The organism is Solitalea koreensis (genome assembly GCF_900182575.1).
GTDB classification, from domain to species: Bacteria; Bacteroidota; Bacteroidia; order Sphingobacteriales; family Sphingobacteriaceae; genus Solitalea; species Solitalea koreensis.
On the sequence record NZ_FXSZ01000002.1, the window covers coordinates 519,045 to 571,883 of the forward strand.

At 36.5% G+C, this 52,839-nt stretch carries 42 protein-coding genes and 1 pseudogene (1 of these 43 cut by a window edge); 17 read left to right on the top strand and 26 right to left on the bottom strand.

Annotated elements, in window-relative coordinates:
• The 11 genes from FN756_RS05305 to FN756_RS05355 form a co-directional block, all read left to right on the top strand.
• Positions 1-1,329, top strand: partial view of an SLC13 family permease gene (locus tag FN756_RS05305; RefSeq protein ID WP_142602094.1) — the 3' portion only. The gene continues 459 nt to the left of window position 1, outside the view; 1,329 of the gene's 1,788 nt are visible here — the last part of the coding sequence; the start codon falls outside the window, past its left edge; its stop codon occupies positions 1,327-1,329.
• Positions 1,330-1,355: 26 nt separating this feature from the next.
• Positions 1,356-2,198: a mechanosensitive ion channel family protein gene (locus FN756_RS05310; RefSeq protein WP_142602095.1), complete on the top strand. Its 843-nt coding sequence runs from the start codon at positions 1,356-1,358 to the stop codon at positions 2,196-2,198.
• 75 nt (positions 2,199-2,273) lie between these two features.
• On the top strand, positions 2,274-3,467 hold the full coding sequence (locus tag FN756_RS05315) for a cation:proton antiporter (RefSeq protein WP_221929017.1): 1,194 nt from the start codon (positions 2,274-2,276) through the stop codon (positions 3,465-3,467).
• Positions 3,468-3,544: 77 nt separating this feature from the next.
• Positions 3,545-4,963 (top strand): dicarboxylate/amino acid:cation symporter, encoded by a 1,419-nt coding sequence (locus tag FN756_RS05320; protein WP_185955185.1) that lies wholly within the window; start codon positions 3,545-3,547, stop codon positions 4,961-4,963.
• 64 nt (positions 4,964-5,027) lie between these two features.
• The gene (locus FN756_RS05325) at positions 5,028-5,513 is read left to right on the top strand and encodes a hypothetical protein (RefSeq protein ID WP_142602099.1); all 486 of its coding nucleotides are present in this window, start codon (positions 5,028-5,030) and stop codon (positions 5,511-5,513) included.
• A gap of 65 nt (positions 5,514-5,578) precedes the next feature.
• The gene (locus FN756_RS05330; RefSeq protein ID WP_246085432.1) at positions 5,579-5,731 is read left to right on the top strand and encodes a hypothetical protein; all 153 of its coding nucleotides are present in this window, start codon (positions 5,579-5,581) and stop codon (positions 5,729-5,731) included.
• Positions 5,732-6,633: 902 nt separating this feature from the next.
• A complete protein-coding gene (gene rplU / locus FN756_RS05335) occupies positions 6,634-6,945 on the top strand; it encodes a 50S ribosomal protein L21 (RefSeq protein WP_142602101.1) in 312 nt (103 codons plus the stop codon).
• A gap of 22 nt (positions 6,946-6,967) precedes the next feature.
• On the top strand, positions 6,968-7,243 hold the full coding sequence (rpmA, locus tag FN756_RS05340) for a 50S ribosomal protein L27 (protein ID WP_142602103.1): 276 nt from the start codon (positions 6,968-6,970) through the stop codon (positions 7,241-7,243).
• Positions 7,244-7,361: 118 nt separating this feature from the next.
• The gene (locus FN756_RS05345; RefSeq protein ID WP_142602105.1) at positions 7,362-8,027 is read left to right on the top strand and encodes a Dph6-related ATP pyrophosphatase; all 666 of its coding nucleotides are present in this window, start codon (positions 7,362-7,364) and stop codon (positions 8,025-8,027) included.
• A 4-nt stretch (positions 8,028-8,031) separates the two neighbouring features.
• Entirely contained in the window at positions 8,032-9,231 is a 1,200-nt protein-coding gene (locus tag FN756_RS05350) for a THUMP-like domain-containing protein (RefSeq protein WP_142602107.1), read from the top strand.
• A gap of 14 nt (positions 9,232-9,245) precedes the next feature.
• Positions 9,246-9,908, top strand: a complete 663-nt coding sequence (locus tag FN756_RS05355; RefSeq protein WP_142602109.1) for a Rossmann-fold NAD(P)-binding domain-containing protein — start codon at positions 9,246-9,248, stop codon at positions 9,906-9,908.
• A gap of 96 nt (positions 9,909-10,004) precedes the next feature.
• Here FN756_RS05355 and FN756_RS05360 read toward each other — a convergent pair whose 3' ends face one another.
• Positions 10,005-10,988: a phytanoyl-CoA dioxygenase family protein gene (locus tag FN756_RS05360; protein WP_142602111.1), complete on the bottom strand. Its 984-nt coding sequence runs from the start codon at positions 10,986-10,988 to the stop codon at positions 10,005-10,007.
• Between the two features lie 259 nt (positions 10,989-11,247).
• On the opposite strand from FN756_RS05360, the gene FN756_RS05365 reads away from it, so the two are divergent.
• A complete protein-coding gene (locus FN756_RS05365; RefSeq protein ID WP_142602113.1) occupies positions 11,248-12,153 on the top strand; it encodes an AraC family transcriptional regulator in 906 nt (301 codons plus the stop codon).
• 4 nt (positions 12,154-12,157) lie between these two features.
• Here the strand turns inward: FN756_RS05365 and FN756_RS05370 are convergent, their stop codons facing one another.
• The 11 genes and pseudogenes from FN756_RS05370 to FN756_RS05420 form a co-directional block, all read right to left on the bottom strand.
• The gene (locus FN756_RS05370) at positions 12,158-13,858 is read right to left on the bottom strand and encodes a sodium:solute symporter (RefSeq protein WP_142602114.1); all 1,701 of its coding nucleotides are present in this window, start codon (positions 13,856-13,858) and stop codon (positions 12,158-12,160) included.
• Positions 13,859-13,985: 127 nt separating this feature from the next.
• Positions 13,986-14,248: pseudogene (locus FN756_RS14750) on the bottom strand (four helix bundle protein).
• Positions 14,249-14,400: 152 nt separating this feature from the next.
• Positions 14,401-16,878, bottom strand: coding sequence for a PIG-L family deacetylase (locus tag FN756_RS05380; RefSeq protein WP_142602116.1), 2,478 nt, complete (start codon positions 16,876-16,878; stop codon positions 14,401-14,403).
• A 102-nt stretch (positions 16,879-16,980) separates the two neighbouring features.
• Positions 16,981-17,835: a sulfurtransferase gene (locus FN756_RS05385; protein ID WP_142602118.1), complete on the bottom strand. Its 855-nt coding sequence runs from the start codon at positions 17,833-17,835 to the stop codon at positions 16,981-16,983.
• Positions 17,836-18,010: 175 nt separating this feature from the next.
• Positions 18,011-19,201, bottom strand: coding sequence for a DUF1624 domain-containing protein (locus tag FN756_RS05390; protein WP_142602120.1), 1,191 nt, complete (start codon positions 19,199-19,201; stop codon positions 18,011-18,013).
• 109 nt (positions 19,202-19,310) lie between these two features.
• A complete protein-coding gene (locus FN756_RS05395; RefSeq protein ID WP_246085428.1) occupies positions 19,311-21,890 on the bottom strand; it encodes a zinc-dependent metalloprotease in 2,580 nt (859 codons plus the stop codon).
• A 213-nt stretch (positions 21,891-22,103) separates the two neighbouring features.
• Positions 22,104-23,075, bottom strand: coding sequence for a polyprenyl synthetase family protein (locus FN756_RS05400; protein WP_142602122.1), 972 nt, complete (start codon positions 23,073-23,075; stop codon positions 22,104-22,106).
• Positions 23,076-23,184: 109 nt separating this feature from the next.
• Positions 23,185-25,314, bottom strand: coding sequence for a ribonuclease R (gene rnr, locus FN756_RS05405; protein WP_142602123.1), 2,130 nt, complete (start codon positions 25,312-25,314; stop codon positions 23,185-23,187).
• 323 nt (positions 25,315-25,637) lie between these two features.
• On the bottom strand, positions 25,638-27,371 hold the full coding sequence (locus tag FN756_RS05410; RefSeq protein WP_142602125.1) for a DUF885 domain-containing protein: 1,734 nt from the start codon (positions 27,369-27,371) through the stop codon (positions 25,638-25,640).
• An 80-nt stretch (positions 27,372-27,451) separates the two neighbouring features.
• Entirely contained in the window at positions 27,452-29,209 is a 1,758-nt protein-coding gene (locus tag FN756_RS05415; protein WP_142602127.1) for an ABC transporter ATP-binding protein, read from the bottom strand.
• Positions 29,210-29,258: 49 nt separating this feature from the next.
• Positions 29,259-29,972, bottom strand: a complete 714-nt coding sequence (locus FN756_RS05420) for a 3'-5' exonuclease (RefSeq protein WP_142602129.1) — start codon at positions 29,970-29,972, stop codon at positions 29,259-29,261.
• Between the two features lie 476 nt (positions 29,973-30,448).
• Between FN756_RS05420 and FN756_RS05425 the strand changes: the two genes are divergently transcribed.
• From FN756_RS05425 to FN756_RS05435, 3 genes are all read left to right on the top strand, one after another.
• The gene (locus tag FN756_RS05425; protein ID WP_185955186.1) at positions 30,449-30,895 is read left to right on the top strand and encodes a nuclear transport factor 2 family protein; all 447 of its coding nucleotides are present in this window, start codon (positions 30,449-30,451) and stop codon (positions 30,893-30,895) included.
• Positions 30,896-31,025: 130 nt separating this feature from the next.
• A complete protein-coding gene (locus tag FN756_RS05430; RefSeq protein WP_142602132.1) occupies positions 31,026-31,631 on the top strand; it encodes a c-type cytochrome in 606 nt (201 codons plus the stop codon).
• 108 nt (positions 31,632-31,739) lie between these two features.
• Positions 31,740-32,354 carry a c-type cytochrome gene (locus FN756_RS05435; protein WP_246085429.1) on the top strand — a complete coding sequence of 205 codons (615 nt, stop codon included), beginning with the start codon at positions 31,740-31,742 and terminating at the stop codon, positions 32,352-32,354.
• A gap of 92 nt (positions 32,355-32,446) precedes the next feature.
• Here FN756_RS05435 and FN756_RS05440 read toward each other — a convergent pair whose 3' ends face one another.
• From FN756_RS05440 to FN756_RS05470, 7 genes are all read right to left on the bottom strand, one after another.
• Positions 32,447-34,558 carry a carboxy terminal-processing peptidase gene (locus FN756_RS05440; RefSeq protein WP_142602134.1) on the bottom strand — a complete coding sequence of 704 codons (2,112 nt, stop codon included), beginning with the start codon at positions 34,556-34,558 and terminating at the stop codon, positions 32,447-32,449.
• A gap of 260 nt (positions 34,559-34,818) precedes the next feature.
• Entirely contained in the window at positions 34,819-35,223 is a 405-nt protein-coding gene (locus FN756_RS05445) for a hypothetical protein (RefSeq protein WP_142602136.1), read from the bottom strand.
• Between the two features lie 96 nt (positions 35,224-35,319).
• Complete coding sequence (topA, locus tag FN756_RS05450; protein ID WP_142602138.1) at positions 35,320-37,713, bottom strand: type I DNA topoisomerase; 2,394 nt, start codon at positions 37,711-37,713, stop codon at positions 35,320-35,322.
• A 331-nt stretch (positions 37,714-38,044) separates the two neighbouring features.
• Entirely contained in the window at positions 38,045-38,797 is a 753-nt protein-coding gene (locus FN756_RS05455; RefSeq protein WP_142602139.1) for a LytR/AlgR family response regulator transcription factor, read from the bottom strand.
• A complete protein-coding gene (locus tag FN756_RS05460; protein ID WP_142602141.1) occupies positions 38,798-40,477 on the bottom strand; it encodes a sensor histidine kinase in 1,680 nt (559 codons plus the stop codon).
• A gap of 127 nt (positions 40,478-40,604) precedes the next feature.
• Positions 40,605-41,876 (bottom strand): replication-associated recombination protein A, encoded by a 1,272-nt coding sequence (locus tag FN756_RS05465; protein WP_142602143.1) that lies wholly within the window; start codon positions 41,874-41,876, stop codon positions 40,605-40,607.
• A 158-nt stretch (positions 41,877-42,034) separates the two neighbouring features.
• Positions 42,035-43,672 carry an acyl-CoA carboxylase subunit beta gene (locus FN756_RS05470; RefSeq protein ID WP_142602145.1) on the bottom strand — a complete coding sequence of 546 codons (1,638 nt, stop codon included), beginning with the start codon at positions 43,670-43,672 and terminating at the stop codon, positions 42,035-42,037.
• Between the two features lie 185 nt (positions 43,673-43,857).
• Between FN756_RS05470 and FN756_RS05475 the strand changes: the two genes are divergently transcribed.
• Complete coding sequence (locus FN756_RS05475; RefSeq protein ID WP_142602147.1) at positions 43,858-45,291, top strand: sensor histidine kinase; 1,434 nt, start codon at positions 43,858-43,860, stop codon at positions 45,289-45,291.
• A 34-nt stretch (positions 45,292-45,325) separates the two neighbouring features.
• Here FN756_RS05475 and FN756_RS05480 read toward each other — a convergent pair whose 3' ends face one another.
• The 5 genes from FN756_RS05480 to FN756_RS05500 all read right to left on the bottom strand — a co-directional run bounded on the left by FN756_RS05480 (position 45,326) and on the right by FN756_RS05500 (position 50,006).
• Entirely contained in the window at positions 45,326-47,335 is a 2,010-nt protein-coding gene (locus FN756_RS05480; RefSeq protein ID WP_142602149.1) for a thioredoxin domain-containing protein, read from the bottom strand.
• Between the two features lie 219 nt (positions 47,336-47,554).
• Positions 47,555-48,400, bottom strand: coding sequence for a J domain-containing protein (locus FN756_RS05485; RefSeq protein ID WP_142602151.1), 846 nt, complete (start codon positions 48,398-48,400; stop codon positions 47,555-47,557).
• A 3-nt stretch (positions 48,401-48,403) separates the two neighbouring features.
• Positions 48,404-49,003 (bottom strand): hypothetical protein, encoded by a 600-nt coding sequence (locus FN756_RS05490; RefSeq protein ID WP_142602153.1) that lies wholly within the window; start codon positions 49,001-49,003, stop codon positions 48,404-48,406.
• 17 nt (positions 49,004-49,020) lie between these two features.
• On the bottom strand, positions 49,021-49,569 hold the full coding sequence (locus FN756_RS05495; RefSeq protein WP_142602155.1) for a J domain-containing protein: 549 nt from the start codon (positions 49,567-49,569) through the stop codon (positions 49,021-49,023).
• Positions 49,570-49,598: 29 nt separating this feature from the next.
• Entirely contained in the window at positions 49,599-50,006 is a 408-nt protein-coding gene (locus tag FN756_RS05500; RefSeq protein WP_142602157.1) for a hypothetical protein, read from the bottom strand.
• Positions 50,007-50,183: 177 nt separating this feature from the next.
• Between FN756_RS05500 and FN756_RS05505 the strand changes: the two genes are divergently transcribed.
• Positions 50,184-50,354 (top strand): LytTR family transcriptional regulator DNA-binding domain-containing protein, encoded by a 171-nt coding sequence (locus FN756_RS05505; protein ID WP_142602158.1) that lies wholly within the window; start codon positions 50,184-50,186, stop codon positions 50,352-50,354.
• A gap of 103 nt (positions 50,355-50,457) precedes the next feature.
• Here the strand turns inward: FN756_RS05505 and ald are convergent, their stop codons facing one another.
• Positions 50,458-51,570, bottom strand: a complete 1,113-nt coding sequence (gene ald / locus FN756_RS05510; protein ID WP_142602160.1) for an alanine dehydrogenase — start codon at positions 51,568-51,570, stop codon at positions 50,458-50,460.
• Between the two features lie 230 nt (positions 51,571-51,800).
• Positions 51,801-52,655, bottom strand: coding sequence for a glycoside hydrolase family 25 protein (locus tag FN756_RS05515; protein WP_142602162.1), 855 nt, complete (start codon positions 52,653-52,655; stop codon positions 51,801-51,803).
• Positions 52,656-52,839: the final 184 nt, after the last annotated feature.

Genomic DNA, 52,839 nt, shown 5'->3' on the forward strand with positions numbered 1-52,839 from the left:
TCCGCTAATATTGCCGGTAGCGCTTATCTTGAAGAATCCGGAATTGCTCCTTTATATATGTTTGAACTACTGCCTATGGGCATTGTGCTTTGTGCCGTAGGTATTTTTTACCTGATGATAACCAGCAGGTATCTATTGCCTTCTTATAAAAGCATTGAGGATGTAAAATCAATCAGAAAATACCTTAGTGAAGTGGTTATTAAACCCGAATCACGTTTAATTGGCAAAAAATTAATGAATGATGAATTCAAAAATTTAAATCTTGAAATAGTAAGAGTTATACGTGGTATTAATGATTTGGTGATTGAAGATGATATAATAGAAGCAAATGACCATATTCTTTTAGTAGGTACAATAGAAGACCTGCTTAAAATTAAGGAATATTATTTTATCGATATCATTGGTGAAAACGAAGAAGAGGAAAAGCCCGATAAAAATGAAGAAAGTGAGGAAAAGAGAAAAAGTAAAGAATCAAAAATAAAACACGTTGCAGAAGTATTGATTAATCGAAATTCCTCTATGAGAGGAAAATACATTAAGAATGTTAATTTTTACAAGCAATGGAACCTGGTGGTCCTTGGGGTATATCGTTTCGGTGAACGGGTTGAAAAGAAAATTGACGATACCATTTTACGAATGGGTGACATTTTATTTGTGCAAGGAACCTCATCCGATATTAAAAGTTTTGTCGCTGTTGATGATATTGTACTGATCAATGAGACTCCCAAAAAAATTAATTTCAAAAACAGGGGTTGGTTAGTTTTTGCATTCTTTCTAACTGCAATTTTTTTAAGTGTTACGGGGTTTATGTCAATAAGTGTTGCATTCATGGCTGTTGCAGCACTAAGTGTGATGTTAAAAGCAATTACTGTTGAAGAGGCTTACCATGCTGTAGATTGGCGTTTATTAATTTTGATTGGAGGCATGACCGCTTTTGGTGTAGCAATGAAAAATTCAGGAAGCGACAAATTTATTGCTCAACTAATCGTGCATACATTCGAAAATTCCAACCCCAGTACTATAATGGCCGCTTTTATGATTATAACGGTTTTACTTACTCAACCGCTATCAAATGCGGCATCAGCATTAGTAATGCTTCCAATTGCAATAAGTACCGCCAATGCTATGGGCGTAAATGAAAGAAGTTTTGCAATTGCCATAATTGTCTCCGCTTCCATTTCCATGATAACCCCATTTGAACCTGCTTGTATTTTAGTTTATGGACCCGGTAAATATAAATTTAGTGATTTTGTAAAAACTGGAGGTCCCTTAACTATTTTACTGCTTATTGTTGTATGGCATCTGATACCGATAATTTGGAAGCTTTAACTCAAACTCATTAAATATTTTTTACCATGGAAATCAATGAATTATTAAAAACAGAAATCATCAACACTGGCAAACTTTCAATAACTATTGGTGATATTCTTAACGCAACAGTGATTTTAATCGCTGCTTATATTTCCATCAGAGTATTATCCGCCTTAATTACCCACTCCTTTGTTAGAAAATCAAAATCTGATGGACGACATATTTCGATTATTAAGCTATTGAAATACTTCATCTGGATACTGGCTATCATACTTACGCTTCAGTCGCTGGGTATAGACATTACTTTTTTGATTGCGAGTTCTGCCGCTTTGCTGGTCGGAATTGGTTTAGGGCTACAAAATGTTTTTAAAGATTTTATTTCGGGCATTACCTTACTGTTTGAAGGAACAATAAAAGTAAATGATATAGTTGATGTGGATGGAATGGTTGTACAGGTAAATGAAATTTCATTACGAACTTCGAAAGTAACGACCAGGGAAGATAACGTTGTAATTATCCCCAATCATAAATTCATTGAAGATAAAATTGTTAACTGGACCAATAATATGTTACCTACCCGATTTAAAATTAATGTCGGTGTCGACTATTCATCGGATGTGGATTTGGTTGAAAAAAGTTTAATTGAATGCGCCTTAAGCCATAAGGATGTTTTAAATGATAATAACTACTCCCCTTCTGTGCGATTAATGGACTTTGGAAGTTCTTCTATAGATTTTCAATTGATATTTTATAGTTATAACTTATTTAGAATAGAAAAAGTTAAAAGTCAAATTCGTTTTGAAATAGCCAGAACGTTTAAGGAACAGCATATTATCATACCTTTTAATCAATTAGTCATTCATCAAACAAAAGCCGACAACTCGTAATACTAAATTTTGAATTAAGATTCTATCTAATATCTTTAGTAAATGACTACACAAATCATCCTTACCATATGCGCCTTGCTTTTAGTAGCCTATTTTTTTGAGATCACCTCGTCGCGAACCAAAATACCCTCGGTAATTTTACTATTACTGTTAGGATGGGGAGCAAAACAAACTTCAATGCTTTTAAAACTTCAAATACCTGATCTCTCCACACTGCTTCCAATATTTGGCACCATTGGTTTAATCTTGATCGTTCTAGAAGGTTCGCTAGAACTTGAATTAAAAAAAGAAAAAAGATCTTTCATCGAAAAGTCTTTTTTTGTTGCCTTTATACCTATGTGTGCCTTGGCTTTTTTAAGTGCATTTTTATTTAATTTTTTTGGTGATTTCTCCTTTAAAAAAAGTCTTATTAATGTAATTCCACTTTGTATTATAAGCAGCGCTATAGCTATTCCAAGTGTAAAAAATTTATCAACAAGCAACAAAGAGTTTGTGATATACGAAAGTAGTATGTCAGATATTCTGGGTGTTTTATTTTTTGATTTTATGGTATTGAATGAAGCAATTGAATTAAAATCATTTGGACATTTTGCCTTAAACTTATTAGTGATTTTCGTTATCTCATTCATAGCTACAATTATTCTATCTTATTTATTAAGAAAAATTGATCACCACATAAAATTTGCACCAATTATTATTCTGGTGGTATTAATCTATACATTATCAAAAATCTATCACCTACCCGGGCTGATTTTCATTTTATTATTTGGCCTTTTTATTGGGAATATAGATGAACTAAAAGATCAAAAGTTAATTAAGCTTTTACAAGCTGAAAAATTAGATAAAGAAGTTCAACGGTTTAAAGACATTTTAATCGAAGGAACATTTCTGATCAGATCCTTTTTTTTCATTTTATTCGGTTACTTAATTAACACAGCAGAAATTATTAATACCGAAACCTTAGGCTTAGCCATCGCCATAACGGGAGGCATTTTTTTGTTCAGGTTTATACTATTGAAAGCATCAAAACTACCGCTCAAACCGCTTCTATTCATTGCTCCAAGAGGATTAATTACTATTCTGCTTTTTTTTGCAATACCTTCGGCACAAGTAATTTCACTAGTAAACAAATCATTGGTAATTCAGATTATCATTTTAACAGCAGTAGTCATGATGATAGGCTTAATGATAAATAAAAACGAAAAGATTAATTCTTTGCAAGTAGCAAAAAATAAAGATTCTGTAGACTCAAATTCATCCACTCTCTAAAAGATCGTTTCTTTCCACAAAATGAAAAGCCAACTTTCTTGGATTTTTATAGCTTTGTGGGTTGACAAATAATGCTGATGAAGTCTAAAAAAAATAAACTTACCCTTTACATTGTTATTGCTCTTATCGCCGGTATTTTCTTAGGCTATATACTCAATACAAACTATCTGAATACTCATAACGAAGCACTTGTTAAAGCCACTGTGCAAGCTAAAGTTGCTGAATCTAAAATGGCTACCATTACCGACAGCTCTTCAGTGGTATTTCAACAATTGGTTAAAGAGAAAGCTGAGGCAGAAAAAATCAAATCAGACAACGATAAGTTTCGGGAGAAAAAATTGGAGCCTTTTACCATGTTGAGCGACATTTTTCTTCGTCTGATAAAAATGATTGTTGCTCCGTTGGTGCTTACCACACTAGTAGTTGGCGTTGCTAAACTAGGTGACATCAAAGCAGTAGGACGTATTGGCGGAAAAACTTTGTTATGGTTTTTAGGAGCCAGTTTACTCTCCTTAATATTAGGAATGATATTGGTAAACATTTTCCGTCCGGGAGAGGCAATGAATCTTCCTTTACCTGATAGTCATACTAATACAGGAATTCAAAAGGCTGCGTTGAGTCTTAAGGATTTTATCGCTCACATTTTTCCGAAAAGCATTGCTGAATCAATGGCAACAAACGAGATTTTGCAAATCGTTGTATTTGCAATCTTCTTTGGCGTTGCAACAGCTGCTATTGGTGAACAGGGTCAAATTATTATCAAATTTTTCGATGCAGTAGCACACGTAATTTTAAAAGTTACAGGTTATGTAATGAATTTTGCTCCATTTGCAGTATTCGGAGCCATGACCGCTATCATTGCAAAACAAGGTTTGAGTGTGCTTTCAACCTATGCCCTATTCATTATTGAATTTTACGGAGGTTTAATTTTACTATGGTTAATCCTGACGTTCATCGGATCATTAATTCTGAAAAAACGTGCGTTTAGCCTGGTTGGAAGTTTGAAAGAACCTATCCTATTGGCCTTCAGCACATCGAGTAGTGAAGCGGCATATCCAAAAACATTACAACAACTTGAACGCTTTGGCTGCAAGAATAAGATTGTAAGTTTTGTACTGCCTCTTGGCTATTCATTCAATTTGGATGGATCTATGATGTATATGACCTTTGCATCTTTGTTTATCGCACAATCGTATGACATCCATTTGGCATTTGCACAGCAAGTTTCGATGCTTCTCATTCTCATGCTCACCAGTAAGGGCATTGCAGGTGTACCCCGCGCTTCATTAGTGGTAATTGCCGGAACGATTGCAACATTTAATATTCCTGAAGCCGGATTAGCACTTTTACTGGGTATAGATCCGCTGTTGGATATGGGACGTTCGGCTACCAATGTGGTAGGTAACAGTATTGCCACTGCCGTAATCAGTAAATGGGAAGGAGAACTAGGAGAACCACTTACTGTTGAAGATGATGCCGAAATTGAATTGAGCTAAGTCCATTGCCGGCCCTCGAATCTTTTTCGACTTTTAACTTTACACTTTTGACTTATAACTTAAAATGACTGACCGCTTTAAAAAGATTTATCTTTTAACCATGATCATCGGATCGTTTTTGATCTATATGACGTATTATTATTACAACACCTACTTTAAAAAAGCACATTACAAATTTGTGGAGTTCGAAAACTTTGAGGTACGGTACACAAAAGGAGATTTATTATTATACGACTATGATTCTAAAACCGGAATTTTAAAAACTCGTGTAACCCCTGATTCAATCAGCACCAAAACGATTAAACTTTCTCCGGAAACCTTAAAATCCATTCATCAAAAAATGTGGGATTTGATGTTCTTTGATACGCCTGATCATCTTACAGTGGCTGATCAACCAGGAACAGATGCACCTCGTTATTTTCTAGAAATGAATTATCAGAAAAAAAGTAAAAGTGTAACCTGGGACGAAAACTATCCTAAAAATCATTACACAGATAAAATAGGTGAACTAAAGAAATTTATAGAAACCCGTATTGAAGAAAACCAATAAATAGGGCAAACCAGCACGATTACGGCGCACGGTTCTATGATCCGGTAATTGCAAGATGGATAACGATTGACCCCAAAGCAGAGTTAGGTAGAAGATGGTCTCCTTACAACTACGGATGGAATAATGCTATTCGAAATATTGATCCCGATGGAATGTTTGCTGCTCCACCAGATTATTTTGAAAAAGAAAATGGTGAGATTGTACTCACGCTCTTCTAAGTCTTCCTTTTCGGGAGACTTAGCCCCGTTCTTATAATCTATGTTCAAAGTTAGATTTTTAAATAGTGTTTTATTTTTACTGATAAAATATTCAGTGTTCTTCTTTATTGTAGCATTTATGGGAGGAAGATTTAAAACTGCAGTCATGGATAATGCGAGCACTTCGTGGGAGTTTTTCAAACTTACATTAGGCTATATTTTATATGTACTGGTTTACTCCATTTTTTTAATTGCATTATTCTGTGCCCCCTTGTATTTTATTTTGAAAATAGAGAAAGGATTCCTTTTTCTGTTGGCAGCAATTGTTTTTTATGGGATAGAATTTGTCGTATATACTCACTTTTATTCCCCATCCGATAGAATGTTGGGGATTTACAATGCAATTGTTGGAGTGGTTTTACTCTGTGTGTTTTTTTTCACGTCGATAAAGCATAAGTTTGAGAAATAACAATAAAAAGAAGTAACGGAAAATCGGAATCGTTGCAGTATTATTAAAACCAATAAAGGTTAAACTAAAGGTTGAGAAATAAAGGTGAGTGCGTAAATAAGTGGTAGCCTAAAAAGAAAGCCCGATCTGTATAAGGTCGGGCTTTTGTAGTATTATTGGGCGTAGGCTTGTTTCGTCTTGGCATCCCTAAGGAAAGCATCCATTAAGGCACCCCCCCGCTCTCCTAAGTCTTCCTTTTTAGGATGACTTAGGAGTATAAAATAAAACAGAAGACTCAGTCTGGCCGATGGCAATGAGCTTAGTTGTTTTTCTTATCTTCGAGGTGCAAGCATCCACCAAAAATGAGTAATGAAGGTTATAAAGCCAAACTGATTGGTCTTTTCGCACAATTAGTTTCTTTATTCAAAAAAGAATTCTATTTTTGCACCTCATTAAAAAAACAAATTTTTAAATCATGTACGCAATAGTAGATATAGCAGGTCAACAATTTAAAGTTGAAAAAGACCAGTTCGTCTTTGTACACCGCTTACAAGGAGCCGAGGGCGCTAGTATTGAATTTGACAATGTACTGTTAGTTGATAACAACGGACAAATTACGGTAGGAGCTCCTACTGTAGCTGGTTCATCAGTTTCTGCTAAAATATTGTCTCATTTAAAAGGTGATAAAGTAATCGTTTTCAAAAAGAAACGCCGTAAAGGTTACAAAAAGAAAAACGGTCACCGTCAATCATTCACCAAAATTCAGATCGAAAACATTAAGTTTTAATCGCTTAAAAAGGAATTAAGAAATGGCACATAAAAAAGGCGCCGGTAGTTCGAAGAACGGTCGCGAATCACATAGCAAAAGATTAGGTATCAAAATTTACGGTGGTCAAGCTGCAATTGCAGGTAACATCATCGTTCGTCAACGTGGTACTAAACATCATCCTGATAAACTTGTAGGTATGGGTAAAGATCACACCCTATTTGCATTGGTTGATGGAACAGTAGTGTTCAAAAAGAAAAAAGACAACAAATCATACGTTTCAATCGTTCCTTTTGAAACTGAAACTGCACAAGCGTAAGCTTTGTTGCAAGATAGGTTAAAGCCTTTGAGAAATTATCTCAAAGGCTTTTTCTTTTTAAAAAGAAAATCGAAACAATCTACCTAAATAATGGTCTAATTATTGGAAATCTAGTAGTATGAAAAACAAACCTTCTGCAGTACTTTGGACAGGTGGCAAGGATTGTGCATTAGCCATGCATGAAGCAATGCAACTGGGCTATGAAATTGTTAAGCTTGTTACCTTCGCTCCCAAAGAAGCTAATTTTCGTGCACATCCGCTTCCAGTACTAATAGCCCAAAGTGAATCTTTAGAAATACCTTTACAGATAATTAACATTCAGGAACCTTATGCAGTCAGTTATGAACAAGAAATTGCTCGGTTGAAAGCTGAAGGAATTGAAACACTTATTACAGGAGATATTGATTTTGTAGCTAATCAACCAAACTGGATACGGGAACGAAGCCTAGCTGTAGGAATAGAAGTACTCACCCCTCTTTGGCATCGTGATCGCCAGGAATTGCTAAATTTGATCACCGAACATGATTTCAGGATTATCCTTTCTTGCGTAAAAAAACCTTGGTTCACTAAAAGCTGGCTTGGTGATGAACTTACTGCAGATAAAATTGAACAACTCACTTTTTTGAACACCTTAAATGGTGTTGATATCTGCGGAGAAAATGGTGAATATCACACCTTAGCTCTTGACGGCCCCATGTTTAAGAAACGAATTTATATTAAATGGAATCCGGTTCAAGAAGATAACCTATTTTACCTGGACATTACTAATATTGAGCTCAAGTAAGTACATGACGCTAGAAGACTTTAAGCTTTTAACCACAGCAAAAGCCCAACAACTCATTTCCGATAATCGCGATCAAGACCCGATAAAGTTTGCCTTGACTTACCGACAAGGTGATATTCCAGTTGCCTTACTTTCTACCCAATTAAAATACTTACAACGTTGCAAAGCAAAACTTCCATCGTACTTTGCAGCCCAATGCATTATTCCCCCCTTATCCTATGAACAATCAAGCAGTGAAACAGCAGCATCATTAAAAGATGTTTCCGGAGAAACCTGTCTGGATTTAACCTGTGGCTTAGGCGTTGACAGCTTTCATTTTTCTCAACATTTCAAAAAAGTAATCTCACTTGAAATGATGCCTGTATTGGCCGCTATTGCTCAATACAATTTAAACAAGCTAGGAGCAACTAACATTGAGGTTTTAAACCAACGGGCCGAAAACTTTCTGCAATCATATCAAGGCCCTAAATTCGACCTACTATTTGTCGATCCGGCCCGACGAGACGACAGCACAAATCGTGTGTTTCTTTTTGAAGATTGTTCCCCCAATCTGTACGAAACGCTTCCGTTAATGAAAAAGAATGGAAAAAGGATTATTGTAAAAGCCTCTCCCCTTTTTGACATTGACGCAGCCTGGAAATGCTTTCCTGAGTTGCAAAAACTATCTGTTGTTTCAGTTGACAATGAATGTAAAGAACTTTTATTAGAATTCAACTCCGAGATTCAAGGCGAAAAAACAATCGAAATTCTATTAAGCAGAAAAGGAGAAACTGCTACTTATTCATTCAATATCCTTTCTGTTTTAAGTACTCCTGAGACTTTTTCAACTGAAAAATTTCTGCTTGAGCCGGATGTAGCGTTCTATAAAGCACGCAAAACAAAGGAGCTTATGAACAGTTATTTTAAGGACTTATTGGCCACCACCTCCGGAAAAGATGGATTCTTTTTTTCAGAAAATGCTCCAGTTAACTATCCCGGTCGTATTTTTAATATCATTAATACATGGGATTATCAGCCTAAGTTTTTGAAAAAACAATTAAAAACAATGGGAATAAAAAAAGCCAATGTAATTAGAAGGCATTTTCCGTCGTCTGTAAATGAAATTCGTAAAGCATTAGGGGTAACTGAGGGTGGAGATGATTATTTAATCTGTACAACTATCAATGAGCATAATAAGCTCTTTCTTTGCAAACGTTCTAAATAGAAATAGAGAAGCTGATGTCAGAAAATAAATTAAAGGTAATTTTAACAGGAGCAACTGGAATGGTGGGCGAAGGGGTACTCCATGAGTGTCTGTTGCACCCTGATGTAGAAAAAGTTTTGGTGGTTGGAAGAAAGCCTTATGGCCTTTCTCATCCCAAACTCCAGGAACTATTACATAATAATTTCTTTGATCTTTCTTCTATTGAAAATCAACTTCAGGGTTATAATGCCTGCTTTTTTTGTTTGGGCGTATCGTCGGTTGGAATGGATAAAGATGAATATTACAAATTGACCTATACCCTAACCATGCATTTTGCCGAAACGCTTGCAAAGCAAAACGCTGACCTGACGTTCTGTTACATATCAGGTGGAGGTACTGATGAAAACGGAAAAATGGCTTGGGCCCGGGTAAAGGGTAAAACTGAAAAAGATTTGATGCAATTGCCGTTTAAACAGGTTTATGCTTTCCGCCCGGGATATTTGCATCCAACAAAAGGATTGAAAAACACGCAGCCTTATTATAAATACATTGACTGGCTATATCCGGTATTTCGCATCGTTTTTGCTAAGCATGTTTCTACCTTAAAACAATTAGGCTTAGCAATGATAAATGCTACAAAAACTAAATACAATAAACAAGTTATCGAAGTGAAAGACATTCATATTTTGGCTGAATAAGAATTTCAAAATGCCAGCCGAAGAGGTTGTCTCAAAAGCCTAAACCAGAGTAAATCGACTTATGAGACCGCCTTTCAGCTTAGCTAATCAATTTCTTTAAATAGCTATAAGATTATCATACAATTCATTCACATCCACTTTCGGTATATTCTTTTCTAAATCTTTCAATTCTTTATCCCCATCGAATAAAAGTGGAAAATATTGGCTATCGAGTAATTCATCCTGTAGCATGTCAGGGAAACTTTGCAATGCATCCATTCTATAATATCCCGCCGTATTTCCAAGTGTCTGATGATTCATAGCATTAATTACAACAGCCCTGCGCGGCCGATCGGAGAAGTTTTCATAAGATCCATGCATCGTTAAAGGATGATGGAAGCTGGCATAACCTCTCGACAATTCGTTAGCTACTTTTTTCTCAAAAATTACTAATTGTTCGTTATTTAAAACTCCTTTTACAGCATCCATATTGCCAGCTAAACCGGTAATAGGAAGTAATCCCCACTTGTGGCTGCCTGGTATAAAATAAAGACAACCATTTTCTTTGCTTGCATCATCAAGTCCTATCCAGCAAGTAAGATGGTGCATCGGTTTGGTAAAGGTCCAGTATGAGAAATCTTGATGCCAAGCGACAACGCCACCATGTTTGGCAGGTTTACAAAATAATTGATCGTGAAAAAGCCTGAATGATTGACCCAATAATTGATAAGCGGCCATGCGATAGGCAGGTGACCAGATTAAATCATGAAATCCGGGAGTAACCCGCCAGGCACCAATGGCATGAAACAATACCTTTTCAGGATCTTCCGATTCATTACTTTCATAATGATAAAACAACCCTTTCTCTTCAGTATTTAATGAATGTAGCCTAAGGAGTTCCTCATTCAAAATATCGACTTGTTCATCGGTCATGATTTTAATACCGCTTACAAAGCCATTGTTACTAAAAGAGGCTATCTGCTCTTCCGCTAGCATATATTGCTCCCATTCCTTCGCATTTTTAGGTTGCTCAAATAGGCTACTCATCGGACTACTATGAATTGCAAGATCAATAGATGATTTAGAGTTAAATTTTTTCATAATGTTCATATATGGTGTATAATTTTTCACAGATAAACTTTTTTTCTGAATACACTGATAACCGGTTCCACATGAAACAGCCCAATTTCTACAGCTCATGCGCGCAATAAAAAAATGCAACTGTTTTATCAAAAATATTTTAACAATAAGAGAATTTAAACCTCTATTTTGTCGAATACTTACACTCTATTGAATTATTTTAAAACTTTAATTGAAATACACCTCAATAGAGTTAAGATTATAAAACTGTATCTAACTAATGAAAATTCATTTTATAAAAATAAATACAGTACCTGGAGAGCTTCTAATTGCAACAGAAGTGAAAGAGAGAAAATTTTCCGCACCGTTGCATTACCATCCGGAGCTTGAGCTTACATTAATACTAGAAAGTTCAGGAAAAAGATTTATAGGTGATAGCATTCAAAATTTTGAACCGGATGACCTTGTTTTAGTAGGAGAAAACCTGCCTCATTTTTGGCGCAACGATAGTAATTTACTAAAAGATGGATTTTCACGTGCCATTGTAGTTCAGTTTAACAAAAGCTTTCTGGGCGAAAGTTTCTTTACATTAAATGGAGCAAATCATATAAATAGGCTAATTAAAAATAGTACAAGAGGTGTTTGCTTTCGAGATCCAATAACAAAGGCATTGATAAAGGATAAATTAATACGGCTGTTAGAATTAGACACCTTCGAAAAAGCCTTAGGGCTGCTTGAAATACTCAATATTCTTGCAAAATCGGATATCTGTTACCTCTCCAGCCCTGAATATAAAGCACACTTTAATGAAATTGACTGCACAAGATTGAATAAAGTTTTCAATTATGTTTACAATAATATCAATAGTTCATTTGAAATATCTGAAATAGCCGACTTATTAAATATGAGCGTTTCAGCTTTTTGTCACTATTTCAAAAAAAGAACTCAAAAAACGTTTATGCAATTTATAAATGAAACCAGAATTGGAAAAGCGAAGCGATTACTCATCGAAACCGACAAATCAATTGCTGAAATTGCTTACGAAAGCGGATACAATAGTCTGTCTAATTTCAACAAACAGTTCAACTCTTTGGAGAAATTGTCACCCAAACTTTTTAGAAAAAAATATTATGATTATGCAAACGATTTACCGGACGTACCCGAACATTTGGAATATGATTCGTAACAATTTAAATTTCTGAAAATTTCCGATCTGATCCGTTCAAGTTTTGCAGCAGGTATGAAATTCCCATTACCAATACACATCCAATCAAATTATACCATAAAAAAGAAATATTGGTAAAACGATAACAAAACAGAACAATAAGCTCTGTGATTGCAGCGGCCCAAAAAACAGCGGTTCCCCGGATATTTTTCAGGTAAAAGGCTACCAGAAAAATTCCTAGAATTGCTCCATAAAATAAAGAGCCCAACACATTAACGGCCTCAATTAAGCTACCAAGCTTTGTTGCCATACAAGCTACAATAAATACAAAAACACCCCAAATTGCAGTCGCCCATTTAGAGGCTGAAACATAGTGCGAATCACTCCCATCAGGTTTTATTGACCTTCTATAAATATCAATGATCGAGGTGGATGCTAATGCATTAAAAGCCGATGAAGAAGATGACATAGATGCAGCTAAAATCACTGCAATTAATAGGCCCACTAACCCAACAGGGAATTGTTTAGTAACAAAATACAAAAAGATATAATTCACATCATCCGTATTAGCCGCAGGATCATTCTTCAACATCAGGTTGGTAGCCGATTTCCGAATTTCCTTTACTTTATTTTCATCTTGTTCAATAGCTGTTTTGAGGCTTTGTATTTTTGCTTTATCCTGGTCATGAATCGCATTTACCATCGCCTCCATCTTTAATTTCTTCTCTCCGAAAATCTGAGCTTGCTGTTGTTCCAATTTTTTAAAGTCTGAAGCATAAACGCTCTTTTGGATCTTATCAGTTTCCAAAGTATTGAAGAAAATAGGTGGTTGATAGAATTGATGAAATACTAATAACAACACTCCGGTTAATAAAATCCCAAACTGCATGGGAATTTTAACTAAGCCGTTAAACAGTAATCCCAACCGGCTCTCGGTAGTATCTTTTGCAGTTAAATATCGACCCACTTGCGATTGATCAGTACCAAAATAGGATAAAGCGAGAAAAAATCCACCGAGTATTCCCGACCACACATTGTATTTATTCTGAGGATCGAATTTCAGATCAATAATGTTCATGCGGCCCATTTTACCAGCAACCTGTAAGGCATCTGCAACAGTGACTCCCATCGGCAACATCTTTGCAATCAACACTCCGGCAATCAACATCCCTGATAAGATAATGCTCATCTGTCCCATTTGAGTATAGCTCACTGCTTTGCTCCCTCCGGAAACAGTATAAATAACGACTACCGTACAGATTACCGCATTTGTAAGGTAAATATTCCAACCCAAAATCGCCGAAAGAATTAAACTTGGCGCAAACACAGTTAAACCTGTTCCGAGTCCTCTTTGAATTAAAAAAAGAAAAGCAGCCAGAGAACGCGTTTTCAGATCAAAACGACCTTCGAGGTATTCATAAGCCGTATAAACATTTAAACGTTGATAAATTGGAACAAATGTCACGCAAATTACAATCATGGCTAGAGGTAACCCAAAGTAATACTGAACGAAGCGCATTCCATCGGTATAAGCCTGGCCGGGAGCTGAAAGAAAGGTCACCGCACTTGCTTGAGTAGCCATAATCGTAAGTCCAACCACATACCAAGGCATAGTATTCCCTTTAAGGTAGGCTTCCATGTTCCGACTCCGACGACTTTTCCAAATACCGTATACAACAATAAAACTAAGGGTAATAACAAGAACCAACCAATCGATCAATCTCATAAAAAGTATCGTGTTAAACAGTAAAACAATACGATTTCAAAGACTAAAAAAGCAAGAACAAGCAGATAGAGGGTTTGCCAAGATTTCTTCATCAAATAATTATACATGTTGAATTGTGAATGATGAATTAGTTAAGGCTTTCCTGAGAAGTCTTAACGATCAAAGTCAGTATATTGACAATCTGATTAGACTCTGCCAAATATTTTAAATAATCATAACTTACCAGTTGACTTTTATCTAATAAACGAATGAAATATCGAACCTCCCTTGCCTCTTTTAACGCAATACACATTTTAGCAATGAATTTTTTTTTGATATTGCAGCTACACCTTCTTCGACATTTGCTCCAACACTTGTCCCCGCTCTTAAAATCTGTTTTGCTAAAAATATTCATGATACTTTGATAAAAATGAATATAGCTCAATTATTGGCAATGCGAAATCAAATGATTTGTTTAAAATGAGGTTGTCTTTCATGGTAGCTTTTAATTAATATTTCCTAATTCAACATTAATAATTCAACTTAATTTCTTCAACATTCATTTACTTCCCCAACTCTATCATATTCACAAATAGTCGGTAAGCACCGGGTACACCGGCAGGTAATTCTCGGAAGAAAACAACCCCCGTATAAACGAAATACCCTTTACCGTATTGAGTAATCAAGGTGCTTCCTTTTGATGATTTTTCATTCGGATCATTCATACTGAGAGGTGTCTGATAATTCGCGTCCCAATCGCCGGCGAAATAAATGCCTCTCTCCTGTATCCAACCTTTAAAATCATCCGCGGTAATCTTATTCGGCGAATTTAGGACCGGATGTTGCGGCAATTCAAAACGGATTTCAGCATTTTCATCTGTTACACGATCACGGGAAATGGTGAAAGGGTATGGACCGATCGGAGATTTAACTCCTCCTAAAAAGTTATTGGTATTGTACTGAACAATCAAATTACCTCCATTCTTCACATAATTCATCAATTTATCGTAATAAAACTTCATACGGTCATTGGTATTATAAGCTCTAACACCTACGATAATGGCATTGAAAGAAGATAGGTCAATTCCGTTGCTTAACATATCATCCGTAAGGAACTTAACATCATAACCAATTTGTATCAAGCTTTGGGGAATGTCATCACCTGCTCCAACGATGTATCCAATCAACTTTGATTTACGTATCAAATTAAAATGAGAAAGTCTGGCTTCGGCATAGGGGAATAAGGTTTGAACCGGAATGTGTTTATAAATAATTGTGGTTAAACCTTGCGAATATTCCTTACCATCCATCATTGCCACCGCTTTAAGAATACCTTGAGAACTGCCTCCTGAAGGAGTTACCATGAATTCAAGGGTTTGCTCCTCATCTTTTGCTTTTAAATTGAAACCGGAAGAAATAGGTTCCACATTCCAACCTTCTGGCAGTTTTAGTTTTACTGTTCCTGTACAATTTGCTACACCTGATTTAACAATAACCTGAACTTTTTTAGGAGAATTATCGGGAAATACATACGCCTTTTCATTTAAAGTTACCATGACCGGTGGAGTAATCACAAAAGGTCTGTACACTTCGCCATCAACAGGATCGACTGCTTTATAGATGACAGGACGAGTAAATTCAATGGAGATTTTACCAAAATTCAAGAGGTATTTTACTTGCAGCGCTGCATCATTTTCAGGTTTACCGATTAATTGCTGGTTAGTCACATTAAACATCCCGATAGCATGTTTATCCGCCAACCAATATGGATTTGTAACCTTTGCATCAGACGGGATATTTATTGCTTTCTCTAATTTATAGGAAACATCCTTTTCTAAAAGCTTCGAAGGGCTCTCCTCCGAACCATTGGGCAAAATAATCTTCTCAAGTGTTACAGGAACTTTACTTCTGTTTAATGCATTAATGGTTAACAGGAGATCAGCACCTTGGGCTGTTTCAAAATCTGCAGGATTCGCTTCCAACCAAAGTCCTGCACAGGCTGCAATCAACTCTTCCAGTTGCTTTTTCTTTTCTGCATGCCAATATGAATCCTTTATTGACCCTAGTTCTTGATACGCCTCAAGCAATAGCGGAAGAGAAGCTGAGGGTTGTTCAGGTTTATATTCTTTATAAACTTGCTGAGCGAGTTTTGAAAACTTTTCAGCTCCTTTTATGCGAGAAAATGACTGATCAATGCCTTCGAAAATATCTTTCTGAGGAACATCACCCTTAATCGGTTTAAAATATTCTAGGATGGAACCTCTTACTCGAGCAGATCCGAAACCTTGGCTCTTGTGATTACTACGGCTTTCAGCGGCTATCTCGCCATATGATTTACCTAATAAGAAATTTTCACTGCCTACCTCTAAACTTAAATTACCACTCATATCAGCATTGGGGTTCCAAAAGCGAGCTGCATTATTGTAAAGCAAACGTTTTGCCTGCCAAACCCGTACATATTTTAATTGCTCTGGATACCGTGTTGGATCGGCCGCTGCAGTAAAAGCTTCCTCGGCCAAAATAGCGGAAGCAGTATGATGACCATGCCCACCACTTCCGTCGGTTGCAAAACGAGTTAATAGCACATCAGGTCGAAACTTACGAATTGTCCATACAACATCCGCCAAAATGCTATCGCGATTCCAGATAGAAAATGTTTCTTCAGGATTTTTAGAAAAACCAAAATCATTAGCGCGGGTAAAAAACTGCTCACCCCCATCCACACGGCGTGCAGCTAATAACTCCTGGGTACGAATTAAACCCAATAAATCCCCTTGTTCATTGCCAATAAGGTTTTGTCCACCGTCACCACGGGTAAGCGCTAAATACCCTGTACGCAGGCACCTTTCATTGGCCAGGTAAGCGATTAATCGTGTGTTCTCATCATCAGGATGGGCGGCAATATATAAAACCGAACCTACGGTATTTAATTTCTTCAATCCTAATAAGATATCAGATGAACTGTACGATTTAGGGGTTTGCGCCTGTGAAAATTGAACTACAACTAATAAAGCGAGTGCGATTTGGATGATTTTCTTCATATGGTTATTTAGAAAACTAAAGATAGAAGAAAATTACTTTTCACTAAGGAATGCTTTTTAAGAAAGTGGTTTCACAATGATTGAAATATTAAATAAAGTACATTAATCTTTAGTATTTGTTACCATCCGTCGATTGCGGCCAGACCATTCACTCCATGAACCAACGTACAATTTGGGAATCTCCATCCCTGCATAAGCCATTGCAAGTAGCGTATGGCAAGCAGTTACTCCCGAACCGCAGTGCACTATTACATGCTCAGCCTTTTTACCCTGAAGCACTTGCGAATATTGTTCTTTAAGCACTATTGGCGTTTTGAAAAAACCATCAGCATCCAAATTACCTTGCAAAGGAATATTAATAGCTCCGGGGATATGGCCGGCAACCGAGTCAATAGGTTCTCTCAAGCCATCGAAACGGTCTTTTTCACGCACATCAATAATTAAATAATTATCATTCTGAGTTGCACGATCCACCTCATTTATGTCGGCTAATGGCAATTGCCATTGACTCGTTTCATAGACTTCTGTTTTTAAAGGAACCTCTTCTTTTGAACTAGTTGGAACACCTGTTTTAATGGCAGCATCAAAACCACCATCCAGCACCTGTACCTTTTTATGACCGATTGATTTTAACATCCACCAAAAACGGGATGCTGCATTTGCACCATTTTTATCATCGTAAATAACCACATGAGTATGCGGCGTTATACCAAGTCGTGTCAAAACCTTAGAAAATTGAATAAAATCAGGCAAAGGATGCCTTCCACCATCAGCGGGATCAGGTTTTACATTTGAGAGGTCCTTATCCAAATCAACATGTAGCGCACCATCGATATGTGCAGCGGCATATCTGTCTTTCGCATCGGCACCTGATCTTGCATCAACAATAACGATTGGTGTTGACTGCTTCAATAGCAATAGTTCTTCAGGTTTAATAATTGGAGCTTCTTCTTTCATGATACTTAGGATTGTATTTTATTAAAACAACAGGGTGTTTTGGAGAACCTTTTTACAAGTTTTTAAGCTTAATTCTTTTTTCGGAGTAACTATCATTGAGTTTTTTATGCGATTAGACTACGCTTTGCATGGTGAATTTTGATGAACGATTAGATAAATGAATTCAAAAAGTATCCTACAAATAACTCAACCAAACTGCTTTATTTCGTTTTTTAACACCTGCGAACCATCGGCAAGGGTAATACAAAATTAGAATAGCCAATATCCACATGAGATAAACCATGGGAAGTTCAAAACCATAAGGTATTTTTCCAAAACCATTAAATGGAGTGCCGATCATAAAATCAAACCTACCCAATGTTAATTGAGCAGCTATTAAGGCCAGAAAATGAACCAGGTAGATATGCGAAACATAATAAAACAAAGGAACACGGCCGTAAATGGTAAAAAAATCAACAAGAGGCCCATTGGCCTTCTCAAAAAGAGCAAGCAGCAAAATGCCTATTCCTATGGTAACATCCAGATAAAGTAAAGAAGGAGGATACTTTTCGACATTCATAAAGGAAAGGAAGCTATAAAGTCCGTTTTTTTGAACTGTCCATGGATGCGGATCACCGTAAACATTTGCAAACCTTAGTATCAAAAATGTAAGAATCATCCCGGACCCAATCCATAAAAAAGACGTTAACCGCTCATGGCTAGGTAAAGTAAAAAAATATCCGAAACAATAGCCACAAGCCATTACTGCCACCCAAGGAATAAGTGAATACAATGCGAACAAAGAATAATTTGAGCTAACCTTTATTATGTTTGGCTGATGTACAAAATTCCATATCCATGATTCGTTTCCAAACTGTTCGGCCTTAATACCGTCGAGGGCATTATGAAATAGAATAATGGACAAACCAATAACTGCAATTGCCTTAAGCGGAAGACGAACCAAAGCGGAGAGCAAAATCATTGCCCAGCCGATGACCCAAATTACCTGCGCCACCGAAAAGCCATCAGCCAAACTAAATGACCACCCAAAACGAACGATCGTAAATTCAAGAATAATCATCCATAATCCACGTGTAAACAAAAACATGGACATTTCTTTGGGGGGTTTCCCACGGTATTGCATCAGAAAAGCACCAACACCCGCCAGAAAAACAAAATTTGGTGCGCATAAGTGAGTGATCCAGCGCGTAAAATAGTAATCGGGAGTAGTTTGGGTCAAATCAAGCGGATTAAAGCGGGCGATAGAAAAATAATCGCGAACATGATCCAAAGCCATTATTACCATAATGATTCCTCGAAGTAAATCAATGGAGATAATCCGTGTTGTGCTACTTGCTATTGAAGATGCCGTAGAAAACGATTTCATAAGTAATTCATTTTAACCCGATTACTTCTATAAATTTAATAAAATCAATCTTTATTAAATCAAAAAAGCGACCCTACCGGGTCGCTTTGATAAGAAATAACTTCAATTCTTAAGATTTTGGTGATAGAGTATTGTTAATGCGATCGGCCAAATCTTGTAAATGATAACGACTCATTGGATCTGTTATAGCAGGTAATGCAGCTTTTATAGCACTACGTAAGCTTACCAACTGAGCTCTGGAAATACTTGATACATCATTGGTTGCAGGATCTACCGCCTTAGGCCCTCTCATTTGAGCCATTGAATTAGATTCGCTGGCTGGTGGGGCATCGGTAGGCAATAGTTTGCTTAAATCAGCAACATAAGCCTTTTGAAGATTTCTAGTATACACATCAATTGCCTGATGATTGTACAATGGAGCCCATATTACTTTATTAAGGTCAGCAAATAAATCGGTAGCTAAGTAAGCCTTATTACCTGCAGTTGCTTCGGCATTTACTAACTTACTTATGGTATAAGGATCAAGTAATTTTTTCAAAGCGGTTTCTTGTATTCTACCAATTGCAGTTACCATATTAGCTCCGGTTCGGCTTGAAATATCTGTATTAATCAACCATTTTGGTGTTGTAAACAATTGGGCATTTAAAAAAACAAGGGCTTCTTTTTGTGTCGCTTTTGACACCAATTCATTAACAGGACCGGCTTGTTCAACTGTTTTAGGCGTTTGATAAACTCCTCCAACATTTTTCACTACATGGCCTATATAGCGATTATATTGACCAATTAACTCAGAATACAACTCACTCAGATTAGCATAACCCTGATTTGCTTCTTTAGTCCAGGTCATTAAATTTGGTAAAATACGTTGCAGGTTTTTAATACCGTAAGCACTCGCTTTCATGGCATTATCGCCCAGATCTTCGCTTTGTGAACGAGGATCATCTGCGCTTGTTTCTGTACCGAACCAATATTTTTTATCAGTTGCCTTAGCCAATACCCACTTATTTAAAATCGGTGTTTCTTCATCTGCTGATTTAGCCTGAGGAATTAACTTATACCCCCATTCAATTGCCCATTTATCGTAAAAGTTAATACGAGGATAAAGATCGGCGCCGGTCAAACCATCTTCAGGTTGTGCTACATAGTTAAAACGTGCATAGTCCATGATCGATGCTGCATGTCCATTCTTTTTCACCCATTCTTTATCTCTTAATTTATCAACGGGATAAGCTGAACTTGATCCAAAATTATGACGAAGACCCAGTGTATGTCCAACTTCATGCGAAGACACAAACCGAATCAAATCACCCATTAACTCGTCAGAAAATTGCATTTTTCGAGCACGTGGATCATTCGGAGATGCCTGAATCAAATACCAGTTACGCAAGAGCTTCATTACATTATGGTACCAGTTAATATGACTTTCGATAATTTCACCTGAACGTGGATCATGCACATTTGGGCCGCTTGCATTTGGAATATCAGACGGTTTATACACAATTGCTGAATAACGAGCATCCTCTATTGACCATGTTGAATCTTGCTCTTTAGTAGGAGCTAATTTGGCCATAATCGCATTTTTAAAACCCGCCTGTTCAAACGCCACTTGCCAATCGTTAACACCCATAATCAGGTATTTCCTCCATTTCTCCGGCGTAGCAGGATCAATATAAAATACAATAGGTTTCTTAGGTTCTACCAGCTCACCGCGTTTGTACTTTTCAATATCTTCAGTTTTGGGTTCCAGCTTCCAGCGGGTAATCATCTGAATTTTCTTAACGCCTTGTGGATTTGCATCAAAATCAGTTACCGAAGTAGTAAAATAACCTACACGATCATCAGCATAACGAGGCTGCATTGGTTTTTCGGGGAGCAGCACTAATGAACTGTTTAACTCAACAGTTGCAAAACCAGCTTCAGCAGGTGCGCTGGAAGTACCACCCATTGAAGGTCCACCTTTTAAATAGGTTTTTACCGTTTTAATTTCTGTATTTATTGGAAATGACTTTACACTTGAGATGTATGATTTATCAGGCTGAAACATTCGTAGCTTTAAGCCCGCCTTTTTTTGCTGATCAAAGAACAGGATATCATTATCACCACTCAAATAATCAGTAAAATCAATCAAAACACCTTTATTTCTTTCTGAAAAAGCTTTGATATCAAAAGAACCTACGATAGGTTGGATATTAGAGTTCATTACCGAATGATACATATCCTGAGTGGAGTCCTTTGATACTTCTGAGTAAGAAATATTCTTCAAAAAGACTTTATTATTGGGACCAATCTCAAAACGGATTATGTTCTCATTTACCTCATCACCTGCAAAACCGTCCATTTGATTACGAATCCCAACTCCTGATTTCGAGAGCCTGCTCACTACCAAAATATCTTTCCCCATTAACTTGTAGGGTATTTCGAAATAGTACTTTTCATCCAGTTTGTAAACATTAAATAAACCAGAATCGGAAACTGCTTTTGAATTAATTAGTTCTCTGAATTTTCGAGGACTACCTTTCGGCATATTAGCCCTGGCTGAATCAACAGGTCTGCCCATCATTTGAGATCTCATTGCCGCCGTTTTGGCCGGATCTGGTTGTGTCTGCGCATTTACCGTTGGACAATAAACGCTGCTTAAAAAGCATAGTACTATCCCTGTCGTCAGTAATAGACGATTTTTTTTGTTCATGTTAATTGATTGTAAGTTGAATAATTAACTGAAAGTAAAAACTATTTTAAAACAAAATAGTTGAGTAACTAAAATGTTAGGTATGAGTAACTAAAATGTTTCAAAGGTAAAATATATCAATTCGGAATCGAATGCAGAAAGGCGCTTATGCCAGAATTACGATTATGAACCGATTATTTTAGAAACAATCGGTTCATTGTAAAAAGTATATTATCAATGTTCGCGTACCATTAACTGGCCGGCAAAATCGATTAATTGTTTCTTTCTTTCAGGAGTAACCTCAATACAATTTATATGATCCATAGCCTTTACAACAAAAGAATGCATCATATTCTCTGCCTGCTCTCTAATATTTAATTGATTATAGATGTTGGTAACGGCCTTTACTTTTTCATCAGCATCGAAAATCGGTATGTTAATCCAATGTTTAAGTTCATCTTTAGTTGAATGCTCAGCCAGTTCGATTGCTTTGATGAGTAAATAGGTTTTTTTATTAGCGATAATATCACCCCCAACTTGTTTCCCAAACTTATCTGGATCGCCAAACACGTCCAAAATATCATCTTGCAACTGGAAAGCGATTCCAAGATTTTTCCCGAATTCATATAAGTGCTGAGCCTCTGCTTCAGCAGCACCACCAATCAGGGCTCCAATTTTTAAACTTGCACCTAGCAATACCGCCGTTTTTAGGCCGATCATCTCTATGTATTGCTCAACTTCTACATTTGCATGCCCCTCAAAATTCATATCCATTTGCTGACCCTCACATACTTCTGCCGCAGTTTTATTGAAAATATCAAGAACTGTTCGCAGTAAATGATCATCAACCTGCATCATAAGTTCATATGCCTTAACCAACATTACATCTCCTGAAAGAATGGCAATATTCGGATTCCATTTTTCGTGTACCGTTTTTTTACCACGACGCAGTGGAGCATTGTCCATAATATCGTCATGCATCAAACTAAAATTATGGAATACTTCAATACCCAATGCTGCTTTTAATGCAGGTTGAACATCTTCCGAAAAAACATTACAGGCCATTAACGTTAACACCGGGCGCATACGCTTACCACCCAATGCCATTAAATAAGTAATAGGTTCGTACAACTCCCCTGGATTGCCAGGTAATGCTAACTGCTCTACCTCTGTATTTATTAAATGTTGAAGTTCTTTAATTTTCATTAATATTAGATATGATATTAGATATGCGTATTGAGATTTGAGTATTGAGACGAAATACAATCATTTATTTTATATCTCAATACACAAATCGCATATCTCAAATCCTTTTTTACGCCATTGTAAAATCAATTTGACGTTTCACTAAATTCACCGTTTTTACTCTGATTCTAACAGGATCACCCAATTGGTATTTTTTCTTTTTGCGCTGACCTATGATGCAGTAATTAGCTTCATCTAATACATAAAAATCATCGTTCATATCACGCAACCGGATCATTCCTTCGCATTTATTTTCAACGATCTCAACGTACATACCCCATTCAGTAACACCCGAAACAATGCCATCAAACTCTTCCCCAATGTTGTCTTTCAGGTATTCGGCTTGTTTGTATTTTATTGAAGCACGTTCTGCTTCTGCAGCACGTTTTTCCATTTGTGAGGAATGCTCGCATTTTTTTTCGTACTCATCAGCGTTCACGCTCTTTCCATTTGCTAAATAATGAGCTAATAACCGGTGCGTCATTACATCAGGATAGCGTCGAATTGGTGAAGTAAAGTGGGTGTAGAAGTCGAAAGCCAAACCGTAATGACTTGTTTTCTTGGTTGTATACACAGCCTTGGCCATAGATCGGATGGCAAGTGAAGTAAGCACATTTTGCTCTTTTTTACCGACAACATCATCCATTAAAAAGTTTAGCGACTTTGAAATTTCATGATGGTTTTTGGTGTTTATTTTATAACCGAAACGGGAAGCAAAAACGGCAAATTTACCTAACAATTCTTCATCAGGAGCATCATGAACACGATACACGAAAGTATAGGCATTTCGTTTAGGTCCTTTTTTAGCGATAAACTCGGCTACTTTTCTGTTAGCCAGCAACATGAAATCTTCAATGAGTTTATGCGCATCTTTCCGTTCTTTCACATACACACCGATTGGTCTGCCTTCCTCATCCAGTCGGAATTTCACTTCAGTACTTTCAAAGTTAATGGCTCCGTGTTTAAAACGCTGATCGCGTAATTTATAGGCGATTTCATTTAAGGTTTCGAGTTCTTTTGAAAACTGACCTTGTTTGGTTTCCAGTATTTCCTGCGCTTCTTCGTAAGCAAAGCGACGGTCCGAATTAATAATTGTTCTTCCAAACCATTCGGTTATTACTTGCCCTTCCTTATTCATCTCAAACACAGCAGAAAAACACAATTTATCTTCATTTGGGCGCAATGAGCATAACCCGTTCGACAAATGTTCAGGCAACATTGGAATTACACGATCAACTAAATAGACAGAGGTTCCGCGTTCCTGAGCTTCGGTATCTAAAGCAGTACCTGGTACAACATAATGCGAAACATCGGCAATGTGTACTCCAATTTCATAGTTCCCGTTTTCTAAAAACTGAAACGATATCGCATCATCAAAATCTTTGGCATCTGCAGGATCTATGGTAAATGTAGTAATCGCGCGAAAATCACGGCGTTTGCTAATCTCAGCAGGAGTAATTACATCCGAAATAGCTTGCGACTCTTCTTCTACTTTTTTAGGAAACGAAAGCGGAAAACCAAAATCAGCCAGAATAGCGTGCATTTCGGTATTGTTTTCACCAGGCATTCCCAACACATGAGTAATTTCCCCAATTGGATTTTTTGCTCCTTCCGGCCAATTGGTTATTCTCCCAATGGCTTTCATGCCATCTTGTACATTGTTCAATCCTTCGGTGGGAATGAAAATATCATGCAGCATTTTACGATCATCAGGAATCAGGAATCCGAATTTTCCCGTTATTTTAACCAATCCTGTAAATTCTGACTTTGCACGCTCGATAATCTCAACTACTTCCCCTTCCTTTTGCTTGCCGTTAGGACGCGCATAAACGAATATTTTCACCGTATCCCCATGCAAAGCATTTCGCAATTTACGAGGAGCAATGTATATATCACGTTCAGATTCAGGTGAAATTACGTAAGCTGAACCGGAAGCAGCCATATCGACCTTTCCAATGATATATGTTTTAAGGTCTTTAGCTATGAATTTACCGGGAGAAACTTCTTTTACAGTACCGTTTCTAACCTCATCTTTTAAAACTTGAAGAATTATTTGGCGCGATTCATCATCGGCAATATTCAACTTCCCACTAATCTGTTTATAATTAAGCGCTTGGTTACTGTGTTGTGAAAGAACGTTCATCACCAACTGGGTAAATACTTGACGAAGCCCTTTAAGTGAGTTTTTCTTTTTTGACATGAAGCGAAGATAAGGATTTGGCAGTCGTAGCGCAATGAATGATTGATTGAATGACAGAATGAAAGAAAATAGTGAAGTTTCAAGCAACTAATGTGAAAGAATACTGTGAGTATCCTACTTAAAGCATTCAAAATTAACTCCAGAAAACTATCAAAAAGTGCTCTCAAACAAAGGGCCGTACCCAACATAAAGCCTAAAACAGCCCCTAAACCTGAATGAAAATCAAAATCAGTCGACAGTCTGGAGTGTACAGTCCTGAGTAAAAAGTTAATAGTCTTAAAACATCTTTTAAACTCGGGACTTAAAGACTCCAGACTAAGACCTTATTCATTCTCCATTAATTCTTTGATGTATTTGACAGGAGCGCTTCCATAACTTAAAAATTTCTCATTGAATTTTTTAAGATCAAACTTGTCGCCAAGTTTCATTTTCTGTTCTTCTCTAAAGTTATAAATCTCAGTGAAACCGGTAAAGTATGAAGTTAATTGCACCTGCGTAACGCTAACGCGTTTCCATTTCTCTTCGACTTCAGTTTGTTGCTGAAAAGCCTCATTGGTTAAAAATTTGATAGCATCTTCTTTCTCCATGCCCTTAACATGAACATTGTAATCAAGTAAGGTATTGCATAAGGTGCGTAAATGCCATTTATAATACATTAGCCACATTTCAGGTTCATTGTTACCATAACCGGCTTCAAGCATCATACGTTCGGCATAAACTGCCCACCCTTCCATCATGGCGCCATTTCCAAAAACCGATTTAATAATACTTGGTGATTGGTTGGCGTATACTAATTGAGTATAGTGACCCGGAATAGCTTCGTGGATATTTAAAATCTGAAGAATATAATTGTTGTATTCGCGCAGGTAACTCTCGGCGGCTTTTTTTGAATAACCCGCTAAACTTCCTACGTTGTAATACGTGTTCCCATTCTTATCATATGGACCCGGTGCAGAAATAGATGCGCCAGCTACACCTGCCATATAAGCCGGTTCTTTTCTTACCACCAATGGTTTGGAAGGATCTAGATAAAGTAGATCTTTTTGCTTAACGAAAGCCGCTAATTGAGGAATTTGCTTTTCAATCGCAGTTTGAAAATCTTCAGGTTTAACATGATTGACCGATAGAGTATCAATCATTGTTTTGATTAATTCCAATGTATCAGAAGGCATTGGATTATTCTTAAAGTATTTAGGCCAGAGCTGCTTGCTGAGTTTAGCCATTTCCGCATGGATTTCGGATTTGCGTTTTAAAGCAATATCATAAATTTCAGCCGCTGTATAACTTGATTGGATCTCATACAAAAACTTCTTCTCGTATAAATCTTTACCTAAACGAAAGCTCCGAGGGTTCGGATTGCTCATACTTCTTAACCAGGCTGCATAATTGTGCATTGCTCTGGCCGATTGTCGGGCCCGTTCTGCCATTTTGCTTTTCTCGGTTGCCGGCAATGAAGAACTTTTCAAGGAATCAATAAAATCCTTCTCAAAAACCGATGCTCCACCATTATTTTGATTAATTGCTAATGCTGTATGCTCTTTCGTTGGATTTTTAATTGTTTTTTTTGCTGCCTCATAATAAGCTGGCACTTTGGCCATCTTTAAATAGAAATTTTTAAGACGAACATCCAAGGGAGCATACTTCTCATTTAGAATGATGGCAAAAGACTCCCCAACGTTGTAGACCGACGGATCCCATTCCTGGGGCTTTAAAATTCTTAAGACCCATTGTCCATATTTCAGCTGATTATCGATCAATTCATAGTCGATTTTATTTGCATCTGAAAGTTGATCAATATTGAAATTATGCAATGAATCCAAACTAGCAGCTGCAAAATCCAACCGCATTTTCTGGTAAGTAGAATCTGGAACATATAAAACACTGTCGTAATTATGATAGCCAACTCTGGTTGCAAAATCCGGATTGATTTTCCATAAATTAACAATAAAGCGATCTTTAAAAGAGGTGAAAGGCACATCAAGCTCACCGGTTTTATGACTGTTTTTACAGGAACAAAAAGAAATGCCTCCTAAAAAAAGCATTAACAATCTTTTCATATTGGTTTTAAATTTATTACCCTAAGATATAAAAGAGTTATTCATAAGCAATATGCAGGAGGTAAGAAAGACTCCCAAATCTATTTCACTAACACTTTACCCTTAGGAATTGCAGCAATGAGTCGTTTGGTATATTCCTGCTGAGGATCGTTATAAATTTGATCCGGATCTCCCATTTCTTCGATTTTGCCTTTATTCATGACTACCATTCGGTCAGAAATGAATTTCACCACTGAAAGATCATGAGAAATAAAGATATAGGTAAGATTAAATTCTTCGCGCAGCTCAATTAAAAGATTAAGTACTTGTGCCTGTACAGAAACATCTAAGGCAGAAACCGATTCGTCACAAATAATAAATTTGGGTGCTAAAGCCAAAGCACGGGCAATACAAATACGCTGACGCTGCCCGCCTGAAAATTCATGAGGATAACGGTTAAAATGCTCTTCTTTCAAATTTACACGACGCAATAATTCCATCACACGATCACGACGCTCTTTATCAGAATTGAATACTTTATGAACCTGCATCGGTTCCATGATCGCATTTCCAATAGTAATCCGCGGATTTAATGAAGAATAAGGATCTTGAAAAATGATTTGAACATCACGTCGAAGAGCACGCATTTGATCTGATGCTAATTGCCGCAAATCGTTGCCCTCAAACAAAATTTTACCTTCTGTAGGTTCTATTAAGCGCAAAATACTACGCCCCAACGTTGTTTTACCACAACCCGACTCTCCTACTAAACCCATCGTTTCGCCTGGATAAACATCAAAGGAGATATCATCAACGGCTTTTACATAATCTGTTACTTTTGAAAAAATGCCCTTTTTAATCGGAAACCAGGTTTTCAAATTCTGTAAACTCAACAAGGGCAGTTGCTGATACAGCTGTTCTTTGCGTTTGACTTTTTCGCTTTCTCCAAAACCCAATTCTTTTCTTAAAGAATGAACCGTATTTCCGGTTTCAATGATTCTACCCTCTTCATCAACTTGCATGAAATCAGCAACAGTTGGTAGTTTTTTAAGATGCAAATTGGCTGCGGGACGGCATGCTAACAAGCCCTTGGTATAGGGGTGTTTAGGATTTTCAAATATCACATCAGCTGTTCCTTGCTCCATTACATCTCCTTTATACATCACCACAACATGGTCAGCAACTTCAGCAACAACACCTAAGTCGTGCGAAATGAAAATCATACTCATGTTACGTTCTTCTTTGAGCTTTAATAAAAGATCAAGAATCGTTTTTTGAACGGTTACGTCAAGGGCGGTAGTTGGTTCATCAGCAATCAGTAATTGAGGATTGCAGGATAAAGCCATTGCGATCATCACACGTTGCTTTTGACCACCGGAAATTTGATGAGGGTATGAATCGAATATGTTTTCAGGACGTGGCAATTGAACTTCTTTAAATAGTTCAATGGTTCTGTTTTTTGCTGTTTCTTTGTCGACCTGCTGATGTAAACGGATAGCCTCTGCAACCTGATCACCACAAGTATAAACAGGATTTAGGGAAGTCATGGGTTCCTGGAAAATCATGGCAATTTTATTACCACGATAAGAACGCATTTCTTCTTCCGATAATTTTAACAGATCTATGGTTTTGTCATTCTCTGTAAATAAAATCTCTCCTTCATTAACTCCATTTGATTTAGCAATTAGTCCCATTACTGAAAGGGAAGTCACCGATTTCCCGGAGCCGGATTCTCCTACAATACCTATGGTTTCCCCTTTACGAATATGAAAGCTAGTGTTTTTAACCGCTGTTACCCAACCATCTTCAGTTTTAAAACGAGTGCTTAGATTTTTTACTTCGAGAATATTATGCGACATAGGCTGCAAAATAACCATTTTTCTCAAATGTAAAGCAACAGAAAGGCACTTAAACCCTTACGATTTGCTCATCAGTAATCAGTGGTAAACCTTTGAAACGAAGAACTAATTGAACAAGAGTGAGCACATCTTTTTCACAATATGTTTTGATTCGCTCAACATCTTTGTCTTTCCAATAAACACTGGCAACCTGGCTTCCGTTTATATCATCTTTCGGGGTAGGAATATTAAACACCGCCGCCAGCAGATTAAGAGAAGTGTAGTGTTTATGATCACCAAATTTCCAGAGTTCAAGCGTATCCAAATGATTTATTTCCCATGGTTTTTTACCACTATTATCGAGCACTTTAGGAAGTTTTATAGCATTAATCAGCATTCGGCGAGAAAGATAAGGGAAGTCAAATTCACGGCCGTTATGCGCACAAAGCAGGGTGTCGCTTTTAAGTTTTTCAAGCACTTGAGCAAAATCATTGAGTAGAACTGCTTCATCGAAACCGTAAAATGACTTCATTTTAAGAGTTTTCCCTCCTTCCTGATCTTCTGTAATTTTCCCGATTGAAATGCAAATCACCTTACCAAATTCAGCAAAAATTCCGGCACGTTCATAACACTCCTCCGGACTCTGATCTTCTTTTCGAAAGTATTTCGACTTATGCTCCCAAAGCTCCTGAAAGGTCGGATTTAACTGGGCAAAAGTAGCAGTTTGAGGAACGGTTTCTATATCCAAGAAAAGAACATTGGAAAGATTGATTTGATCAAGCATGATGACAAAAATTGGAAATGAAATTTATGAAATATAAATGATTATCAATTAAATAATTTATAATTCAACATCTTCAATCTATACCTTAAAATTAATCCTAAAATTTTACAAAACTGATTCTCAATAGATTGATTTAGATATTTACCCCTACAACTGTAATGTTTAGAAATCGGCATTGTCTATCAGAGTCTACAGTTGTAGCAATCAGTTTTCTTGATCACACCATATAATAACAAAACTTATTGAATACATTAAATAATCGGGTAAACAATAAAAATGTGTACCCATTCGAATTTCTTTTCATTGAGATCAGTTTTTCAGCTTAGCAAAAATTAAAAAGCGAACCATTGCATTAGCAGCATCTAAATCAAACATTCAAAAGTTGATTGCTTTAAAAAATTATGGCTAACATATTGTACATAAACTGCTTGTCTATTTATGTCAATTTATTATTAATCTATCTTAACAAATCTCTTATGAAATCCAAATTCACTTCTCAATGTCTTATTATTGGATGTTTATTAGGTCTGATAAGCTGCCAAGTATCTGTAAAAAGGACAATTAATAATGAAACTTTCAGAAATAAAGCGATTGCCGAAAAAATTTTTGCCGCTTTTGATTTAGGCGATCCTGATGCGCTTGACAACCTGATAGCAAAAAATGCTATTGATCATTCCAAGCCAGAAGAAATAAAAAGCAATGGACTACAAGCCTCCAAAGAGCTCTGCAAAATGCAAAAATTTATGTACTCCAAAATGAAAAGTACAATTAATAAGATCATAGCAGAAGGAGACATGGTAGCCGTTTATTTCACCTCAAAAGCTACTGACAATACCGGGGAGGAAATAAAGACAGATGGTGTTGATATTATTAAGTTTAAGGATGGAAAAGCAATTGAACATTGGGCATTTACGATAATGTGAAATAAGAATTGACACAAAACCATTTCTAAGATAAGTACCCGCTTATTAAAAGTACGTCTGCATTCTGTTTATAAAAGTGGTTAAATATTGTGTAAATTTAATATACATCTACTTTAATAATCAATCTGTTATGAAAGCGATTACAGAACTCTTGTTCATCGGATTAACGGTTTTGCTAACCAATTGCAACAAATCAACTACTTCTAAAGAAAGCATGAACAATGAGGAATTGATTACCAGAGGAAAATACTTGGTTACTATCGGTTCATGCAACATGTGTCATTCACCTAAAACTCCAACCTTCAATGGTTTGTCAGTCGATTCAAATCGTTTATTATCGGGACACCCAGAAGGCGCTGAGCTTTCAAAACTCAATATTAAACTTGATTCATCAGCCACTAAGGCTGGTAATTGGACACTTGCAAGTCTTGACATGACCAGCTTTGCAGGGCCTTGGGGAATTTCGTATACAGCAAACCTCACTCCGGATACTACTACCGGAATTGGCGCTTGGACGGAAGAAGTTTTTATTGCAACCCTTAGAACCGGAAAACATTTAGGACAAGCAGGCGGCCGACAGGTATTGCCACCGATGCCGTGGAATTATGTAAACCAAATGACTGATGATGATTTAAAAGCGGTCTATGCTTACCTAAGATCATTACCTCCTATCCAAAACCAAGTACCGGGCCCTGTTCCACCAGATGAAGTAAGTAAGAAACTTACCAATCCATAGAATTATAAAGATTTGTACAGCTTAGCATCTATCTATGACCACTTCTACCAAATGACAAACAAGGCTACAAAAAGAGCCTCAAAACACTAAAACCCTAAATAAAAACGTATGAAAAAACAGCAGTTCAGATTGCTTATCCCTTTCCTATTAATAGGAATTATAAGCGCATTGACTTATTGCACAAATAACCAGCAAAAAAAAGAGGAAAGTATGGATCCTTCAAAAGAACAATTAGTTGAAAGAGGCAAATACCTGGTAACCATTTCAAGTTGTAACGATTGTCATTCACCCAAAATAATGACTCCACAAGGGCCAATAGACGACACTACCAAATTACTATCTGGACATCCTATAGGCAGTAAACTCCCCCAGCTAGGCCCTAAAGCAACCGACCCTACAGCTTGGATACAGATGACTCAGGATGGAACTGCCTTCATAGGTCCATGGGGTATTTCTTATGCAGCTAATCTAACTCCTGATGAAACAACAGGATTAGGCGCCTGGACTGAAGAAGTATTTATCAAAACGCTTAGAACAGGGAAACACTTGGGACTACAAGAAGGCCGGCAAATACTTCCACCTATGCCATGGTATAACATAAATAAAATGACCGACGATGATCTGAAAGCTGTTTATGCTTATCTTCATTCGCTGCCGCCCATTACAAATCAAGTTCCTAACCCTGTTTCTCCAGAAGATGTTGCTAAAATGGTAACCCAATAACTTTAATGGTCTAAACCTTTGACTACTAAAAAAGCGAATTGAGTTTAGGCTCAATTCGCTTTTTTAGTAGTAGCAAGGTTATCTTATCAAATTTAGTTTTTTAAACCAATTTGAGTATTTGCATTAATCATTTCGTTCATTACCTGAACGGTTTCGCCTAAATAGTGATCAATTTTATAGATTTTCAATAATTGCTCGTTCCTATCGGCGCTGATCTTATTGTTTATCAATTTAGCTTCGTCAGTTTTCAGATTTAAAACATCAAGAAAAGGTTTTTCATCTTTCAGTTTATTAACCTTATCCCATTCTTTAAAATCAGCCTCTCGTTTAGATTTAAATGCTTGCAGATTTAAAGAGAAGACCTTGTTATCCTTCTGCTTTTTTAATAAGGAGATCTTTTGTTCCATTAAATTAAAAGCAGAATCAACAGCAATTCTTTTCGCAGAGTTTTTGCGAATCACATCCAAGTTTAATGGTTTATTCCAAGTGCTGTAGGTTGAGCTGGTAATTTCATCCCAATTTAATACAGACGGTTCATTTTTCTCAGCTACATCAAAAAATTGATCCTTTATGATAATATCAGGTGTAACTCCTTTTTGCTGCGTTGAACTACCATTAATACGATAAAATTTCTGAATGGTTAATTTGACAGCTCCAAGATCTTTATCTTGGAGTTGAGGTAGAAATCTATTCACATCAAACATACGCTGAACGGTCCCTTTTCCATATGTACTTGGACTACCAATGATAATCGCTCTTTTATAATCTTGCATTGCCGCTGCTAAAATTTCAGAAGCTGAAGCACTGCCTTCATTTACCATTATGGCTAATGGACCGTCATAAGCCACGTCAGGATTGGTATCTGATAATACTTGTACTTTCCCATCACGAGAACGAACCTGAACAACAGGACCTTCAGGAATAAATAATCCAGCTATGTTAACCACATCCTTTAAGGAACCTCCCCCATTTGAACGCAAATCAATAACAATACCTTCTACCTTTTCTGCTTTAAGCTTTTCAACTTCTTGGGCTACATCATAAGCACTACTTCCTGGCCCATTAGGATTTTTTGTATTAATATAAAACTCAGGTAATACAATCATACCTATTTTATGTGCCCCATTAATTATATAAGAGTGTGCAAAAGTACCTTCCTGTTTCAATTCATCACGAATCAGAGAAACTGTTTTAATAGTACCATCAAGCTGCTTAACTGTAAAAATCGCAGTGCTGCCTTTAACTCCACGTGTAAGTTTTATAATTTCATTAATACTGAAATCAGCAACGTCTATCATTTCCTGCTCTTTTGATCCTACCCGCAAAATGACATCGCCAGCTTTTAACCCACCTTGCTTCCATGCCGGACCACCAGGTACTACGCCATCGACTTTCACATAGTCTTCTTCCTGCTTTAATAAAAGACCGACACCACAATATGTACCCGACATACCTTCATTCCAACCACGTTGTGAAATTGGCGACATATATGCAGAATGTGGGTCCATTGTCGTTGTAATAGTATTTGCGAATATTTCGAATCGAGCCTTTTCGTTCAAATTGTTGTTTAAGTTAACAAAATATTTATCGTATTTCTTTTTAACCTTAGCAATAGCCTTTGCCTGTAATTCTGTATCCGTTTCTTTAGCGATTGGATCATCGGCTTTTGCTTTTTTCCGAGAATCCATTAACTCCGAAATTTTTATTAGCGTACTGTATTTTAATGATTGTTTCCATTTTTTTGCAATATCTGCTGCAGAGGCGGCATAATTAACTTTACTGTAATCAAGTTGAATGCTATCGTTGTTGTTAAAAGTAAATTTCTTACCAATAACTTTTAAATAGATCTGCTTAGATTGAGCCATACGAATATCAAAAATAGAATCCGTTTCATTAAGAAATCCTAATGGCTTATTTCCGATAATTTCATCATCCACCTCCAACTCATATTTCTTTAGGTAGTCAATATCTGTTTGAAGAAAAAATTTCCTTTCCCCATCTAATTTTTCCAAGTAATTCCAGAATAGTTTTTTAGAAAAATTATCGTCAATCTTTTGCGGATCATAATGCATAACTTTAATCATCTTGCCAACAATCGATACGATCAACTTTTCGTCTTGAGGTTTCTCATTAGGAGTATCGAAAGCCATTAAACTTCCGGCAACACCTGCAATTAAGAAAGGGGAAATAAATCTGAATTTCATTCTATGCACTATAATATTGAGTGATAACTGGTTTGAATTTGGTAAAAATAATTTTATTAATATTTCCCTGACAACTTAACAGGTAACATTCGTATTACTATGCAAAAAAATTATTACGGAGTAATAAGGTTGTAAAAAAATCATGTAATAACTAAGAAGTTGGAAATTTCTTTAAACATTGGAAAATACTATAAGAAAAACGTTAATGCTCACCAGTATTATTTTCATCGTTAAAAAAAATACATTAAGCTAACTAACCTCTATTTAATCATTACTCCCGGCTTATTGATAATCGGAATTTTAATAAGATTCTCATCCACAATACTATCCGGCACGAAAATAAATTTCTTATCGTACAGCACGTCATCCTGATAATAGCTCAGCCAATATTCATTGTTCAATCCAAATACCTGTTCATCGATTAGTTCAATCATCGCAAAGTCACCCGCTGGAACTTTTCCTATAGAATGACGTAACAGTGATGTTTTAACATTTTGCCCATTCAAATGACCGTAACCGCGGGAACTTACCAATACGGTTTCAATATCCTTATCTTTTAGGTTAACCAAGTAAACCGTCCAGGTCCGGTTGGTTGACGACTCCTCTTCAAGAACCACAACAATGGCAACATCTTGTACTATATTTTCAGGAAGATCTTTTTTCATATTAAAATTTGATATAAGATTTGAGATAGGAGACAAATTTCATTTAATGGTGCTCTACGCTTTCACAATATGCATAACTCATATCTCAATACTAATCTATTTCTTTTTTGCTGGAGCCTTTTTGGCCGGTACTTTAGCTTTAGCGGCTACTTTCTTAGCCGGCATTTTTTTCTTTGTCCCTGCTTTTTCCGCTGCAGCATCTTTTTCAGCTAATTCCTTACACATTTCATAGGTAAGCTCAGTTGGTTCAGTTCCCTTTGGAATTTTAACATTTTGCTTTCCAAATGCTATATACGGTCCCCAACGACCATTTAAAATCTTCACTTCCTCATCTTCTGCAAAGGTCTTTACGATTTTATTTGCATCCTTTTCGCGTTTTTCAAGAATGATTTCTATAGCTCTCGCTTCAGAAACCGTGTGAGGGTCATCCTCTTTTGGCAATGAATAAAAGGCATTATTATGACGGATATATGGTCCAAAGCGACCAATTGCAACGGTCATTTCTTTTTCTTCAAACGCTCCAACTTTTTTAGGCAGTTTAAAAAGTTCTAATGCTTCCTCAAGCGTAATGGTTTCAATCATTTGGCCTGATCTTAAGCTGGCATAGCGCGGCTTATTTTCATCATCATTATCGCCAATCTGCACGAAAGGACCATAACGACCGATACGAACTGAAATCTTTTTACCAGTTTCCGGATCATTTCCCAATTCACGCTCACCGGTTGCCCGTTCAGCGGTTTCAAGAGTTTCTTTCACCCCTTCATGGAACGGATTGTAAAAAGAACGAATCATTTCAGTCCATTCTTTCATTCCATGAGCAATTTCGTCGAACTCTTTTTCTACTGAGGCAGTAAAACTATAATCAACAATATTTTTAAAGTGCAACACCAAAAAATCGTTTACTACAGCTCCAATATCACTTGGAAATAATTTAGATTTTTCAGCTCCTGTGGTTTCGGTTGCTTTGGCTGCAGTTACACTCTTATCTTTTAAGGTAAATACACGGTAATCTCTTGGCTTACCTTCACGATCTTCTTTGATCACATAACCACGTTTTTGAATAGTAGAAATGGTTGGTGCGTAGGTTGATGGACGACCAATTCCAAGTTCCTCTAACTTCTTCACCAAACTGGCTTCAGTATAACGTGCTGAAGGACGGGTAAAACGTTCGGCTGCTGTCATTTCTTGAAGATTAAGCAGCTGGCCTTGAGTTAACGGAGGCAACAGGGATGAATTCTCATCGCCATTGATTTCCTCCTCCTCCTCCTCATCGTGCGACTCAAAGTAAACCTTTAAAAAACCGTCAAACTTCAATACTTCACCTTGAGCTTGTAACTCCTCTTTACGGGTTGAAACACCGATTTTCACATTCGTACGTTCAAAGGCAGCATCACTCATTTGTGAAGCGATGGCTCTTTTCCAAATCAGTTCGTATAAACGGCGCTCGGCAGCTTCTCCTTCAATGGTATGATCTTCAAAATACGTAGGACGAATTGCTTCGTGAGCTTCCTGAGCTCCAGCCGATTTGGTTTTATATTTTCTCAGGTGATGATAATTATCGCCGTATGCCTTACGAATTTCCTTCTCTGCAGATGAAAGTGCCGTATCCGACAAATTCACCGAGTCAGTACGCATATAAGTAATCTTACCGGCTTCATACAGTCGTTGTGCAACTTGCATCGTACGACTTACGGAAAAACCTAATTTACGAGATGCTTCCTGTTGTAAAGTTGAAGTAGTGAATGGTGCTGAAGGAGTTCGTTTGGCTGGTTTTACTTCTAAACTGTTTACATTGAAATTGGCCTCAACACAATCTTTTAGAAATTTTTCAGCTTCTTCTGCAGTTTTGAAACGTTCAGGAAGTTCGGCTTTAAGATTTGCTTTTTTACCGTCTGTAGAAAACAATGCAGTAATCTTAAACTGAGCTACTGCCTTAAACTGATTGATTTCACGTTCGCGCTCTACTATTAAACGCACTGCAACTGATTGCACGCGCCCTGCCGACAATGAAGGTTTAACCTTTTTCCAAAGTATAGGCGAAAGCTCAAAACCTACCAACCGATCAAGTACGCGGCGTGCCTGTTGAGCATGAACTAATCCATAATCAATAGCTCTGGGATTTTCTATTGCATTTAAAATAGCAGGCTTGGTAATTTCATGAAAAACAATACGCTTGGTTTTATCCTCTTTCAAGTTTAAAGTTTCCAAAAGGTGCCAAGAAATTGCTTCCCCCTCACGGTCCTCATCGGATGCGAGCCATACCATTTCGGCTTCTTTTGCTAATTTCTTTAATTCAGATACGATGGCTTTTTTATCGGCAGGAACTTCATACTTCTGTTCAAAGTTGTTTTTCACGTCGATAGCGTCATCGCCTTTTGCAAGATCACGAATATGACCAAAGCTCGATTTCACAAGAAAGTCATTCCCCAGGTATCCTTCAATGGTCTTCGCTTTTGCAGGCGACTCAACGATTAGTAAATTTTTAGCCATAGATAAAACGGTATTTTCCGCAAATAAAGGAATAAAACGTTTCAACTACAAGGAATAAAAAAATTGTATGGTTTTACGATCTATCCTATAGAAACTTGACGTTCATTGGTATTCAACCCAAAAACAACTAGTAAGTTTTGAAATTATCCAATTGTTTTCCAATTATTTAGCTAACACAAAACACCTACCATTTTTATAAGCACTAATAAAAGTACTTATCTCCTCAACGACTTTTCAGAAAAGCTCATAGTTGTTCTTACTTTTGCATTTCTACCCGGATCGTAAATTTTGGTTACCACCAATTCAAGCCCAAACCCTAAACCTTCTGATCTTAAATTTTCATCCCTAATGAATTCTTCACCCTTTCACGGTTGGGTTTAGATACAGGTATTTTTGTTTCATCTTTCAACAACAGCGTTCCTCCATCTTCCTTCAGCCAGCTTTTTATAAAACGACCATTTACCAAATGTGATTGATGCGAACGGATGAAACCATATGTCGCCAGGAGTTCATTACATTCCTTTAATGTTCGACAAACTAATATGCACTCACCGGAAGAAAGGAAAAAGCTGGTATAAGTATTACTTCCCTCACAACGGATGATCTCATCGATTTCAACGTAGATCGTTTCATTTTGAAGCGGAAGCGCAATGCGTTTAGTTCTTTTGACGGTATCATTTTTCAGTAAATCGATCAAATATTCGAGCTGGGTATTCCGTTTCTTCTGTTTTAAAACTTGATCAGCGCGATGAACTGCCTTTTTCAGTTCCTCGATGTCAATAGGCTTGAGAAGGTAATCCAAAGCAGCGAATTTTACGGCCTGAATACCATATTGATCAAAAGCTGTAACAAAAATGATTTCGAAATCTATACCATCCAACTCTTTTAATAAATCCAAACCGCTTTTTCCTGGCATTTGGATATCGAGAAATACTAAATCGGGTTTGTGCTGATAAATGGCCAATTTGCCAGAGTCTGCATTTTCACATACTGCAGCAATTTGAACCTCCTCACAATACGTTTTTATCAAAAAAGAAAGGTTTTCCCTATTATTTAGTTCGTCGTCAATGATAATTGCCTTCATTTAAGCCCAATCTTTAAGTGTTACTTTTACCAGCGTTCCGTTTACATTGGAAGAAATATTCAAGAAAACAGGCGCATCGGCGTGCAGTTTATTTAATAGTTCGATTCGGTCTTTACACAACTTAATTCCCATAGAGGTTCCATTGATTTGTTTTTCATCGAAACCGGCACCATTATCTTTCACTGTTAGAATAACATCTTCGGCTTCTTTACCAATTGAAATGGCAACCATGCCTTCCGCACCTTTCGAGGCTATCCCATGTTTAATTGCATTTTCGACGAAAGGCTGCAAAAGCATTGTCGGTATTTCTATATTGATCACATCTAATGTTGGATCGGCTTTAATTTCATATTGAAAACCAAATCGCAACTGTTCCATTTTTAAATAAGAATTAAGCATTTTCAGCTCTTCTTCAACACTGATCAATTCTTCCTTATTGCTCAACACTTGTCTGGTTAAAGTAGAAAAAGTGGTCAGGTATTCATTGGCTTTGCTGAGATTGTTCTGATTGACCAGGTTTTGAATGGAACTTAATGCGTTAAAGATAAAATGCGGGTTGAGTTGAGAGTGAATGGCTTTAAGTTCAAGCAAAACTTTTTCCTTGTTTTGCTTTTCAACAGCCAGCTTTAATTTATTTCGACGGAAAAGCAACCAAATTATTAACCCTATACCCGTCAAGACCATCAATATTAGTATTAACTCCCCAGTACTTAAACTTAGGACTCTTTTTGAGTTAGCCGGAGGAAATACCTCAAATGAGAAGGCGGTACTTTTTTCAAAAAAACGTTTCCCATCAATAAATTCAGGAACAACTAAAGCAGTATATTTTCCAGACTCGCGAATATATTTTTTATCAATAATATAAAGTGGTTCATTGCGCTCCGTTTGAATCTTAACTGTATCTAACTTTTTTCCATCCTCATGAATTAAATACAGAAAATAGTTATAAGTATCAGTTAATGAATACACTTCTGCCTTTATGACCTGAATCCGATTTGAATAATTAAAGCCAATTAGTTTACCCCTTGCGTCCCTTTTAACTTGATCATACTCTTTAATATCAGGTTTGTTATTATACCCCTGCTTATATATTTCAATGAATTCTGATTTTTTTCCATCAACGTCCTCTCGAAGTAAAAATGCATTTATATATAATGGCTTTTTGATTGGTGTATTATTAATGACAAATTCCTCTTTGTTATAATAATTATCCTTTTGTTCAATTTGAATTCTTAACTCTGAATTCTTGAAGTTGAAATTTCCTAAATAAGCATATTCAAGTCCAGTTTTGGTTTTTCTGAATTTATTAACAGACAGCCACCCACCTGAAATGATTTCATCATTTTTAATTACACGGTAATGAAACTTTTCAGCATTTTTTGAATTAATGAGCGTAGCAATGACGTCTATATTCGCATCACAATCAACCCAGAAATAATCAATTGTATTAGTTGAAGCGGAAATAGAATTACTTTTAAACCGATCAAGCGGGTCATTATTTTTAAACATCAATCCTGCACATTTTCTACCAGAAAGTAATTCATAACCTTCTCGATCCAATTCAGTATCAAATGCGTTTTTTAGATATTGCATGCCTAAGTTATCCTTGATTTTACTTTGGGCAAAACATGTTGCAGCGAATAGAAGTGTAATAATGAATGTTAAAATATATCGTTTCATTGTTTTTCAATTTTGTTTAGACAAATACACATCTCTTGTGGCATTTGCACAATGATGAAGCAGTATCTAAACCAAATGAAATAGATTTGGTGAAGGTAAACTTAGAATTTAAAAAAGAAAAGAATAGTTAATAACCATATTTTTCTCCCCAACGGTTTTTCAGAAATTGTCTTATTTGCTCTTCTTTCGCATTTTTCCCCGGATCGTAAATTTTGGTTTCGGATAATTCATCCGGAAGAAATTCCTGATTCACAAAATTATTTTCGTAATCATGAGCATACTGGTAATCTTTTCCGTAGTTCAATTCCTTCATTAATTTCGTTGGCGCATTACGCAAATGCAAGGGAACAGGCAAATCACCGGTTTGCTTCACTAATTGTTGTGCTGTTCCGATGGCCATGTAAGAAGTGTTACTTTTAGGAGAAGTAGCCAAATACACCGCGCACTGGCTAAGTATAATACGGCTTTCAGGATAACCGATAGCCTGTACTGCCTGAAAGGCATTGGTGGCAATTACTAAAGCAGTTGGATTTGCATTTCCGATATCTTCAGAAGCGGATATCAATAACCTACGGGCAATAAATTTTAAATCTTCACCACCTTCAATCATTCTGGCTAACCAATAAACGGCACCATTGGGGTCACTTCCTCGAATTGATTTGATAAAGGCAGAAATAATATCATAATGCTGCTCGCCCGATTTATCATAGAAAGCTCCATTTTTTTGAGCCATTCCGGCCACCAGTTCATTAGTGATTACAATTTCATCATTCCCTAAACCATTAACCACCAATTCAAGTGTATTTAACAGCTTACGTCCATCACCACCAGAAATGCGGATCAAGGCATCGGTTTCTTTTATTTCGATTTGTTTTCTAGAGAGAAATTCATCTGTTTTCAACGCACGATCTAGCAATTGGTCAAGATCAGCTTTTGTAAAATGATTTAATACATATACCTGGCAACGAGAAAGCAATGCAGGAATTACTTCGAAACTGGGATTTTCAGTTGTAGCGCCTATTAAGGTAACTAAACCTTTCTCAACGGCACCGAGTAGAGAATCTTGTTGGGATTTACTGAAGCGATGAATTTCATCAATAAAAAGAATAGGACGTTGCGCGAACATCCCCCTGCTTTTTGATGCATTATCGATCACCTCTCGAACATCCTTAACGCCAGAGTTGATTGCGCTGAGTTGATAGAATGGTCGTTTAGCGGAATTAGCAATAATTAATGCTAAGGTAGTTTTGCCTGTACCAGGAGGCCCCCAAAAGATCATAGATGGAATGGAATCCATCTGAATCATTTTGCGTAAAACTCCACCCTCACCTACTAAATGCGGCTGACTGATATAATCATCGAGGGTTTTAGGGCGCAGGCGTTCGGCTAAAGGTTGCATTGTTTTACTTTTATATTTGAAGGGATAAAATTACTAAAATAGTTAGCCGAATCAATTCAAGACAACCTTTCTTTAGTTTAATAAATTTTCTTATTAAGCTTAAATAATTTTAAATGCTATGGACTGTTAATCTTTCATTTGAAATGTCTGATTGCAGGCTAAACCTGAATCACACCAACGCTAAACTGCTTTTCAATGGGCGCATGGTTAGCGGCTTCAATTCCTCTTGAAATTACTTTACGGGTTTCCAATGGATCAATAATACCGTCAACCCACAAATGGGCGGCAGCATAGTATGGAGTAGTCTGACTATCGTAGCGATCTGTAATTTCCTTCAATAACTCTGCTTCTTTCTCAGGCGTGATTACTTCTCCCTTGGCTTTAAGTGAGGCTTCCTGAATTTGCAATAAGGTTTTAGCAGCTTGCGAGCCACCCATGACGGCGATTTTAGCTGTTGGCCAGGCAAAGATTAAACGCGGATCATAGGCTTTACCACACATGGCGTAATTTCCAGCTCCGTATGAATTTCCGATTACGATGGTGAATTTCGGAACTACTGAATTAGCCACCGCACTTACCATCTTAGCGCCATCTTTGATAATACCACCCTGCTCTGAACGAGATCCTACCATAAAACCAGTTACATCTTGCAGAAAAACCAAAGGAATCTTCTTTTGATTGCAGTTCATGATAAAACGAGCTGCTTTATCGGCCGAATCGGAATAGATTACTCCGCCAAATTGCATTTCACCTTTCTTCGATTTAACTACTTTACGTTGATTGGCTACAATACCAACCGCCCACCCGTCAATACGAGCCAAACCGCAAATTATGGATTGTCCATAAAGATCTTTATAGGGTTCAAATTCGGAATTATCAACCAGGCGGTCAATAATCTCCATCATGTCATAAGGTTTATCGCGGTTCTCGGGGAGAAGGCCATAAATCTCTTTTTCATCTTTTGCAGGTTGCGCAGATTGCTCCCGACTAAAGCCAGCTTTGGGACTTTCACCCAGTTTGCTCATGATATTTTTTATACGATCAAGGCAATCTTTATCGTCTTTGCACTTATAATCGGTAACGCCTGATATTTCACAATGAGTAGTGGCACCTCCTAATGTTTCATTATCAATATCTTCACCAATAGCCGATTTAACCAAATATGAACCTGCCAAAAAAACAGAGCCTGTTCCTTCCACAATCATTGCTTCGTCACTCATAATAGGCAAATATGCCCCACCGGCTACGCATGATCCCATGATGGCCGAAATTTGAACAATACCCATCGACGACATGATGGCGTTATTTCTGAAAATGCGACCAAAATGCTCTTTATCAGGGAATATTTCATCCTGCATGGGGAGAAAAACGCCGGCACTATCAACTAAATAAATAATTGGAATTTTATTCTCCATCGCAATTTCTTGTGCACGGAGGTTTTTTTTGGCTGTTATAGGAAACCACGCTCCTGCTTTCACAGTAGCATCATTGGCAACAATTACGCACAAACGCTCTGACACATAACCTAACCCTGTTATTACACCCGCCGATGGGCAACCGCCTTGTTCTTTATACATGCCGTCGGCCACAAAAGCTCCAATTTCCATGAAATCAGTTCCTTGATCAATAAGATAGTCAACGCGCTCACGAGCTAACATTTTACCCTTCTCCTTTTGCTTTGCTGCAGCTTTTTCTCCCCCTCCGGCATATATTACTCTTAACCGACGCTTAAACGTATCAACCAACTGTTTATTTATATCTTCATTACGATTGAATTCCAAAGAGTTGTCAGGCATAAATTCCAAAATTGAATGGTGACAATAAAAATATGATTTTTAACCAAAGCCATTAAGACAATGTGTTAATTTATTGTATATTTTATTTCCTATTAAAAAAACTAAAACAAACTATTAGATTTTATAAAAAATATCACATCTTTAACCCGTCTACTTTACCTCCTTTCTACCAAACCTAATTACCAATGACAAAAAGCATTCTTGATAAATTCAAGCAACGTAATGTACTTATTCCTCTAATCATTATTATTCTCTCCTCATCCTCGTTGATTTTTATCAATTACTTTACCATTAAAATTTTATCAGCAGCCAGAGCATATGTTAATGGGGAATCTCATTATTCAAAAGGACAAAAAGATGCCTCCCGCTACCTAATCACCTATATGTATACTGGGGATGAAAATCAATGGAATCGCTTTAACGAGGAATTAAATGTACCTAAAGCAGATGGAATGGCCCGATTGGCGCTCATTTCTAATGGAAATACAGATACTATAAAAAGTGGATTAAGAACCGGCAGAAATGCGGAAAGTGACTTGAATGACATGATTTGGCTATTTAAAAACTTTCATTCGGTTTCATTTTTAGCAGATGCTATAAATCAATGGGAAAAAGGTGATCATTTAATTAATAAACTCTCACTGATTGCCCTAAAGGCTCATCAAAAAATATCAGTTCAAAACTTTACAATAAATGAAAGAGCGTTGGTCTTACGAGAAATTAATCGGATTACCGATGAACTAACCATTCTGGAACAAAATTTTTCTGATGCACTCGGAAAAGGAACCAGAGCAATTAAAGAGTATCTTCTTTTTACAAATATCTTTTTAATACTACTAATTATAGGGAGCGTTGGTTTTTATTATTCAATTATGATTAATCGACTAATGCAATCAAAACAAGAAATCGAGGAGAACAACAAAAACCTTTTAATTGTCAATCAGGAGCTTGACAGGTTTGTGTACAGTGCATCCCATGATTTAAGATCACCCATTACTTCATTAAAAGGATTAATTAAAGTGGTAAAGCTCGAGGATAATCTTGATAAGATCAGAAATTATTTAAACCTGATGACACAAAGCCTTAATAAACAAGATCAATTCATTAGCGATATTATCGATTATTCAAGAAACAAACGAAAAGAAATCAATATTGAACAGGTTAAGCTAAGCGAGATTATTGATGAATCCATTGCTCAACATCAATATCTGAATGGTGCTGATGAAATTACGATTAAAAAAGACTTTCAGGTTGACGAAATATATACCGACACGGTACGCTTTAAAATTATTTTAAATAATTTATTATCAAACGCCATTAAATATTCGGATCAAACCAAAGAAAAAAAACACATTCACATTAAAACCTATAATTGGGGTGATTCTCATAAAATAGAAATTGCCGATAACGGACTTGGCATAAAAAAAGAATATCAAACCAGCATTTTCGAAATGTTTTTTGTGACTAATAACGACAAAAACGGTTCCGGGCTCGGACTTTATATCGCTAAAGAGGCTGTTGAAAATCTTAAAGGAGAAATAACGGTAGAATCTGAGAAAAACATTGGAAGTACATTTACAATAACGTTACCTCACAATTATCAATATACCGGTAATTGATCAGATTGTTATCCGATCAATTACCGTATACAAATTATAAATTCATTTGTACCGCTGCATCACCTACCTCAGTTACCGGCATTTTACAAGTACGATTAACACAAACGTATATTTTAGTGTGTGAAGTAAATTTACTCTCCAACAACGGAAGTGTTCCTGTTTTTCCGCCAAGCACTACTTTATTAGGGGTGTAATAATTATCCAATTCCTGCCTTTTTTCAATCGCTGCTTTTCCTGTAATAGCAACTTCATATGGAGCGAACACCTGATCAAGCATTAATAATGCCCAGTTTGAGTAACCCGAAGCATAGCCTTTGATAAGGTCCTTCACATTATTAAGCATTTGTAAGGAAATTTCAGTATAGCTCTGCTCATAAAACAGCATTCCTAATTTGAAAAGATTGCGCGCCATTGTTGAATTGGAAGCAGGAATTACATTATCCATGATTTCCGTTTTGCGCGTTATTAATTGCTCATCCAAATTTGAAGTGTAAAAGAACATTTTACTTTTCTTATCATAAAAATGCCCGATGCAATATTCGGTCAATGCGCGTGCTTCCTTTAACCATTTTTCATCAAACGTAGCCTGATAAAGTTCAATAAAAGCTTCAATCACAAAAACATAATCATCCAAAAAACCACTTATGGTCGCTTTGCCGTTTTTATAATTTCTAAACAGTTTATTGTCCTTGGTTTTAATCTTCGAAATAATGAAATCAGCATTGTTAAGTGCTGCATCCAGGTATTCCTGATTATTAAATACCCTATATGCATCAACATAAGCTTTTAACATCATTCCATTCCAGGAAGTAAGAATTTTATCATCCAATCCCGGTCGGATACGGTATTCTCGCACCTTCATCAGTTTCAGTTTACAACGCTCAATGGTCTCGACGAGTGTTTCTTCAGTAATACCCAGCTTAAAGGCTAACTCCTCATCTTCAACTTTTCGATGCAGGATATTCCATTCTTCCCAATTGCCCTGTTCAGTGCAATTATAATACATACTGAACAATTCCTCATCTTCTCCTAAAATCCCTTTTAATTCATCTTTCGTCCAGCAATAAAACTTACCTTCTACGCCCTCACTGTCCGCATCCAATGCCGAATAAAAACCGCCCTCGATAGAAGTCATTTCACGTTTGGTATATTCCAAAGTCTCCTCCACTATTTTTTTATACAAAGGAGAATGGCACCATTGAAAAGCTTCGGCATATAAACTCACCAATTGCGAATTATCATACAGCATCTTTTCAAAATGAGGAACCAACCAATTGGCATCCACTGAATAGCGGGCAAAACCACCGCCCAGTTGATCATAAATTCCTCCAAATGCCATTTTATCAAGTGTTAACCGCGTGATTACCATGGCTGCATCATCTTTCATATGATGTGCGTAACGCATAAGAAACAAGAAATTGTTAGGAAGCGGGAATTTAGGAGCACGATTATGCCCCCCTTCATTAAAATCCCAAAGACGCTGCCAAGGCGCTACAATTGCTTTTAAATCTTCTTTGGTATAGCTGGCAGGTTGCGTATTTAATACCGTTAAATCCGACTGACGTATACCTTCATGCAGTCGTTTTGCATACTCTTCAGCTTCATCAGGTTTATTTTTATAGTAATCAGCCAGATTGACAAGCAGATTCATCCAATCCGATTTGCGAAAATAAGTACCTCCGTAAATAGGGCGCTGATCAGGCAAGGCGAAACAATTCAATGGCCAACCGCCGCTGCCTGTCATCAATTGAACCGCATTCATATAAATTTGATCAATATCAGGACGTTCTTCACGATCAACTTTAATGCAAACAAACAGTTCGTTCATCAATTTGGCTACCTCTTCACTTTCAAAGCTTTCACGCTCCATAACATGACACCAATGACAGGCAGAATATCCGATACTTACCAAAATAAGTTTATTTTCAGCTTTAGCTTTTGTTAGCGCTTCTTCTCCCCAAGGATACCAATTAACAGGATTATGGGCGTGTTGCAGTAAATAGGGCGAACTTTCGTTAGCGAGGGCGTTAATGTGTTTGTGCATGAACAAAGGTAATAGATGGAACGTAAGAATTGTGGATTAAGATTTCATTCTATGGATTGGGAATTAATAAATAGAGTTTGTCTCCAAAACTTTAAACAGCCTCTTTTCACTTTCTTAAAATATACAGCAACTCCTTGCTAAATAAACGGACAATAAAATAAGGAATAACAATATTATCAATCCTTAATTTATTTACTATGTCAATTCCTAAGAAAAAAATTATCTGCTTATAAAATACAATATTAAAGGGAATCCGAACATTGCTGACCCAACAGTTAATAATAGCATGATGTTTACTTCCCAATCAAAACCCAAGCTTCTTATAACCGGCTCAGGGATCTTATTTTTTGCAATTCTTGCTATAAGAATAGAGCCTACAACGGAAATTCCTTCTGCTATGGCGGCTGAATTAAATTTATTATTATTTATTGCAAAGAAAATGTAATAAATAATAACACCAACTAATGGAAAGGAAGCAGCAATTTTATAATATTTTGCTATTAATTCCTTGGCATCAGATTGTACCTTTTCTATATTAATTAAATCGTCCTTAGCTTCTAAAAAATTTAATTTAAAAGCCCTTTCAAAATCTTTTTTTGCAGCTCTAATTTCTCCATATTGTTTATATAAATCACCTCTGCACCAATAAATCCATCCATTATTTGAATCAATCTTAATGGCTTTTTCTATTTCCTCTAAAGCACCGAATAAATCACCATTATTTAATTTCTTTGCAGCCCAATCCATATAATTATCGACATCAGGAGAATTATTAGTTTTAGCTTGCTTAACTGAAGATTTTGCGGTATCAGATTGTTCTGAATTTGTAGAACATTTCTCTTCATTATTTGAAATATACCCATGAAATAAATCATGTATTTTTCTCTCTTCAGCATCAATTAACACATCATAAGCTTCTTTAATTTCTACAAACTTGGCTCTAAAAAAGTCATCGCCATTATGTTTGTCAGGATGAAATGCCTTGGCGTGATTCTTATAAGCTTTTTTAATTTCTTCCATTGTACAATTAGATTCAAGACTTAATGTTTGGTAATAATTCCTCATATTTTATTCTTTTATAATAATTGCTAAAATGCCACCTGCTTTCTCAAAATCTTTATAAGTTTTATATTTATTCAATTCTCCCAAATCAATTTGGCCAAATGGGAAAACTACCTCGGAAGAATTTCCATATTTATCCTTTTCTATTGTATGTCGATATATTGGGAATTGGCCATTTTTATCTTTAAGATTACTCCAAACATCTTTATTCACTTCTCTAATATTTGTATTAACCTCATTAATTCCAGTCATACCAACTGTATAATAAACATTATAAATATGTAATGCATTATTTTTAAATTCTACATGAGGTTTTTTAGAATTTATAGAAAAAGAAAAGTTAATATCAGAAAAACTACCGGACGGAAAACTTTTAATAATAAAGACCACAATTATTATTGCGAGAATAGCAGCCAGGTACTTATAAAGTGCTTGTTTTTTCCTTCTATTTACTTCTTCCATATTTGCATTTGGAGTTAATTTTTTAATTTTCCCTTCATTAACATAAAGACCGCAATCGCAATAAGGGCATTTTATTTTGCCTTCGCCATGAGCAGGAATTCGCAATTTTTTTAAGCAATTCCAACAAACTATAAGTGTTTTCAATATAATTGATGTTTGTTTTAATCCTGAAAATGATACCAAATCATAGCAATACTTCCTCCCAAAATCAATGGCCACATATTAGATAAATTGGCATATAAAAAATCGATTGTTGTGTTCGAGCTAGTCCAGATATAACCTAAAAAATATGCAAATCCATGTACTGTAACCCAACCTATAATAAAGAAAATTGGATACCCCAAAAAATCTGAAATTGGATTTTGATGAACTACAGTATTTTGTTGTGTGGAATTATTGGATGCTTGATGAGTGTTGCTTGCTTGCTTTGCATCCTCTTGATTCTTATTATTACTAGTTGAAGTACCTTTATTCTGATAAATATTTTCGGTATGATTTTCAGATCTATTAAACTGTGTATATTTTTCACGATTAGTGGAGTTTGATAAAAACTCATATGCCTCTAAAATCTCTTTAAATCGTTCTTCAAAAAACTTATCCCCATTATGTTTATCCGGATGAAACTTCGTTGCATAAAATCTATATGCTTTTTTTATCTCTTCGTTTGTAGCTTCGGGGCTTAATCCTAAAATTTGGTAGTAGTTTTTCATAGTATTTTTATTATCAGACGTTTTTTTCCTCAGACGTTAAAAAATGTGGAAATTATTTCCATTAAGACGCCTAATGTAATGTAAGAACCGATGCCATATGCACTCCAGAGTAATATTTCTTTTGATTTTCTTTTATAGCCTTCTTTGCTTAGACTGAAGGCAAACAATAGATAAATCAATATTGCAGGAAAAATAAAAACAACAGCTCTCCAGTGGGGCTCCAAGCGCTCATTTGATTTTTTAAGTATTGAATCAACATGATTTGTAAGTCTGATTTCTTCCAGGTCGATATTTGGCAGTTGTATATTTCTCACTTCAATTTCATTTTCGGCAGCTTGTACAGCTTCTAATTGATAGTCAAAACGAAGGTCAGTTACAATTTTAAGTAGCTCTTCGTCTGTACGTTTTTGCATGATCTTAGAGAAGTCATTTGTCATAGATAATATGTTTTAGGTTGCAACTAACTAACGATATTTCTACGTCGTTTTTGCCGCAAACTCTAAATTAGAAGCAAATTAATTAAAGTCAAATCCTTTACATTAATTTAAATTCAAATAGATGAATTACAACGAAATAAAAATTATTGCCTCTAATGAAATTTTATTGTAAGGTAGGTGTATTTTCTTCTTTTAAGAATTTACCGCTTTTACCTTCTTAATCTTAATCAAATAACCCGAATTGACCCCTATGAAAAAGACACGCATCTTGCGGTACTAAAATCAGGCATTCAGATTCCAGTTAGTAAATCCGGTTATTTAAAATTGAAAGACTCATTAGGAATATAGTGAATAGCCCTGAATCAGATCAGGAATAAAATGATCCCATAAAAAAATGCCGGGTTTTATGCCCGGCATTCATATAAGAAAAACTAAACTAAAAACTTTCAAATTATAAATGATTTTCAACAGGACTATATGACATGTTGAAAGCATCAGCAACTGATTTGTAAACAATTTGACCGTTAATAACGTTCAAACCTTTACGTAATTCTTCGTCTTCACGACAAGCATCTCCCCAACCTTTATTAGCTAATTTCACTACGTAAGGTAAAGTAGCATTCGTTAAAGCAAGTGTTGAAGTGTAAGGAACTGCACCTGGCATGTTAGCCACACAGTAATGAATTACGCCATCAATAACGAATGTTGGATTTTCGTGAGTGGTTGGTTTACAAGTTTCAATACAACCACCTTGATCAACAGCAACGTCAACCAAAACAGCGCCAGGTTTTAAATCTTTCAACATTTCACGAGTGATCAAGGCTGGAGCTTTTGCGCCTGGGATCAATACAGCACCGATAATTAAATCAGCGTTTTTTGCTGCTTCGCGAATATTGTATGTAGTCGACATAACGGTTTTAACGTTAGCCGGTAAAATATCTGACAAATAACGTAAGCGTGGTAAGCTGATATCCATGATAGTTACATCGGCACCTAAACCAGCCGCCATTTTAGCCGCTTCAGTACCAACAATACCACCACCAAGAACCAATACTTTAGCCGGATTAACACCCGCAACACCACCTAATAAAATTCCGCGTCCACCCAGAGGTTTCTCTAAATAGTTAGCACCTTTTTGAATCGCCATACGTCCTGCTACTTCACTCATTGGAACTAACAATGGTAATGAACGATCTTTCTTCTCAACGGTTTCGTATGCTAAACAAATGGCTTTGCTAGCAACCATTGCCTCGGTTAATGGCTTGTGAGAAGCAAAGTGGAAATATGTAAATAACAATTGATTAGGTTTAACCAATTTGTATTCTGATTCGATAGGTTCTTTAACCTTTACAATCATTTCAGCAATGTTATATACTTCTTCAATAGTAGGAAGAATAGTACCACCGGCACTTGTATATTCAGCATCAGTGAAACCGCTACCTTCACCAGCAGTTGCCTGCACGTAAACGGTATGACCATGTTTAACCAACTCAGCAACTCCACCAGGAGTTAAAGCTACACGGTTTTCATTGTTTTTAATTTCTTTTGGTAAGCCGACGATCATTTTTTGATAAGATTTATTGGCCGTAAAGTTGATTAATTTTTATCGTCAAACTCAAATAAAAAAAAACAAAACACTATCATTTTGAATGACTTAACACACTTAAAATGTTATTCTGAAAATAGGTCTTAATAGGAAATTTATATTGGCTAAACATAAAATGAACAGTTCTGTCAAATGAAGTATTTTTGGTAAAAAGGGCAACATGGGTTTACCTTAATATAGAATTGACATTAATTTTCAAATTCTAAACAAAGATCTTTCAAATCTTCCAAATCACCATTGAATACATTAAAGTCGACCTTGGTGCGTATACCGTTAACTTTACCTACATCAGAATGTTGCCAAAAATTCCACTTAGCATCTTCAATCTTAAGCTGAGGCTGGTAATAGTGGGCAACCCATAATGGATAATCATCAAAATAACCTTTGAGGTAATCAATATAGAATTTATAGCCTGTATAAATTACCGGTTTCTCTCCCACCCTTTTTTCAACTACATCTAGCCATTCTTTCAAATTTTCACGCAGCGCATCAGGGCTTAATCTTCCTGTTTCTTCAATATCAATCACCGGAGGCAGATCACCTGATTTAAGGTCGACCGTTTGGAGAAAAAACAAAGCCTGTTGCCTACCCGATTTTCGTGGTTTAAAATAATGGTACGCACCGCGAATTACATTTTGAGCTTTCGACTCATGCCAGTTCCGCTTGAATGTACGATCGACCGTAAACAAACCCTCTGTAGCTTTAAGATATGCGAAATCAATCTGTATATCACCAGATTTCATATGCTTAACTTTACTCCAATCAATTTTTTCTTGATAATAGGATACATCAATACCATGCACTTCATAACGTGTAGGTATTTTTATCCCAAATGATTTTACAGTTTTATAATTATAGGAAGTAATTTCTTCGTTTACCCATTCAATTAAAGCTCCTACATTTTTAAATACAGAACCATAACAAAAAGGGAGCGTAATAAGAAGGGTTAAACCTATAAGTTTCAACCAAAAAAACCGGACGGGTATTCCTTGTGTGCGTTTTACTTTTTTTTGTGTGGTAGTGCTAGTTTTTTTACGGGCCATAGGAAGCTGCAAAGATAGAAGCAATAAGTGATCTTGGAAATAAGCTTTTCGCTTTCTTTCTATATCATTAGCTTTCTTCTTAAAGGAAATGTAATCTTCCCCTAACTAGCTACATCCAAAACTAAATAATTCCCGTTGTATTTATTGTTATTATCCTGTTGTAATGTGGGAAACTGGCCGATGC

Bases quoted from the DNA above. Each gene is read 5' to 3' on its own strand.
- FN756_RS05310 (WP_142602095.1), top strand. From the start codon at position 1,356: ATGGAAATCAATGAATTATTAAAAACAGAAATCATCAACACTGGCAAA.
- FN756_RS05320 (WP_185955185.1), top strand. From the start codon at position 3,545: ATGAAGTCTAAAAAAAATAAACTTACCCTTTACATTGTTATTGCTCTT.
- FN756_RS05325 (WP_142602099.1), top strand. From the start codon at position 5,028: ATGACTGACCGCTTTAAAAAGATTTATCTTTTAACCATGATCATCGGA.
- rplU (WP_142602101.1), top strand. From the start codon at position 6,634: ATGTACGCAATAGTAGATATAGCAGGTCAACAATTTAAAGTTGAAAAA.
- rpmA (WP_142602103.1), top strand. From the start codon at position 6,968: ATGGCACATAAAAAAGGCGCCGGTAGTTCGAAGAACGGTCGCGAATCA.
- FN756_RS05345 (WP_142602105.1), top strand. From the start codon at position 7,362: ATGAAAAACAAACCTTCTGCAGTACTTTGGACAGGTGGCAAGGATTGT.
- FN756_RS05350 (WP_142602107.1), top strand. From the start codon at position 8,032: ATGACGCTAGAAGACTTTAAGCTTTTAACCACAGCAAAAGCCCAACAA.
- FN756_RS05355 (WP_142602109.1), top strand. From the start codon at position 9,246: ATGTCAGAAAATAAATTAAAGGTAATTTTAACAGGAGCAACTGGAATG.
- FN756_RS05360 (WP_142602111.1), bottom strand. From the start codon at position 10,988: ATGAAAAAATTTAACTCTAAATCATCTATTGATCTTGCAATTCATAGT.
- FN756_RS05365 (WP_142602113.1), top strand. From the start codon at position 11,248: ATGAAAATTCATTTTATAAAAATAAATACAGTACCTGGAGAGCTTCTA.
- FN756_RS05370 (WP_142602114.1), bottom strand. From the start codon at position 13,858: ATGAGATTGATCGATTGGTTGGTTCTTGTTATTACCCTTAGTTTTATT.
- FN756_RS05380 (WP_142602116.1), bottom strand. From the start codon at position 16,878: ATGAAGAAAATCATCCAAATCGCACTCGCTTTATTAGTTGTAGTTCAA.
- FN756_RS05385 (WP_142602118.1), bottom strand. From the start codon at position 17,835: ATGAAAGAAGAAGCTCCAATTATTAAACCTGAAGAACTATTGCTATTG.
- FN756_RS05390 (WP_142602120.1), bottom strand. From the start codon at position 19,201: ATGAAATCGTTTTCTACGGCATCTTCAATAGCAAGTAGCACAACACGG.
- FN756_RS05395 (WP_246085428.1), bottom strand. From the start codon at position 21,890: ATGAACAAAAAAAATCGTCTATTACTGACGACAGGGATAGTACTATGC.
- FN756_RS05400 (WP_142602122.1), bottom strand. From the start codon at position 23,075: ATGAAAATTAAAGAACTTCAACATTTAATAAATACAGAGGTAGAGCAG.
- rnr (WP_142602123.1), bottom strand. From the start codon at position 25,314: ATGTCAAAAAAGAAAAACTCACTTAAAGGGCTTCGTCAAGTATTTACC.
- FN756_RS05410 (WP_142602125.1), bottom strand. From the start codon at position 27,371: ATGAAAAGATTGTTAATGCTTTTTTTAGGAGGCATTTCTTTTTGTTCC.
- FN756_RS05415 (WP_142602127.1), bottom strand. From the start codon at position 29,209: ATGTCGCATAATATTCTCGAAGTAAAAAATCTAAGCACTCGTTTTAAA.
- FN756_RS05420 (WP_142602129.1), bottom strand. From the start codon at position 29,972: ATGCTTGATCAAATCAATCTTTCCAATGTTCTTTTCTTGGATATAGAA.
- FN756_RS05425 (WP_185955186.1), top strand. From the start codon at position 30,449: ATGAAATCCAAATTCACTTCTCAATGTCTTATTATTGGATGTTTATTA.
- FN756_RS05430 (WP_142602132.1), top strand. From the start codon at position 31,026: ATGAAAGCGATTACAGAACTCTTGTTCATCGGATTAACGGTTTTGCTA.
- FN756_RS05435 (WP_246085429.1), top strand. From the start codon at position 31,740: ATGAAAAAACAGCAGTTCAGATTGCTTATCCCTTTCCTATTAATAGGA.
- FN756_RS05440 (WP_142602134.1), bottom strand. From the start codon at position 34,558: ATGAAATTCAGATTTATTTCCCCTTTCTTAATTGCAGGTGTTGCCGGA.
- FN756_RS05445 (WP_142602136.1), bottom strand. From the start codon at position 35,223: ATGAAAAAAGATCTTCCTGAAAATATAGTACAAGATGTTGCCATTGTT.
- topA (WP_142602138.1), bottom strand. From the start codon at position 37,713: ATGGCTAAAAATTTACTAATCGTTGAGTCGCCTGCAAAAGCGAAGACC.
- FN756_RS05455 (WP_142602139.1), bottom strand. From the start codon at position 38,797: ATGAAGGCAATTATCATTGACGACGAACTAAATAATAGGGAAAACCTT.
- FN756_RS05460 (WP_142602141.1), bottom strand. From the start codon at position 40,477: ATGAAACGATATATTTTAACATTCATTATTACACTTCTATTCGCTGCA.
- FN756_RS05465 (WP_142602143.1), bottom strand. From the start codon at position 41,876: ATGCAACCTTTAGCCGAACGCCTGCGCCCTAAAACCCTCGATGATTAT.
- FN756_RS05470 (WP_142602145.1), bottom strand. From the start codon at position 43,672: ATGCCTGACAACTCTTTGGAATTCAATCGTAATGAAGATATAAATAAA.
- FN756_RS05475 (WP_142602147.1), top strand. From the start codon at position 43,858: ATGACAAAAAGCATTCTTGATAAATTCAAGCAACGTAATGTACTTATT.
- FN756_RS05480 (WP_142602149.1), bottom strand. From the start codon at position 47,335: ATGCACAAACACATTAACGCCCTCGCTAACGAAAGTTCGCCCTATTTA.
- FN756_RS05485 (WP_142602151.1), bottom strand. From the start codon at position 48,400: ATGAGGAATTATTACCAAACATTAAGTCTTGAATCTAATTGTACAATG.
- FN756_RS05495 (WP_142602155.1), bottom strand. From the start codon at position 49,569: ATGAAAAACTACTACCAAATTTTAGGATTAAGCCCCGAAGCTACAAAC.
- FN756_RS05500 (WP_142602157.1), bottom strand. From the start codon at position 50,006: ATGACAAATGACTTCTCTAAGATCATGCAAAAACGTACAGACGAAGAG.
- ald (WP_142602160.1), bottom strand. From the start codon at position 51,570: ATGATCGTCGGCTTACCAAAAGAAATTAAAAACAATGAAAACCGTGTA.
- FN756_RS05515 (WP_142602162.1), bottom strand. From the start codon at position 52,655: ATGGCCCGTAAAAAAACTAGCACTACCACACAAAAAAAAGTAAAACGC.